Source organism: Clostridium sp. DL-VIII (genome assembly GCF_000230835.1).
GTDB lineage: Bacteria > Bacillota > Clostridia > Clostridiales > Clostridiaceae > Clostridium.
The window spans coordinates 5,846,279-5,903,949 of sequence record NZ_CM001240.1 but is presented as its reverse complement, the minus strand read 5'-3'; the positions used below and the strand labels follow the sequence as shown (position 1 = coordinate 5,903,949).

The window sequence follows — 57,671 nt, the reverse complement described above, 5'->3', positions numbered from 1 at the left end:
ATAATATATACATTGTCTACAAAAAAATATAAATTTGCAGATGGTGAAATGAGTATGGAATAGACCAAGGGGGAAAAGTTTTTGGAAAAAGATAATGTAAAAGAAAATGAAACAAACAGTGATATGGAAGAAGCAGAAGTTAAAACTTCAGGCATAGAAAACACAGAAGAAGTTTCAAATGATACAGAAGAAGCGGCAGTAACAGTTAGCGAGGAAATTGAAAGTTCAACTAATGAAGAAGTAGATGAAAAGCCTGGTGCTAGTGGAATTATTTTAGCTAATATCTTAGATCAATTATTAATAGTTGCATGTTCTCTTTTACTGGCATTTTTATGTAATTCAATCTTAAAGTTATTTGGATACATGTTTGTACAAGGAAATGGATCAATAATTCTAGCTGGAGGAATAATATATTTTATTATAAATTGTATTTATGCACCGATTATGGAGAAAACTAAGCTAGGAAAAACTATTGCAAAGAAGATATTAAATTTATAATAATTTAACAACTTACAGTATAAACAGAGAATATAAAAGAAATTTTATATTCTTATGTTTTTTTATTTAGAAAAATAATATATGATATATGAGTAACAAAAATATGAAAACATTAGGAGTAAATAATGAAAAGAGGAAGCGATTTAACTGTTAAAATAGAAAAATTACAATTTCCGTCGACAGGAATAGGTTATGCAGAAGATAAGACAATTTATGTTAAGAATGCATTTCCAGGTCAAACTGTGACTGGAAGGGTAAAAAAGAAAAGAGAAGATTATGCTGAAGTTAAGTTATTAAGTGTAGATGAAAAGGCAGATTACGAAATTGACGCAATTTGTCCGCATTTTGGTGTATGTGGAGGATGCTCATCTCAAACTATAGATTATGAAAAGCAATTAGAGTTTTTAAGTGAAGAGGTTAAAACTTTATTTGAAGAAGATAATATTGAAATGGGAGAATACTTAGGGATTCAAGGAAGCCCGAATCAATGGGAGTACAGAAATAAAATGGAGTTCACTTTTGGAGATGAAGCAAAAGGTGAGCCACTTTCTCTTGGAATGCATATGAGAGGAAAGTCTTTTGGAATATTAACTGTAGATGAATGTAAACTTGTTGATGAAGATTATAGAAAGATTATTAAATTAACAGTAGATTATTTTAGAAAAATGGATTTGCCTTACTATAAAGTAATGAAGGCAGAGGGATATTTAAGACACTTAGTTATAAGAAAAGCTCAAAATACTGGGGAAATATTAGTAAATCTTGTAACTACAACTCAAATAGATTTTGATTTAGGTGAATATGTAAAGCTGCTAAGAGAGCAAAGCTATAAGGGAAATCTAGTATCGATAATACATACAGAAAATGATTCGAGATCTGATGCAGTAATCCCTGAAAAAGTAATTGTACTATTTGGCAAAGACTATATAAGAGAGTCATTACTTGGATTACAATTTAATATTTCACCATTTTCATTTTTTCAAACCAATACAAAAGGTGCAGAAGAACTATATTCAATAGTTAAGGATTTTCTTGGAGAGAGCGAAGATAAAGTTGTATTTGATCTTTACTGTGGTACTGGAACTATAGGCCAGATAGTAGCACCAAACGCAAAAAAGGTTATTGGGATTGAGCTTATAAAGGAAGCTGTTGAAGCTGCCAAGGAAAATGCTAAACTAAATGGATTAGATAATTGTGAATTTATAGCTGGAGATGTGGCAGAAATAATTAAAAAAGTAAAAGATAAACCAGATATAATAATATTAGACCCTCCAAGAACTGGAGTACATCCAAAGGCGTTAGATTATGTAATTAGGTTTAATGCAAAGGAAATAATATATGTTTCATGCAATCCTAAGACACTTGTAGCGGATCTTAAAGTACTCACAGAAAGAGGATATAAAGTAGTTAAAACAAAGGTGAAGGATATGTTCCCTAACACGCCTCATGCTGAGACAGTTGTTAAGCTAGTTAAGAAATTGTAGCCACCCCATAAACCTTGCCAATTGCCACTAAACCCTGCCGATTCTGATAAACCTTGACAAAAACGTGATAGGGATAAGGGATGAAAGGAATTTAAGGGAGTAAGGTTGGAAGGGAAAAGTTAGCGATTTTTAAGGATAAAACCTTGAAACTAACATCCGTGCCGAATGGCGAAATGATAGGGATTTAAAAGGATTAAGGAATGATAATATTAAGGCAAAACTTAATATCTATTGTTCCTTTTTTCTTTTTCATTTGCTCCTTAACCCTAATATGTTTCGTCAGACTTTAGTGTCTTTCCGATTAAATATTGACGATGAAAGAGGTAACTGATACCATTATATTTAACGCGAATATCTCGGCAAGGTTTAAGGAAATGAACGAAGGAATGCGGGTTTGAGGGGGATTTTTTCAGCACGCTTTGTGGTTTGCTTACATAGTAAGGAACGATTTTTGAGAAAATCGTTAAGGAGATTATATAGAAGAGGTGAATATTAAATGTCGGAATTATGTTTAGAATTTTTTACACCTAATGAAGATGATACATGGATTTCACGTGGTGATGCAAAAATTAATGTTAAAGCTCATATTTGGATACTGAAATCGGAAACTGAGAAAATAGAAATTATAAAAAAAGTGTTAGAAGTTTATGCTAAACGAACGGAATATAGAGGGCAACATTTTACTTATGGAGAATTATTAAATTGTTTAGAGTATTATGGAGCTGATATCTCAAATAAAAATGTAAATGAATTGGAAGAAAATTTCTATGTTGTATTATGGAATGCAAAAGATTTTTATACTGAATTAGAATGGAGAGATGATGGTCATGTATATGAACTTTTTATAAATTGTGTATGCAGTAAAGATACAAACATAATATGTGAAGGTATTAAAGATACAGGCGGTGAAAAGAGAACATTAGAATTAAAAAACTTCAGAGCATATGACGGACATAAAATGGAAGCTTCAATTAATCTTAAAAAATATAAGAAGCTTCAGAATAAAAAAGACTATTTTAGGCTAAAAAGTATCTTTCAATTAAGTAATATGTATTTATTTAATAGGTTAATAGATTTTGTAGAAACAAATTATAATTACGAGCTCATATTTCCTAAAATACATAAAAAATATGAAGATGAATATAATTATTTAATGAAAAATTCAAAAGATTACAAAATGGATTGTACTTTAATAGAGTCTACTTCAGAAGTAATTCTAAAAGTAAGTTTTAAACCTTGTATAGTTAAATAAAGTGGAGTTTTCTATGGAATGAAGAGGTGCTTATGAGTACTTATATATTATTAATAATGAATGCTTATATTGAAAAAGAAAAAAGTGAGCCAATGCTTAAGCATAAAAAATGGATTGATTTTTTTAAGGAAAATGTAAGAGTAACAATTTTTTTTGGATTAGCAATAGTAGCACTTATATCTGTAATAGTATTAGTTTTTATAAAAATTTTATGTGGAGAAAATTTTATAAAAACTCCATATTGGGAAATTGGAATGGTAATAGCATCAATAGTACATGCCATATTAATTATAATATTATTTTATATATCTGAAAAAGAGGGACAAAAGAATTATAAGAATCGTATAAATAAATATGAAATGAGACTAAACATTCTTAGGTATATATTAAAATATGAATTTTATGTATATGAGCAAAAGAAAATTGAGGAGTTAATTAAACAATGCAATTCAGCGATAAAATTTCATCAAATTAGCAATAAAATATTTAAATCATTAAGTAGTCTAACAAAATCGGCATTGTTTCCTATAATGGCATTTTCATTTGGGTTAATGGCTAAAAAAGTTAAAGTAAATATAAATGATATTATAATACTAACAATATTAACAATATGGATAATTGTTATGTTTTGGATATTGTTCCATGGAATTAAACATTATGTAGAAATTTTTTTAGATGGTGAGAGTAATAAATTTAAAAAATTAAAAGGAATGCTAAATGATATAATTATTAAAGACTTTCTTAAAGATGAAAATAAAAAAAGTAATTTTGAATTATATAACAGTGGAAATAGTTAGGTTGTAAGGATTAATTGCTATTAAAAAGGAGACAAGTTATAGTGGGATATATAGTTGGAGTAAGCAAATACGAGAATATGATTTTTAAAACGGTTGATGAATTAGAAGATTATTTAGAAGAAGACGATTGTGAGGAAAGTGAGATAGGATTATTTAATATAAATTTTCAGAAGTGGACTGATGAATGGCTGAGAAAAGAATGTAGAGATGGAGATAAAATTAATTCTGAGAAAGTAATATTGAATAGAGACATGATTGAGAGATTTGTTGAACATTGCAATAAAATACTCAATAATGGATATATTGAGTATTACACTGAATCTTATTTTAATGCTAATAGTATAGATGATTTACAAAAACTTAACGAAGAGATAGAGCTTGAAGTCTGTGATACAAGAGAGAAATTTGAAACTTTATTAAAAGCAGAATTTGAAAGTCATACATTTATTTATTGGAAAATTTTAAGTATATAGTATTAACTTATATATTGCAGGCGGTGTTATTTAACTGCCTGTTTTTGTATATAATTTAAATTAATAAAATCATATATATAAAATGGAAAATAATGATTTCATATAGTACAATTAAATATATAAAGTATACTGGAGGAAAACATATGATTACAGGTGAATTACGAAGTAAAGTAGATAGAATTTGGGAAACTTTCTGGACAGGTGGAATTACTAATCCATTAGAAGTAATAGAGCAGTTCACATATCTTTTATTTATAAAAGGTTTAGATGATAATGAAACTATAAAGGAAAATGAAGCGGTATTTTTAGGAATAGATTTTGAAGGAGCATTTCCTAAGGATAAGCAACATTTAAGATGGAGTAAATTTAAAAATGAAGAAGCAGGAGAAATGTATAGAATATTTGCAGAAGAAGTTTTTCCGTTTATAAAAAATCTCCATGGTGATGAAGCATCTGCATATTCAAAATATATGGGAGATGCAATATTTAAGATACCTACGCCACTAATGCTATCAAAAATAGTAACAGGTATAGATAATATAGATATGGCAGAAGGAGATACTAAGGGAGACCTTTATGAATATTTATTATCAAAAGTAGCAACAGCAGGAACAAATGGACAATTTAGAACTCCACGACACATTATAGATATGATTGTTAAATTAATGAAGCCAACACCATCAGATATAATTGTTGACCCTGCATTTGGAAGTGGTGGATTCTTAGTTCAATCACAAGAATATTTAAGAGAAAATCATAATGATTTATTTTTAGTAAGTGAATTAAAAGAACATTTTAATAATATGATGTTTAATGGTTTTGATATGGATAGAACTATGCTTAGAATTGGAGCTATGAACATGATGCTTCATGGTGTAGATAATCCTAATATAGAGTATAAGGATTCACTTTCAGAAGCAAATACTGATAAGGAAAAGTATACCTTAGTCCTTGCCAATCCGCCATTTAAAGGAAGTTTAGATTATGAAGCTGTATCAGCTGACCTTTTAAAAATAACTAAAACTAAAAAGACGGAACTTTTATTCTTAGCTTTATTCCTAAGAATATTAAAAACTGGGGGACGATGTGCATCTATAGTACCTGATGGAGTATTATTTGGTTCAACAGGAGGACACAAGAGTATTAGGGAAGAAATTGTGGAGAAGCATAAACTTGAAGCTATAATATCTATGCCAAGTGGTGTATTTAAGCCATATGCAGGAGTTTCAACAGCTATTATGATATTCACTAAGACTGGTACTGGTGGAACTGATAAAGTATGGTTCTATGATATGAAAGCAGATGGATATTCTTTAGATGATAAGAGAAGTGAAGTTGAAGCTAATGATATACCGGATATAGTATCAAGGTTTAACAACTTAGAAGGTGAAACTGATAGAAAGAGAACAGAACAAAGCTTCTTTGTACCTGTTGAAGAGATAAGGGAAAATGGATATGACTTATCTATTAATAAGTATAAGGAAATTGAATATGAAGAAGTGGTTTATGATGAGCCTAAGGTCATTTTGAACAAAGTTAAGGAACTTGAGAAAAATATAGCTCAAGGATTGGATGAATTAGAAAGAATGATTGAGGTATAACTTTATGAGTATTGAATATTTAAAGTTAGGAAATATTGCAACATATATCAATGGTTATGCGTTTAAGCCAGAAGATTGGGAGAATCAAGGTAAGCCAATAATAAGAATACAAAATTTGACCAATAGTAGTGATGAATTAAATTATTTTAATAAAGATATAAATGAAAAATACATAGTGAAAACAGGAGATATATTAATATCATGGTCTGCAAGTATTGGAATTTATGAATGGAATAAAAGCGAGGCGGTTTTAAATCAACATATATTTAAAGTTGTATTTGACAAAATAAATGTAAATAAGCAATATTATAAATTTATGGTAGGAATGTGTTTAGAAAAGGCAATGAAATATATGCACGGTTCTACAATGAAACATATTACTAAGAAGTATTTTGATGATATCTTAGTTCCAGTTCCAGATTTAAAAGTTCAGGAAAAAGTAGCAAAAGTATTAAATAAATCTCAAGAATTAATAGATAAGAGAAAAGCTCAAATGGAAGCTTTAGATGAATTAGTCAAATCGCAATTTATCGAGATGTTTGGTGACCCATCAAAGAATCCTATGGGATGGAAAGAAACAACTATAGGGGATAGTTGTTATTATGTTAAAGATGGTCCCCATGCGTCACCTAATTATGTTGAAAAAGATAAAGGAATACCATTTATATCAGTGAGAAACATTGTGGATGGTTATATTAATTGGGATACAGCTAAATATATTTCCGAAGATGACTACGAGACTTTTATAAAAAAGTGTGAACCTGAAAAAGGAGATGTACTATACTCTAAGGGCGGAACAACAGGTATTGCAAAGTATATAGATACTGATAAAAAATTTGCAAATTGGGTACATATTGCAGTGCTGAAATTTGAGAAAGATTTAGATGGAATCTTTTTTGAGAATATGCTTAATTCTGCATATTGCTATCAACAATCCCAAAGACTAACAAAGGGTATTGCAAATCGGGATTTAGTATTAGGTTCAATGAAACAAATTAAATTTTATTTACCACCAATAGAACTTCAAAACCAATTTGCAGACTTTGTTAAGCAAGTCGACAAATTGAAATTTGAAATGCAAAAGAGCTTAGAAGAAATGGAAAACAACTTTAATTCATTAATGCAAAGAGCGTTTAAAGGTGAATTATTTAATTAGCAATCTAAATGATGGTATTAAAATAAGTATAATTTCAATGATAATTGGCAATATATCATAATATTTAATAAATAGGGAGATGTATTATGGTAGAAAAAATTATTACTGAGATAGAGCAAAGAATGGCATGTATTCTTAATAATATGCAAATAGAAGAATTGCATAAAGTATTAGTACACAGTTTATATGAATTGACATTACTGAACGATGGACAAGCAGGTACAAAGAAACAAAAAGAGGAATTGGATTATATAAATATTTTTATTTGTGCTAAAGGTGTAGAGGGGTGCTCAGAAAAATCTATTAAATATTATAAATCAACAATAGAAAATATGTTAAATACTATAAGGAAACCAGTAAAACATATTACAACCGAAGATTTAAGAGAATATTTATCTAATTATTATAAAAAAAATTCTTGCAGTAAAGTAAGTATTGATAATATTAGAAGGATTCTATCAAGCTTTTTTTCATGGCTTGAAGATGAAAATTATATTATAAAAAGTCCTGTAAGACGTATTCATAAAATTAAGACACCAAAGGTGGTAAAAGAAACTTATAGTGATGAAAACTTAGAAATTATGCGTGATAATTGCGTAAATTTGCGTGATTTAGCAATGATTGATTTATTGAATTCTACAGGAATGCGCGTTGGTGAATTAGTAAGGCTTAATATTAATGATATAGATTTTAATGAAAGAGAATGTATTGTGCTTGGAAAAGGTGATAAGGAGAGAAAAGTTTATTTTGATGCTAAAACTAAAATACATTTACAAAATTATTTAAATAGCAGAAATGATGATAATATAGCATTATTTGTTACATTATTAAAGCCGTATAATAGGTTACAAATTAGTGGCGTTGAAATTAGAATGAGGCAATTGGGAAGAAAACTTAATATTAATAAAGTGCATCCTCATAAGTTTAGAAGGACACTTGCAACAAGAGCTATTGATAAAGGTATGCCTATTGAACAGGTACAACAGCTTTTAGGACATCAAAAGATTGATACAACACTGCAATACGCAATGGTAAATCAAAATAATGTTAAATTAGCGCATAAAAAATATATTTCTTAATTTTGGTAAATCGCAATTTATCGAGATGTTTGGAGACCCAATTAATAATCCTATGGGATGGGAAGTTAAAAAATTAAAGAATATTTCAACAAAAATATTAAGCGGTAATACTCCTAAAGGTGGCAGTGAAGTTTATGTGGATGATGGAATTATGTTCTTTAGAAGTCAAAACGTTTGGAAAAATAAATTGGTTCTTGATGATATAGCATATATAGATAAAGAAACTCATAAAAAAATGCTGAAAAGTAGCTTAAAGCATAGAGATATTTTAATAACTAAAACAGGAAGAATAAATACTGAAAATAGTAGCTTAGGTAGAGCATCTATGTATTTGGGTGAAGATGATGGTGCTAATATTAATGGGCATGTTTATTTGATAAGACTTAAAGAAGAAATATTAAATGAGTTTATTTTATTTATTCTTACAAGTAACGAATATAGAGGATATATTAGAAGTGTTTGTGTTGGAGGAATTGATAAAAGACAGTTAAATAAAGAGCATATAGAAGAATTTCCTATAATTTTTCCACCAATAGAGAAACAAAAGAAGTTTGTTAGTTATGTTAATCAAATCGACAAATTGAAATTTGAAGTACAGGAAAATTTAATCCAATTTAGAAAAGGATTTTAGTTCACTTATACAGCGGTATTTTAAAGGAAAGTTATATTAAATGAGGTGAAAATAAATGATGAGAGATGAATTTAAATTTATGGTTGATGAAGATATTAAAGATATTGAAGAATTGATAGATAACGAAAAGTATACAAATGAATATTATAAAGAAATTGTATCAAGATATCATAGTTATATTGATAAGTTTGGGGAGGGATTATATAGTTATTTCCATGAATCTGGATTTTATGATGATGTAAACGGAGAAAGTTTAAAGCATAATTTAATAGTAATAAAAAATAAATTAATTGCATTTAGAGCATATGGATATTCAAACAATGAACAAAAGCCAGATACTAAAATAACTTTGTCTAATAGTAATAGTAATATAAATCAAATTAATATAAACATTAATTTTGAAGATGCAAGAAAAAAGGTAGAGAATATGACATCTTTAAGTGAACTCGAAATTCAAGAAATTTTAGACAAAATAAATTATATAGAGGGTATTGTGAAATCGGATGATAGAAAAACCAAGAAGTGGGAAAGTTGTAAATCTGTAATTAAGTGGATAGCAGATAAAGGTGTTGATGTTGGAACAACATTATTACCACTTTTATTGAAAATTAACTAAATGAGGTGGTAAAATTGTGTACTAACTTTGAGTTTTTAAAAGATAAAAAGGAATTTAATAGTTTTTCAAATTCTTGTATTGAAGCAGAAAAAAGCATATTAGTAAGTCCGGCTACTTGTGCAATTTTAAGTAGAAGAGCTTTAGAACTTGCTGTAAAATGGGTATATTCATATGATGAAGACTTAAATTTACCTTATCAAGACAATATAAGCAGTTTAATTCATAATAATAGTTTTGTAGAGCTTATTGATAGTGAAATGTTACCAATGCTTAAGTTTGTTATTAAGCTTGGTAATGTAGCAGTACATACAAGTTCCAATATATCAAGGGAAGAAGCAATTCTTTCTTTACATAACTTATATCAATTTATAAACTGGATTGATTATTGTTATAGTGCTGATTTTAAAGAGAAAGAGTTTGATGAAGAAGTTCTGCTAAAGGGAGAAGAAAAAAGGACAAGACCAGAAGAGCTTAAGGATTTATATGAAAAATTAAGCTCAAAAGACAAAAAGCTTGAAGAAATTATTAAAGAAAATGAAAACTTAAGAAAAGAGCTTACACAAAAGAGAAAAGATAATACCGAAAATTACGATTTTAATATAGATGAAATAAGTGAATTTAAGACAAGAAAGATTTATATAGATGTTGAACTTAAACTTGCAGGATGGGACTTCAAAAAAGATGTAGGTGAAGAAGTTGAACTTTTTGGTATGCCTAATAGTGCTGAAAAAGGATATGCTGATTATGTCCTATATGGTGATAATGGTAAACCAATAGCTATTATAGAAGCCAAGAGGACAAGCAAAGACCCTAAAATTGGACAGCAACAGGCTAAATTATATGCAGATTGCTTAGAAAAACAATATAATCAAAGACCAGTAATATTCTTTACGAATGGATTTGAAAGTTATATATGGGATGATTATAATGGATATTCTGAGAGAAGAGTTTATGGTTTCTTTAAGAAAGATGAACTTCAATTAATGATTGATAGAAGAAGCAGTCGAAAGGGATTAAGGGATGTTAAGATAAAGGAAATAATATCAAATAGATATTATCAAAAGGAAGCTATTACAGCAGTATGTGAGTCGTTAGAAAGAAGACAAAGGAAATTATTATTAGTTATGGGGACAGGTACAGGTAAAACAAGAACTGCTATATCTATAGTTGATGTTTTATCAAGACACAACTGGATTAAGAATGTCCTATTCTTGGCAGACAGAACTGCATTAGTAAAGCAAGCTAAAAATAATTTTTCTAAGTTACTGCCAGATTTAGCGTTATGTAATTTACTTGATAATAGAGATAATCCAGAAGAAGCAAGAATGATATTTTCGACTTATCCTACAATGATGAATGCTATTGATGATACAAAGTCTAAAGATGGAAAAAGATTATTTACATGTGGGCATTTTGATTTAATTATTGTTGATGAGTCTCATAGAAGCATTTATAAAAAATATAAGGCTATATTTGATTATTTTGATGCCTTTTTATTAGGTCTTACAGCGACTCCAAAGGATGAAATAGATAAGAATACTTATACTATTTTTGATATGGAAAATGGGGTACCTACATATGCATATGAACTTAAAAAGGCAGTAGAAGATGAATATCTTGTTGATTATAGGACTATAGAAGTTAAGTCTAAAGTAATGGAAGATGGAATCAAGTATGATGAATTGTCAGATGAAGATAAAGAAGAATATGAAGAAAAGTTCGATGATGATGAAAATATTGGAGAAGAAATTAGTAATACTGCTATAAATGAATGGTTATTCAATGCTAACACAATAGATTTGGTAATCAATAAGCTAATGGAAAAAGGAATAAAAATAGAAGGTAATGAGAAAATAGGAAAAACTATTATATTTGCTAAAAATCATAAACATGCAGAAGCGATAAAAGAAAGATTGGATGTAGTATGTAAAGAATTTGGAACGCATTTTTCAAAAGTAATAGATAATAAGGTAAACTATGTTGAAACCTTAATTGATGATTTTTCAGATAAAAATAAAGAACCTCAGATAGCTATTAGTGTGGATATGCTTGATACGGGCATAGATATTCCTGAAATATTAAATCTTGTTTTCTTTAAGAAGGTAAGGTCTAAGACTAAGTTTTGGCAAATGATAGGCAGAGGAACTCGTCTTTGTCCAGATTTATTAGGAATAGGTCAAGATAAAAAGGAGTTTTTAATTTTTGATTTCTGCAATAACTTTGATTTCTTTAGGGCTAATCCAAAAGGATATGACGGAAATTTAGGGCAAACTCTAAGTGAGAGAATATTTAATTTAAAGATAGATTTGATAAAAGAACTTCAAGATATAAGATATGATGAAGAAGAGTATAGAAAACATAGAAGTGAATTATTAGAAGAAGCAGTGAAGGCAATTAATACTCTTAATGAAGATAATTTTAGAGTTAGAATGAATTTATATTATGTCCATAAGTATAAGAATAAGCAAGAATGGGAAAATCTTGGAGCAGTAAGTACTAAGGATATAAAAGAAAATATCTCGCCACTTATAACTTCATTAAAAGATGATGAACTTGCGAAGAGATTTGATTTAGTAATGTATCTTATTGAGCTTGCAAATCTTCAAGGAAATAATGCGATAAGACCTATAAAAAGTGTTATAGATACAGCAGAGCAGTTATCTAAGCTTGGAACGATACCTCAAGTTCAAGAACAAAAATACATAATTGATAAGGTAAGAACAGAAGAATTTTGGGAAGATGTTGATATCTTTGAACTTGATGAAGTAAGACTGGCTTTGAGGGAATTATTGAAGTACTTGGAAAAAGAAAATCAAAAGCCATATTATACTCATTTTGATGATTTTATTATTAAAGAAGAATCAAATGAAGCCATGTATAATGCTAATAACCTTAAAAATTATAGGAAAAAGGTGGAGTATTATTTAAAAGAACACGAAAATGAGCTTGCTATATATAAGCTCAGAAATAATAAGCAATTAACTAAACAGGACTTGAAGACTCTTGAAACTATTATGTGGACTGACCTTGGAACACAAGCTGATTATGAAAAAGAATTTGGTAAAATGCCAATTACTAAGTTAGTAAGGCAGTTGGTTGGTTTAGATAGAACCGCGGCCAATGAACTTTTTTCACAATTTTTAAACAATCAGTCATTGAATTCTAAGCAAATACACTTTGTAAAATTAATTGTAGACTATGTAGTTAAGAATGGTCTTATAGATGATAATAAACTATTGCAACAGGAGCCATTTAGAAACGTTGGAAGCATAGTTGAGTTGTTTAAAGATAATATGGATGATGCAAGAAATATTATGGGAATAATAGCGGACATAAAGAAAAATGCAGAAGTAATTATATAAGCATTATATACTTTCATAATAAAATGAGAAAAGTTTTTTGGAGATGAATTGGGTAGAGAAATGTATGCAAAATTGAAGTAGAACATAAAAAGGTTCTAAAGATTGGAAATATATAAGATAGTTAGTCCATAAAAGTTTAACTGAACTCTTTGGTATACAATATATATTTATAGAATAGCAACATTTTTACAGGATATTGTATACCTTTTTGTGTTTTAAACAGATGTTTATATAAAAAATACCAAGAAATTATCACAAACCAATAAGAATTTATGTCAGTAATAAAAAAAGAATTGACAAGCTATGTTTATAAAATATATTATTAATACATAATTTAATAAAAAACTTGTGATAACTGATTTTATTTATAAGTTTTGTGTTTTTTAATACGCACTATAAGTGCGTTAAAAAATAAAAATACAAAATTCATAAATGAAATCAGTTTTTTTATTGGTCTTTGAAAATCGAACAGCGTTAATGGTCTACGCCGAGGCTATAGGGGCTATTAAGCACAAGAGATTAAAAATAGAGGAGGAATTCTTAGATGATACTAATTAATTCAGCAGGCTTTGAATTGAAAGATGGATTTAAAAATGAGACTAAGTCTGAAGTAATAGATAAGATAAAAAGAAAATTTAATAAAAATGAAATAACTTTGCTAATATTGACTACAGATTCATTTATATTTAGTGAGAATGGTGAAAGAAATAAAGAGATTTTAATAAACTCATTATATGATTATGCAATACTAACTGGAGGAGTTGAAGACAGTTTTATAGAGAAATTAACAGCTCTAAAGGAAAATGAAGTAACAAATCTAATACAAATAATTTTTGAATGTAATAAGGAAAAAATGCTAATGGAAAAAAGAATTGGTGAAGTAATAAGTGAAATACTTGGAGTATAAGAAATAAAAAGGGCTAAAAATACAATAATTATATTATGTGATAAATTTATAAAAAAATACTAAAAAAGGCTTGATTTATGTTATAAACAGTGTATAATATAATACATAAATTTAAAAAAGTAATTACTTAAGTGATTACTTTTTTACAAGCTATTTAAAAATTTAAAATCGTTAAAGGTTTATTTTGTATAATTATGTAACGTTTATGTTATAGTAAAAAAGGTTTATTTAATTAAAGGTAAAGATTGTCCTAAGTGATGTCTGCCTATAATAAATAGACCTTTTTTTTATTTTAAAGTTAGCTACACATGTTTAGTTGATACCTCCATGAAAAGGATATTTTATATGGATTAGAACAAAATTTCTAATCAAAAATTAAAAATTTCGGAGGATACAAAATGAAAAAGATAATAATTACAAACAAATTTAAAGGACACATGGTAGCACATAAAAAGGAGTTTCTTGAACCATTTGAAAATCTTATAAAAGAATTTGAAATGAGTAAGGAATTTCAAAAATTAGAAGATGATTTTTGTAAAATAACTTTTAACTTTAACAGAGCTATAGGATTTAATAGAGTTATTAATATAGGGGTAAATGAGAAAGCTATTTATGCAAAAAGAATAGGCAGAGAGATATATTCTAAGTTTGTAAAAAGAAAAGAACTTGGAGTTAAAACATCCAAAGTAGTATTTATTTTAAATAAGAATAAGAGAGAAGAAGATTCATATTTTCTAATAACAATGTTTCCGGGAGAAGAATGTGAGAAAGAGCCAGAGGATAGAGGTATTAAGGATATTTCAGAATTAGAGAAGTGCTTAAATTTCTGGAGAAATAGAGCATTTATATATGATGAATACTTAATTGACATAAATACAATTAGGTATTCTATGCCATATAAGGAACTATATAAAAAATTAAATACAAAGAAAGCATTACAAGAATTTAAATTTGAAGATTTTAACGAAATGTTTGAGGATTATTTTAAATTTTTAGATGAGAACAATTTAAATGAAAAGGTATCTAATTCACCAATGAATATAAATATATTGCCAGAGATATATTACATGTTGTTATGGAGAGACCCACTTAATATAGGCACTGAAGCTATATTTAATATTTTCCATTTGGGATTATTTAAAAAACTTGGATATTGTGAAGACAAAGATGTTAATGAATGGATTAATAAACAAAGTAGAGAAGAATATTATAAGATAATTGCTGATATATTATCAGAACAAAATGAATTAATGGATATAAATGTTATATTTAAAGGTGCAGGTAGATATGATATAGCATTAGTAGAAAGAAAAAATGGGGTAGAATTATGTGTTATGAAAGTAGAAGATATCATGTTAACCTTTGATACTACATTAAAAAATTATGAAGAGAACATTTGAGAAGTATAATATTGAGAAGCTGGAGGATTTAAAAATGATGTTCATGAAAAAAGAGAGAGTTAATAAATTTAGAATAAATCTTGGGGCAATAGGAAGAGAAGAGAGAGAAAATATATTTATTGATGTTGAATATAATTATATAAAAGATAATAAGGTTAAAGTTGGTTATTCAATAGGTATCTATGGGTGTGGAATGATAAGCTATGTTGTAGGCTATGAGATTGATGTGAACTTAGATGAAGATATAGAAGAAGTTTTATTTGATGAGGCAAAAAGACTGCATGAAAATGGCTATTTTTATTCGGCGTTGGAGCTGTTCTATGAAGAGTTAGATTATTTAGAAACAATGTAAGTCAATGGGAGGAATTTCAGATGAATGAAATATATAAGAAAGATTATATAAAAAATATAGGACAAGGTATTAAAAGATTAAAGGAAAAGGGTAAGTATTACTTGTTAATCACTGAATTAGAAAGATGCGGTAGTTTTAATGATTTTGAGATAGTTATATCTCATATAAGCTATTATTACTTTACTGAATATAAGGAATATTTGATTAGTAATTTAGAATATATAGAAATGATGGAAATGGCAGAGGATATTAAAAAAAGAAAGGAAATTATAAACAATATTATTATATATTCATGTCTTGGTAGTAAAGAAAAAGTTTAATCGTAAACTGATAATAATGTTAATTGCTGAGAATTAGATAAGATAGCAAACGTGACAGCATAGTTTTATGTTGTCATGTCTCTATTAATTTAACATTGTAATTAGAAAGAATATATTTTTATTAAATTTAAAAAATGTATTGACAAGCTATTATAAATAATATATTATAAATCCATAATTTAATTAAAACTGTTAAAGCCAGTTTTGTTTAGAAATTTTTATAGTAATTGAATATGGTGAAACAAAAAAGTTTCAAATGATTTTTTTAATGATGCACAACCAGTGCGTCTAAAACAAAAAATCACCATAAACAATAAAAACTATAAAAACAAGATTTCTAAACAAAACTGGCTTTTTTGCTCTTTGAAAATTGAAAATAGAGAAAAGATTGACTTCCAAGAACTTCAGAAGGTAGAGGCCTTAGGCAATACGAGAGCAGATGAAAGGAGGTGGTGTGTTGGAAAAGGAAGTGTTTTAGAAGAATTAGTTACTGAAAAATTATAGATTCGAGGTCTAATCAGTATAATAAATAAAATGAATTAGGAGTATTTAAAAATACTATTGTTAAAAGCAAATTAGATTTAATTATAGATAAATAAAAGGATTGAAATTGGAGGAGATGAAATGAGTAAGTTTGAAGAAAATCCTTTAAATACTATTAATGGAATAATATTTACAGATAAGGCTGTAAAAGCTTTATCTGAGATTAAGATAGATGAACTGAATGATAAGGAGTTAAGGAGTATCTTAAATAAAGCAGAACATGATGAGAAGATAATAATAGCTGATTCTCAAAATGCTGTATGGACTAAAGAGGACATGAAAGCCGTATGTTATACGGAAGATATGAATGACTTGTATAAAATAGAAGAATTGAAGTTATATATAGCTCAATATCCACCTATGGAAGGAGGGTACAATTTATATGGTCAATTTGGAGATACGTCTGAGTTCTTAAGAAACTACTTGATGATAATTGATTATAGCGACGAAAAATCCTGCAACCGAATTTTTGAAGACAATTTAAACCATATACTTTGGTATGACAAGGATAATGAGCTTAAAGAAGCTGTAGATAATCAATTAAAAAAAGTGAAAAATGATATTTTAGAAGATGAGGTATTGATAATTCAAGGAAAAACATTTGATTCATTGGAAGCACAGATAGAAATATTTGTAGGTTCTAAAGAAGAGTATGAATTTATGGGGATAGCTTATGGCAAGAGGGTTTATAGAATTAAGGATAAGCTCTACTATTTAAGCACTGATTCAAGAAGATATGAGGGTATTTATTATTGGATATTACAAGAGCTTGGACGAAAGGGATATAAATATTTTAGAAATATATGATTAAAAAGGTAAGTAAGTAAAAGTATAAATTATAGAAAAGGAATTGATATAAATTATGAGAAGATGGAATGAAGAGAATGCAGGGAGTTTTCTTTGGGAAATGACAAATGGAAAAGTAACTGATTTCTATGGAGTTGGGGATATTGAAGAAATGTCCAAATCAATAGCTATTTTTATTAATGCTATGGCAGAGGATGCTAATATCGATGTTAAAGAAATTATGGATAATATAAATGATGAATTAGGGAAGAAAAAAGAAAATTAAACCAAATATAGAAAAGGGAAGGTGTATTATATGGCAGGCGTTTATGGATTTATAAAAAATGGAGTAAAAAAAATAGGATACAAACATTGTGATTCTTATCTTTATGACTTAGGAGCTAATATTGCTAAATTTATTAATGAAACAACTAAAGAAGAAATGGAAGAAATATTTGAAAAAATAATTCTTGTAGATAACGGTACAGAAGCAACTGATGAGCAAATTAAGAAGTGTGAAAAATGGTTTCAGCCAATACACGGTAGAGAAAAATCTAATTGGTATAATTTACTAAGATTAACGCAAGGAAATTTATTTTTATACAAAGAGGGAAAACTTGAGTATATGTTTAATGGGGAAGACCTGTATGTAGAATATAAATATATAATAAATCTTGATAATAATGAATTTGAAATTTATGAAACTGATTTTAAGACTAAAGAGGAGAAAATGATTGGAATTTATTCATTAGATAAGGTTAATGAAAGTGATATTAAAGACTTATACGAAATTCGATTAGAAGAAGAGAAGATGAGAGAGTTAGCTAAAAAAGAAGAAGAGAGAGTTGAAAAAGAAGAAAAAGAGAGAATGTTATCAGAAAAGATTGAGGAGTTAAGTCAAGATGAAGAGTTTATGAGATATTATCATAGTGAATTATCTTCAAATACGGTAAAAGAAGATTATATAGAATTCTATATGAGATTTGTGATGGCAGGTCTAATTCATATAGAAGAATTAGATAATATAACTGATGCAAAAGAAAGAAAAGGTATATTGTCAAAAAAAATTAATGAAATGCATGAAAAGGAAATGATGCGTAGCTGTATATCTAAATATACTGGTATTGAATTATAAACGATTATAGTAAGGAAAGTTATTTATTTAAGTTAGCGATAAAAAATGCGGTAGTGATGATATTACCGTATTTTTTTATTATATACTTTATGCTTTTAGAATATAAAATAATTGCTTTAAGCATTAATAAAATGTTAATATATTCTTACAAAGTAAATTTAATGTTTATAAGTAAAATACATAGTTTTTAATAAGGGAAATTACTAAGGGGGATGAAATAATGAATTTTTTGAGTAAGAAGGCGAGATTAGATTTAGTTGCAAAAACACTAATAGTAACATCTATTTTAGGGTCAGGTTCGTACATAATACTTAATGATACTACAGTGACTGCTTATGCTACAACTACTTCAAGTAATAAGGAATTAGTTAAAGCAAAGATACTTAATGACTTATTAGCTTATAAGACAGATATAACTTTTTCTACAGATGAATATACATCTTATAGTATAGGTACAGATTCAACTGCTGACCCACAACAAGCATATTTTGAAGTATTATATGAACATCCAGAAATATTTTGGACTTCACAAAGTGTGTTAGGGGTTACTAATACTGATGGAAGTGGAAATAAGACATATACATTATATGTAAACAATCTTTATTCAGATTCAGACATTACTGCTAAAAAGGCAGAATTAGATTCAAAAATAAATGACATTGTTAGCAAGTTTACTTCTTATGATGATTTGAGGAAAGTATATGAAATACATGACTACGTTAATGCAAATGTTACTTATGACCACGCTTTAGCAACTGCAACACCACCTGCATCATCTATTGACCCCCATACAGATTTAAGCGGTTATATAGCTGACACAAGACAAATAACCCAAAATAATGCAAATTATTATGAAGTACACAGTCTTTATGGAGCTGTAGTAAATGGAGATGCTGTTTGTGAAGGTTATGCTAAGTTTGCTAATACATTATTAACAAAAAGTGGTATAGAAGCAAATATTATAGTAAGTGCTTCTCATGCATGGAACTATGTAAATGTTAACGGAAATTATTATCAATTAGATACAACATGGGATGACCAAAGTGATGATAAGACATTAACTCCTTACAAGTATTTTAATATTACAAATAACGAAATGTTAGAGGATACAACTGCTAATAAGACGCTTCATAATGCAACATCTTATGTTCCAAACTGTACAGACACTACTTTTGACAACATTTTCAGAACAGTTGGCAGTAACAATATTATTCAAGGTAAAAATGTAATGAGGGTTGATGATAAACTATATTATTTAGATGATTCAGGTACTATTTATTCTTATAATTTAGATGGAACAAATCAAGCAATTATCAGAAGTCCAAAGAGTGGAGATTTAATTATATATAATTTAATGGAATATGACGGAAGTTTATACTACTTAAGTTATAAAACAGATGCAAATTACACTTATTTAATGGAAATAAATAAAATAGATTTATCAGCTAATACTGATACTCCAGTTCTTAATATAAATGATGGATTTGGTCTTACTAATGGTAGCTTACCAAATATATCTTTTTATATTGATAACAATAATTTTGTAGTGACATCAGACGGAACTACAAAAAAATTCCCTATTAGTATAATTAAAGCTTCGGGAATTACTATTTCAGGAACAAACAGTATTAATGTTAAGGGTGGAACAACACAACTTACTGCAACTGTAACACCTAACAACACAACAGACAAGACTGTAACTTGGTCATCAAGTGATGAAAATATAGCAACTGTAGACGCTAATGGTTTAGTTACAGCTAAAGCAGATGGAGCGGTAGTTATTACTGTTAAAACAAATGATGGTAGTAACGTTCAAAATACCTACAATGTTAGTATTTCTGGACAAACCGATGTTAAGACTACAGGAATTACTATTGATGGAACAGATACAATTACAGCCCAAAATGGTACAACACAACTTACTGCAACTGTAAATCCAAGTGATGCTACTGATAAAACTGTAACTTGGTCTTCAAGCGATAATACTATTGCAACTGTAGACTCTAATGGTTTAGTTACAGCTAAATCAGATGGTAGTGTAGATATTACAGCTACAGCTAATGATGGAAGTGGTATTAGTTCAACTAAAACTATTAGTGTTAGTGGACAAACTGTTGTAACTCCACCTACTGATGTTAAGGTAACAGGAATAAGTATTTCTGGAAATGATACAATTTCAACTAAAGACGGTACAACACAACTTACTGCAACTGTAAACCCATCTAATGCTACTGACAAGACAGTAACATGGACTTCAAGTGATAATACGATAGCAACAGTAGATTCTAATGGTTTAGTAACAGCTAAAGCAGATGGTAGTGTAGATATTAAGGCTACAGCTAATGATGGAAGCAATATTAGTTCAACTAAAACTATTAGTGTTAGTGGACAAACTGTTGTAACTCCACCTACTGATGTTAAAGTAACAGAAATCACTATTTCTGGTGGAAGTAGCATTAGTACTAAGGGAGAAACATTAACTCTTACAACTGATATAAATCCAAGTGATGCTACAGATAAATCAGCAACATGGACATCAAGTGATGATACCATTGCTACCGTAGATAATAACGGTGTAGTAACAGCTAAAGCAGATGGAAGTGTAGATATTACAGCTACAGCTAATGATGGAAGCAATATTAGTTCAACTAAAACTATTACGGTTAGTGGACAATCTGTTGTAACTCCGCCTACTGATGTTAAGGTAACAGGAATTACTATTTCTGGTGGAAGTGGCATTAGTACTAAGGGTGGAACAACTCAACTAATAGCTAATGTATCACCAAGTAATGCTACTGATAAAACAGTAACATGGTCTTCAAGTGATAATAGTATTGCTACAGTAGATTCTAATGGCTTAGTTACAGCTAAAGCAAATGGAACAGTAATTATTAAGGTTAAAGCAAACGATGGAAGCGGAATAGAATCAACTAAAACTATAAATATTAGTGGCCAAACAACTACAATACCAGTGACAAATGTTAATGTAACTGGAATAACTATTTCTGGAAGTGATAATATTAGCACTAAGGGAGGTACCTTAAATCTTACATGCAATGTAGCACCAAGTAATGCAACCAATAAAACAGTAACATGGACTTCAAGTGATAATACTATAGCAACTGTAGACGCTAATGGCTTAGTTACAGCTAAAGGAAATGGAAGCGTTACTATTACAGCTACAGCAAATGATGGAAGTAATATTAATTCAATTAAGACTATTACAATTAGTGGACAAATTACAAATACTGATTCAGTATTGAAGTCAGTTTCTATATCAGGGACAGAAGAAGTAGGACATACGCTAAAGTCAAAAATAAGCTATGATGGAGCTAAACCGTCAGTAGAATATCAATGGCAAAGAGCTTCTACTAAATATGGAGATTATAGTGATATTAGCGGTGCGACAGATGATACCTATAAGTTAAAGAGTAGTGATAAAAATAAGTATATAAGATTAGTAGTTACAACAAATATTAATGGAAGCACCTATACTGTCGAAGATACTACAGGAAAGATTGATACAGCTTCATCAAGTGATAACAGTTCATCAGATACTACAACTTCATCATCAGACAGCAATTCGTCTACAACAAGTAATACTAATGACACAGTTGTATTAAGACCATCAACTTCAAATAATACATATGGTAATATGGGACCTATAATACCAACTAATGAATCACCAAGTGGTGCAAGTATAGTTAGTTCAAGTAATAATATAAGTAATGTTAATTCACTGGCTTATGGAAGATTCACAAATCCTGCTGGACATCCAGTAAGCGGTTGGTTAAATTCAAATGAGAGCTGGTATTACTTGGATAATGATGGATATGTTAAAACAGGTTGGATTCAAGATAATGGAAAGTGGTATTATTTAAATACTGCTACAGATACAACTCGTGGGACAATGAAAACAGGCTGGTTACAAGATACAGATGGAAAATGGTACTATCTAAATTCAGATGGTTCAATGGCAATCAATATAATTGTAGATGGATATACATTAGGTAATGATGGTGCTTGGATAGGATAATATAAGGCAAATGGAATAAAAAAATTTAAAATTATAACATATATAATGGAAAGAACTTAAAAGTACATTTATATGTATATGTCATGATAGAAAATGCAGTAGTAGCTATATTATTGCATTTTTTATTATAGCAATGTTAACTTTAAGCGTATAAAATAATTGCTTATAGCATATAAAAAGTGGTAATATATTCTTGTGAATTAAATACTTAAAGTGAAAAAATTATCAAAAGGAAGGGAGTAATAATGGGGTATATAAAAAGAATCTTTAGATTCTACAGCATAAAATATTTTCTTGAAAGTTATGCAGTTGCAATATTTTTATGCTTTTTGTATTTTAATGGGAGAAGTGGCAGAGGAGTATTAGTTTCAGCAGAAAATTTGCCAGAACTATTGTTTTTAATTTTTTCTACTTTGTTGTATCCGTTTGGAAAAGCGACTTATCTATATTTAAAAGATTCACTTACACCAGAAGGAACTGTGTATTTTGGATATGTAGTAGTAATATTTATAGGTAAATTCATTATGTCAATGATACTTTATGGGCTTGCTATACCGCTTGGAATAATAAATATTTTAATTATAGTCTTAAAGTATAGAAAAGCGAAAGAAGTAAATGATTCGATTGATTGGTATGAATAAAAATTATAAGGGGATGTATGTATAATGAAAAAAATAAGATTAACAAAAATAATAGCGAGTTCATTAGTAATAGCATCAGTAATAGCTCTAAATCCTATAGGAGCAAGTGCAGAATGGAAACAGGATGGTACAGGAAAGTGGTATTCAATAGGAAATTCATGGGCTACAGGATGGTATCCTATTGATGGAAGTTTTTATTATTTTAACAGTAGCGGATATATGGTAATTAATTCAAGTATTGATGGTATGGAATTAGGTAGTGATGGTAAATGTAAAATACCAACTAATCAATCTACTTCAAGTATAAGTGGAACAGCGATAAGTCCATATGAAGTTGACTATGGAAATAAATATGATGGAACTACAAGTAAAAAGTTTACAATGTCTGGAGTTGCCTATACACAAGGATTTTCTTTAAATGCAGGTGGATATGCATTATTCAATTTAGGAGGACAATATAATACTATTAAAGTAAGAATTGGACATATAGATGACTCTTGGAATGGTAAAGTTGCATTAACAATATATTTAGATGGGCAACAAAGTCAACAAATTGAATTAAGTAATGATGATATTTCAAAGGTAGTCACAATACCTGTAAATAAAGCAAATCAAATGAAAATAGAAAGTAAAGAAGAATTGAATGGTTATCATGGTGGATTTGGAGAATTCTCTGGATTCAATAATATGGTAGGTTATTAATTATAATAGAGAAGAAAAAAGATAGAGTAATGAAAAGTACTCTATCTTTTTTAAATTATTTTATTGATATGTATATTTGTGAATTACCGCCATTGTATAATAATAATGTTTTTCCATCAAAAGAATAAGAATTTTGTTGAACTCCTGAACTCATAAAATTTTGTACTATAGAATATACTTCATCCGTCTTATCAGGGAAAATCATATTTAAAATAGCCTTAAAATCATTTGTTGTTTCAGAGTCATTTTTAAGGATATTCATTTTTATTGCGTTGTCATCAATTTCTGAAATAGCAATTTGATAGTTTACATAACCACCAATTACATCGTGATAATCTTTACCATAAGGACTTAATAATAATCCTGCATTATAGTCTACAAACTTATAATCTCTTTTTAAAATATCTCTTATTTCAGATGCAGTCTTACCTTTTGTATAGGTTGAACTTGATGCTGTAGAGACCCAAGCGCCATTACTACCTAAATAGTAACCCCAGATAGTTGTATCATGTGCCATAGAGCCATCAGAATTTAAGTAATACCAAGCTCCAGAATCTTGAACCCAACCTGTTTGCATTGTTCCGGTGGAAGGGTTAAGGTAATACCATTTACCACTATCTTGAATCCAGCCAGTTTTTGCTAAGTTATTTTGATAATAGTACCAATTGCCATTAGATTGCTCCCAGCCTGTGGTAACTGCATATGCAGTTTGTCCCAATGCTCCAGCAATTATTAAAGCTAAAGCGCAAGATATAATCCCATTTCTCTTAAACATTATTATGTACCCCCTTAAAATATATGTTTCACTATATAAACTAAATATACTGCCATTTGGACTACATTACAATATTAGGGAAAAGGCTCTAAGCTGATTTAGCTTAAGATTACTCGTTTATGCTTATAGCATATTAAATAATTGCAAGGAGAATAAAATATTAGTAATCTATGTATAATATATAAAATAAATGAAAGGATAGATTATACTAAGGTGGATTATAGAGAGATAAATGAGAAGATTGATGAACTTAGAGATGTTCTAAATATACTAATGGATGGAGATTATAGAGAGAATTATGAAAACATATTGGAGTTAAGCCTTAAATTGGATAACCTAATTGCTGAGTGTTACAAAATGAAAGGCAATTAATAAAAAAATCAAAAAATAGCGATTATAAAAACTAAAAAAGTTATAAAAGTTATTGTAAGTGTATAACATAATATAAATGCAATTAAAGAAAGGGGTTGTGAGTGAATATGCAACATTGTTAAGCAGGAGTAGTGATAGGAGTGGATGAAAAGTATGAAGGAATAAATTTAGGAGAATTTTTGAGAAAATTGCGTATTGATAAGGGTAAAACCATAAATAGTATGCAAAATGAAACTGGAATCAGTAAAAGTTATTTAAGCAAATTGGAAAATAATACTAAAGATAATCCAAGTCTTGATATACTTAAAAAGTTATCAAATTATTATAATATACCTTTTCAAGTATTTCAGAATTTGTGTGGTTTTAATACTGGATTAGAAGATGGACAAGTTAAAGACATAAGCGAATTGGTAATTAATTTAGAGTACTTATTCGCCAATATACAAGTTGACATAGAATTTAAGTTATTATTTAAAAATTTTATCATCTTTCTTGAAAATATTATTAGTAGTAAAGAAGCAGGTAGAGCGGAAGAATTTAAAGTGTTGGAGTTGCTGGATGAACTTAAATGTAAATTAGATAAGTTGAGTAGAGAGAAAATAATATGACCGAGAACAACGTTAATAACGAATTCTTATTTTCAATGTATGTCAAAAACAACTATATTGAAAAACTCGAAAAGATTTTAGACATTAGAATTAAGAATATTGAAGTATCTCAAAAAAGTAATCGAATGAGCATGCAAGGAATAAGTTTAGATGAACAAGAAATAAAGATTAGTTGGCAGTTAGATAATGACTTTAAAAAACAAATTATAAGGATTCAGAATCTGATAGTGTTTGCCTCTAATAATAAAAAAACTATTATTATATATGGAGCTTTTGAATTTGACGAGTCAATTAATCAAGAGTTAATGCAAGATATCACGTTTTTTAATGATAAAAATATCAAATTAGTAATCCTAAAAATAAATCACGAATGTCTGGCTATAATATCAAATAAAAAGTTAGACAATCCTTTTGTTAATAATCCCTTTGTGAGTAAAAAAGAGATAACGGTTTATAATAAAAATTATAAAAAATAGATAATAGCTAATATACCATCCCCCAGTGTAAATTAGTTTATATCTAACATAATATTCAAAGTGTATCCCGAGTTAAATATATATACAAAGACCAGAAGTAAAATTCTGGCCTTATTTTTTTAGGTTTGGAATTATAGTATTAAGTATTTCATCTATAACTTTCAATTCTCTTTTAGAATTTAAAGTGTTAATTTTTTCTATTATAGATTCTTTGTCCACTTTAATGCTGTCATTGCCATAAATTAAATAATCTAATGAGATATTAAGTACAGAAGCTATTTTACATATAACAGCCAATGAACCTTGTCTATCAGACCTTTCGAGCTGTGTAAGATATACATTTGATATGCCCACTGATTCAGCTAACTGGTCTCGAGTCATATTATTTTTTTCACGTTCTAATTTAATTCTCTTTCCCATTTCAATAAAATTTATATCATTCACTTAAATCCCACCTTATAATATATACTTTACAGTTAAGCAGTTTAAACTGGAATAAACGTTAAGCATATAAAAAATATGCTTATTGCATAGAAGAGGATAAGGTGCTAAAATATAATTGGATTATAAGAGAATAATTTGAAATAATTAGAAAAGGTGGGGTGAATAATGAGAAGAAAATACATAGCTATGTTTTTAGTATTGGGGATTCTAACAACCATAGTACTACCGGTTAAAGAGGTATTAGCTTCAGATACAAAAGCATCGTCTACATCAAATAAATCTTTAAATACTACTATTACTGCCGATGGTTGGAAAAGCGAAAGTGGTGCATGGTACTATTTAAAAAATGGTGCTAAAGCAACTGGATGGATTCAAGATAGTGGTAAATGGTATTATCTTGGAACTGATGGTAAAATGCAAGTTGGATGGATTCAAGATGGTGGAAACTGGTATTACCTAAATGGTGATGGAAGTATGGCTCATGATACAACTGTTGGAGATTATTATTTAGGTAGTAACGGAGCTTGGACTACATCTTCTACATCAAGTTCTTCAGGCAGTGCTACTGGTATTTCTTATACTGAACTTATGAATAGAATTGATTCATTAGGATTTATAGATAAAAAATATTATTCCACATCTGAAGTTGGAGATATAGCTGGTTATGATTGGGATTGGAAAAATACTATGTGCGGTGGTATAAGTGTGTATGATAAAGGCGGATTTGTAGTTCAACTTCGTAAAAATAACTCAGAATTTCATAGCGCTGTATTACAAATATTTAATTGGTTATTGCCAACACAAGGTAGTGAATTAGACCATATTCTTGCTACTAATCCACAGAATGAAACTTTGACTATGGATGGAAGAACTGTTCAAATAATCATGTATGCAGATGCTATAAATGTTGTTATAACTGGATAAGATTAAGAACTTTGCTCTTAGGACGCTTTGCTTAAGACGTTACACTTATGTGCAGGAGTAAAGGATAAAATTAAATTATATAAATATTTACAGGTAAAGGGTGAGAAAATAGTGAAAATAAGATACATAGCTATGACATTAGCTGTAATGTCATTAATAATATTAACACCAAATAAAAATGCATATGCTTCAAGCTACTGGACTCAAAAAAATGGAAGCTGGTACTACCTTAGCGATAGCTCTAAAATTATGACTGGATGGATTCAAGATAGTGGTAAATGGTATTATCTTGGTTCTGATGGTAAAATGCAAGTTGGATGGATTCAAGATGGAGGCAACTGGTATTACCTAAATGGTGATGGAAGCATGGCTCATGATACAACTGTTGGAGGTTATTATTTAGGTTCTAATGGAGCTTGGACTACTGCTTCTGCATCAAGTTCTTCAGGAAGTGCTACTGGTATTTCTTATGATGAACTTAAGAATAGAATGGAAAGTTTAGGATTTATTGATAAAGAATATTATACAGCATCAGATATTGGTGAGGATTCAGGAGCTTATGGATGGTATTGGAAGAATACTATGTGTGGGACTGCGAGTGTGTATGATAATGGAGGATTTATAGTACAGCTTCGTAAAAATAATTCAGAGTTCCATAGTGCTGTAGTGCAAATATTTAATTATTTGCTTCCAACTCAAGGTAATGAATTAGATAAAATTCTTTCTACAAATCCTCAAAATGAAACCTTAACTATGGATGGCAGAACTGTTCAAATAATCATGTATGCAGATGCAATTGACGTAAAAATAACAGGCTAAAAAACTATATATTATATAGTAAATGAAATAATAGGCAAAAAAAAGAACTAAGTTTTAACCGGCTTGGTTCAATGATAGGACGCTTTGCTTAAAGGGGCATGGACTTAGTAATAGAAGAAGAGAACTTGGTTTAAAGACTGGGTTCTTTTTTATATAAAGCAAGCACTTTATGTAATATGCATAAAAATTAATTAATATTGTTTTTAATTTTTTTATTAATTGAGGAAATATTTAATAATTAGACATGTTATATGAGGTAATAATAATCTATAGGATAGTATTAATGATAGATGATGCTCTAAATATTATAAAATTAATCCTTATAAGATATTTTATAATATGAAATAATATTTTAATTTATAATATATAACTGATTAATATAAAATTTTGTGAAAATTTATATTAATAAAATCATAGTTATTTACATAATTTGCTGGTAAAATATAATTGAAAAAACAATTACATAAATTAAGCTATTTAAAACAGTAATTACCCTATCTACTGTTTTAAATCAGTAAAAAATAAGAGCAACAATTAATGTGCTCTTATTTGCTATTTAGAATTATTTCTATCTTTTATTGCTTGTTTATGTTTAAGTCTTTCAATAACCTGTTCATTTATATAATTGGCTTTTTCAGGAATACTTAATTTTTCAAAATTATTATTTGAATCTTCCAATACATCTATTAACAAGTCCAATAGCTTATTACTACAATGTACACAGACAGCAATATCAGTATTACCAACCCAATTTCCACCATTATTTATAGTTGTATCACAAAAAAAACATGTTTGAAGACCAAATTCTGTGTTTAATCCTTTAAAATTATTTTCACTTATTTTTGCCATTTTAGCATACCTCCATATGTTTTAATATTGCCAGATTAGTTAGAATTGTAGGCTCAATTTTAACTATCTTATCATTAGAAATTATTAAATATATCAATAGATATCCATTCAAACTATTATTAAAATCATTACTTTTTATAATAATATAATCACTATTAAATTTATTCGCTGTATTTTTAAATGAAAAGTGCGTTTGGTTATCAAAAATTAAATTAATAGAATCTAAAATTTGATTAAGTAATAGTGTATACTTACTGATATCCAATAATTTTGTATCTGTGTTTAGTAATTTGTCATCAAGCTCTTCTTGTATTAAGTATAATTTTTCTTCTATCATGCTATGTTCTCCTGCATCTAATATTTTGTATATTAAATTATAGTAAAATTCATGAATTTTAATTACTAAATAATGCACGATTAAAGGTATGAGCTTTAAATCATAGATAGTACTGAAAATAGTATATATAGTGCACAAAAATTTTTTATTTATCTTATCAAATTTATAGAATATAAAAACTATAAATTTGGAGGAAAAAATAAAAATATGGTACCAATAGAAGATATACAAAAAATAAAAACAATTAATATAAAAAATTTCTTAGAGCAAAGTGAAAAGTTTACTTTTAAAAAAGAAAATAAAGATTATTATAGATGCGAGCAACATAGCTCAATGGTTATAAACACCAATAGTAATTTATATATATGGTATAGCCAAAATCAAAAGGGCGATATTATAAATTGGGCTATGAATAATATAACTAATGGCAATTTCGTAGAAGCTGTAAAATATTTATCTGGGGAAAATTATAATGAATATATTACAAATAATTTAGCAGAAATAAGTAAAAAGTCTACTGGATTAGATGATAATACCCCTTTAGATATCAAATTTAGTAAAAGTATGAAGAATACATTTGCTTATTTAAACAAGACACGATATATAGATAATGCAATAATAAATAAGTTTGTTAAGGAACATTTAATAAAACAAGATGAGAGAGGAAATATAGTATTTCTACATTTAAATGAGCAAGGTGAAATAGTTGGAGCTGACCTAAATGGAACTAATACATATAAAAGGTTCAAAGGAATTGTTGGAAATAGTAATCCTAACTACGGATGGTCAATAAAAGTTGGGGAAGAAGTAAAAGAAATATTTGTATTTGAAGCTCCAATTGATTTAATATCATATTATCAATTGTTTCTTAATGAAATAGATAATGTATTATTATTATCTATATCCGGCTGCGAGAAGATAAAAGTCATAAAAACATATCTAAACATGCATAAAAGTATTGAAGTTATAAAAGTATCTGTAGATAATGATAAAGCAGGAAATCATTGTTTAAATAACATTATTAGCATGTATAGTGATTTCTGTATAATTGATAATAGAGAAGCGTTAAAAGCTAATAATCTAAAGGATTTTAATGAGCTATTAGCAAAAGAGAAAAGTAAACTATAAAAGCAAATGGAAATAAAAAATAATATTAAAAAATTGAGGCTATGAAAATTAATTCAAGCCTTTTATTTTTGATGAAATTTTATGATTGCATTACTTTTAGTTTTGAAATATAGATTTAATTAATTTGGTCAAAAAATAGCTAAAATAGCATTGATTTCAATAGAAAAGGCTAATTTTTAAATGTTTTTTGCTTAAAAATTGATATAAATTCATTATTTTTGATATTGGAGATAAAAGCTAAGGCTATTGCATTAAATTATGATTGAGAGTAACCATAGAAATATAAGAAAGTTTTTTCTTTCCATTCGCTATTGAGTTTATTTTAAGATAAATAAGCTCTAATTTAAAGTATTTTATTGACGTATAGCAAGTAATTTCTATAATTAATGTATGTAAATTAACAGTTTGGGAGATTAATAATACATTTAAATTAATTGATGTATATAGTTAGATAAAAATAAATTACAAAAATAATTTATTTTTATAATGCATTTTGATAAAGCAAAATATGTAATGTTAATATTATCTAACTTATTTATTGTGCATTTTTTACATAGCGTATATTCAGATTATTTTATATACTCAAATATGAGAATAAATATACCTATATAAGCATGAGTTGTAATAAATGAGTCTATTATTTCAAAACAATACAATAGGCTAATTAAAGTTTCAAAATCTAATTTATTATTTTTATTAGGTATTGTTCGGTTTATAAAATAAGGAGTTACAAATGGCTAAAAATAAAGAATTAAATTATGGTGGGCAACTAAACAATAAGACAAAAGATATAGTTGAAAGAATAGGAAAAACAGTAGATATAGAGAATAGATATAAAAAATATTTTGATGAAAATAAGGCTGATATAAAAAAGAAAATAGCATTAAATAAAGAAGTAGGGACTGTAGAAGAGGCTAAGAAATTAATAAAAAAGTTAGATTTTAGAGATGTTTTTGGAATAGAAGTTGAATTATACGATACCTTTAAGTGTGATTTTATAAATGAAGAGATAACAATATATTCTGTAGTTGATACATCAAAAGATGCAGAATATAGATTAAAAGAAGAAGTTAATGAGCTTGAAGGTAAAGAAATAATAGATGAAACTATAGAAGAAAGATTTGGAAAGTACTTTTATAAAATAATAATAAAAGGGGAGCCTGCAATTGCAACAATATATCATAATGATAAAAAGGAAAGTATTGTTCTTAATGTTGGGGGTATTAGTAATGGAGTAACAAGGATATACTATTCTTTAGACATTTTTGATTTGTATCAGATATTTATGCATTGCGATTATTATCAGGCTTTAGGGGGATTATGTGAATTAGCAGATATTAATGTTACAGAGTTAAAGGCTATTAGAGATAAGTATAACGAGAATTTAAATTTTATAAGTGCAGGTATAGAAAAAAGCAAATATCCATATTTATATGAGGTATTGGGAAAACATTTAGTTAAGGTAAGATTAATTTTAGTGGAGAGTGTAAAGAGTATATACACTCATAAACCTGATATTAATAATAGATTGTCATTTTCAGCTTCAATTAGATATTTATCAGAAAGAATGGATATGGGCTTAGCTACGGTACAGAATTGTGTTAGTGCATTTTTATTACTTGGCTTTTTAGAGAAAACAGAAATATCAAAGAGTAATTTTAAAGATATTACATGCTTTTATATTCCAGAATATGATGAAAATTTACTGATAAATGCTGATAAAATAGCTAAAATAATGCTTGATACAGAAGATAATAAGAATAAAATAACAGTTTCAAAATGCAGTGAAAAAGATTGCCTAAACAAGTTTGGAGAAGAAATTACTAAGAAAATATTTAACAGATAAATATAATAGACAGTTAATCATGCAATTTTTATATAGTCAAAAGTTTCCTATAGTGTAATAATATTTTTAATAAGCACTATAGGAAAGGTTTGAGAAGTATATTGGTAATAGATAGTATTAAAATTAAGGAAAATTTAATAAGAAAATATAGTATTTCAAAAGAAATTGCTGGAGATTTGGCAGAAGATTATTTAGAAAGTTCTGTGGAAGTTATAGAGAAAAAGGGATACTTGCTTGGGCACTATGATATGGAATTTAAAGAAATCGAAAATATTATTAATAAGTACAGCAATAATATTGATAAGGAAGTCGATTTGATTAAAGCATCCATTATTTATGCAATAGAAGATGATGCTAAAAATAATGGAAATGTATTTATGTATTTCGGTGTTTTCGAGAAGAAAGTTAAAAAGTTGTTAGTAAAGAAAGTTGGTAAAGAAAAATTTGACAAAGCATTAGAAGAATTAAAAAGTGAATCTGAAATAATAATTGAAAATAATTATAATGGTAATTTATGTGTATATATAATTAGATTATATAAGGCAGAAGTGGAACTTGCTAATACTTTGATTGAGATTATAAATAATAATAAAGAAATAAATGATGAAAGAATTGAGAAATTTATTGATGGATATAATGAAATTAAATTAGAGAAAAAACAAAAAGAAGCCATTGCAGTAGCTTTAAAAAATGATATCTCTATAATAAATGGTATGGCTGGAACAGGGAAAACTACAGTTATAAAAGTAATTATTAAAGCTATGAAAAAGATATTCGGATTTAATAAAATTATGATATTAGGCTATACAGGAAAGTCTGTACAAAGAGCAATGGAAGTCACAAATTTAGAAGCTGAAGGGAATACAATACATAGGTTCTTAGGCATAGATGAGAATGGAAAAATAAAACGGAATTCTAAGATTAAATTAGATGTATTAATTTTAGATGAGAGCAGTATGGTTGATATAACTTTAATGAATATGCTACTTTCATCTATAGAGTGTTCAAAAATTATTTTTACAGGGGATTATGGACAACTCCCATCAATAAAGGAAGGGCAGGTCTTTAAAGATTTAATTTTAAGTAATTTAATTCCTACAGCAAAATTAGAAAAGATTATTAGACAAAAAGAAGGCAATATTATATTAGAAAACTCTAAAAAAATTAACTTTGGTATTGGATTTCAAGAAAGTTCTAAAGGAGTAAAGGAAAAGAAAAAGCAGTTTGAATTTGAAGAATGTGAAGCTAAAGATATTAAGAAAAAAGTTATAAAAACCATAGAGGGATTAATTAAAAATAATATAGATATTTATGATATTAAAGTTATGTCAGCAATTAGAGAAGGCTTTAATGGTGTAAAGGATTTAAATAAGAAAATAATAGATGAATTCAATCATATTAATGGTAGAGAGGTCAGTAAATTAGCTGTATTAGATAATGTAATGGCAGTGAAAAACAATTATGATAAAAATATTTTTAATGGTGAAAATGGAATCATAATTAGAACGGAAGGAGATAATTTTAAGGGACTTAAAAAGGTTAATGTTAAATTTGGGGAAAAGAAGATAGTTGAATATAAAGATGATGAAATTAATGAACTTGAACTTGCTTATGCTACCACAATTCACAAGATGCAGGGAAGTGAGGTACCGGTAGCAATAATTGTAGTTGATAATGAAAAAGTATTGACTCGTGAATTATTATATGTGGCAGTTAGCAGAGCAAAAGAGAGAGTAATAATGATAGGGAATAAGGGAGCTTTCAATAATGGATTGAAGGTAACAGTTAATAGGAATTCTATGTTAGTAGAAAGGATTCAAGATAGTATGAAAAAAAGAATGGCTTAGTTAGGGGACTAAGCCATTCTGAATACTGGTTATTATATTTATTTAATAAGGGGTAAGTAATAATGCTTTAACTACTTTATGTTATTTAGTATATAAAAGGATTGTGGCAAAAAGGTGACAATTTAATATTTTTATTTTGAGATACTGTAATTTTTATTGCAGTATTTTTTTGTTTGATAGAACATTTACTACTACCCGATAGTGCATATTTTTGTTATTAAAATATCCTCTAAAATCTATTATAAAGTATAAAATAAAAATTAAACTCAAGGAGAAATTTATGAATACTTATGAAAATATTAGCTACAAAAATTTTAGAAAAAAATATGCTTATCAAAGAGCTATGGAAGTAATAAAAGCTATGGTTGATTTAATTGGAACAATTGATAGCTTTGAAAAATCAAAATTCTTTAATAAGAGCATAAAAATAGCAGTTGAGCTTGCGCAAGGGGAAGGCAATATATTAACTGTTAATGGTAAGGATTATCACTACAGAAGAGCATTAATGTATACAATTCAATTAAAGAAAGCAATAGAAGATAAACTTGATATTGGAGAGCTTAAAGAAAGTGATGTTACAAGAATTATATTAGAGAATTTGCAGGAAGTTATTATACTTACACGTTCTTATAGAAAAGCATTAAGAGAAAAAAATATAATAGAAGAAATAGGAGAAAAATAATATGAAAACAGTAAACATTAGGGAGAAGTTGGAAATTCATAAGATACAGCAGGCACTTGACTCATTAAAAGATTTCAGGGAGCTTACAGGATACCAAAAAGCTTTAGAGTTCTATACAAAATTATATGTTATATTATCAAAACTTCCGTTTTATGAACAATATGGAATATTTAGTCAATTAGACCGCAGCTCTATGTCAATAGTTGCCAACCTCTCGGAAGGGAATGGGAGCTTATACCCTAAAACTAAAATGAATTTTTATAGTATAGCCTGCAACTACTAATGAAACACAATGTTGGCTTGATATTATGGTTATAAAAGGTTATTTAAATCAAGAACAACATATGGAATTAAATGAAATATTAGAATCTATCAAGAAACTTATTATTGCTTATATAAAAAAGTTAGCAGAAGATATAGAAGCGTAAAAGAAAAATATTTTGTAATTAGAATAGACGATATAAAAAGCGATTCGCATCGCTTTTTATATGTAATTTTAAATAATATAACTAAAAGGACTTAATGAGTTGCTTCTAAAGTTAATACATATTCTTCAGCACGATTAGATTTTTTATAGCAACCTATTTCTAAACAATTGTTTGTATATTCCATTGGTTCAAACCTTGTACAAAAATCAGTTGAAATATCATCATCAAAATCAGTGTTTTGTAAAAATAAATCAATGCTTCGACCATCATTATCATTAGTAACTAAATCTGCAATGCCTAAATAAGAAAAATCTTTATATATTTTACATTTTAAACTGTTACCACGGCAAATAAGAGGTCTTTTATTTGCAGATAAAAAATCATGTAGCTGTTGTAGATTATCTTCTCTTTCACTATTAGATTTGCTCATTTTCAGAGCTTTCCTCATAATTATCACCTCCAATTCAAAATTTAAGAATATTATATCATATTTTGTAATAAATGGTTAGAGACGTTATAGAAGAATATTTTTTATTTCCATTTGTTTTATATTTTAATGACTAAAATTTAAATTTCATATAATAAACTTAACTCTATTGAGGTTGCCTAAGTAGAACAGCCACTTTATCTCAAACCTGTTATAATTAAATTAAACTAAATGCAGATAAATTAAATACTATCTGCATTATTTAATAGGAATTTTGAATCTAACAAAAAAGGCTTTTGTGAGATTTAAAATGGCTTAAATAGTAGGATTCAGGGGCTTGGTTAAAAAATAGATGTTTGAATAGCGCATAATATATTAAAATGCAATATTGTGTAAGATTGGAGTGATGAATATAAATACTGTAAGTCCGATAAAAGATATTAAACAATTAGAAGCAATGAAGAGTTTTTTGAAGGGAAAAGATACCAGAGACTATTTAATGCTTATGGTAGGAATTTCCAGCGCGTTAAGAATTTCAGATATTTTAAAATTGAAAATAAAGGATATTTGGGATGGGAAAAAGCCAAAAGAATTTATAATGCTTAATGAAAAGAAAACAGGAAAGGCCAAAAGGTTCCCAATAACTGTTAATTTGAAAAAAGCTATTGTTCAATTTATGAAAGAAAATGATTTGGAACAAGATGATTATATCTTTCAATCAAGGAAAGGAAACAAAAAAGCAATTACACGAAGTCATGCGGCCTATATAATAAGCAGTGCGGCCGATTATGTTGGTATTAAGGAACCAGTATCAACCCATAGTATGAGAAAAACATTTGGATATTTCTGTTATAAAAGAGGTGTATCATTAGCATTAATAATGGAAATTTTAAATCATTCGTCTATTTCTCAAACAAGGAAATATTTGGGACTCACTCAAGAAGATTTAGATGATGTTTATTTATCATTAAATCTATAAGAATTTAAATAAAAGGAGAATTTATGGTAGCAGAAATAAATAAAAGTGAAAAAATAACATTAAGAGATTTAATAAAAACTATAATAGTGTCAGGAGCTATAGCAGGTTTATTTTTGATGTTCTTCAGGATAGCAACTGTCCAAGGCAATTCCATGGACAAAACATTAGCTGATGGAGATAGATTAGTGTTAAGTACTACATTATATAAGTTGGAAAAGCCAAAGTATAAAGATATAGTTGTAATAAAAAGAGATGATTTACCTGTTAAATATATAGTTAAGAGAGTTATAGGTGTGGAAGGGGATAAGGTTAGGATTAAAGATAATAAGTTATATATTAATGAAGAGTTAATTCAGGAAGATTATATAAATGAAGAAATGAAGACAAATGACCTTGAGCTAACTGTTCCAGAAGGTAAGGTTTTTGTAATGGGCGATAATAGAAATTATAGTACGGATAGTAGGAGTAAGGAAATTGGATTAATAGATTGTAAAAGTCAAATATATGGAAAAGTAATTATTTGATATAATTGAATTTATAGAAATGCTTTGATAAATCTCTTAAAGCATTTCTTTTATTTTACTTAAAAACACAATATATTGTGAATGCTGAATACGATACACCACAAAATAGAGTATTTTAAAGTAAAAATAATAAAAAGTAATATAAACAGTAAAATTTAATGATTATTGGGTCCAAAATGGAATAAATGGAAATTGAATATAAAAATATATAAGTATATAATATTTTTACTGTTAGCACTCAATAACATCGAGTGCTAACAGTAAAAATAAATGAGGGGGAACATGTATGGCTAATTTAAACAAATTATTTTCAGATTTTGAGGAAGAAATATCTTTAAAATCTAAAAAGAAAGAGAATTTGAAAAAGGGAAGAAATGCGTTAAGAGAAAAAATAAGAAACTCATTTAAGGAAAAAGAAAGAAGTACGCCGAAATTTTGTGGGCAAGGTTCTTATATGATGAAAACGACTGTTAATCCAATAGATGGAGAGTATGATATTGATGATGGGGTATATCTTCAAGGCTATTCAGATAAAGACATTGAAGAGTGGCCAACTACATCAACAGTACATAGATGGATTAAAGATGCAGTAGATGGACACACATCTACGCCACCTAAAGATAAAAACACATGTGTACGTGTTATATATGTCGATGATTATCATGTAGATTTACCATCATATATAGTAAAAGATGATGTTTGCTATTTAGCTCATAAAAGAGACGGATGGACAGAGAGTGACCCGAGGGCGTTTACTAAATGGTTTGTTGATAAAGTGCAAGAAAATGGTGAACAAGTTAGAAGTTTAGTTAAGTATTTAAAAGCTTGGAAAGATTATAACAATGTAGATTTAAAGGGGATAGCAGTTACTATTTTAGTTTGTGAAAATTATTATTCATATGAAAATAGAGATGATTTGGCTTTATTAGGAACTGTTACTGAAATTATTAATAGCTTAGAAAACGAATTTACATGCAAGAAACCAGTAATACCTTATGAAGATTTATTTGAAGAAATTGACGAAGTAAATCAAAATAAACTTTTAGAGAGTTTAAAATCTCTAAAAACTGAGATACAAAATGCAGTAGATAAGGAGGATGAAGCTGAAGCATCTGATATAATGATAAAAGTTTTTGGAGATAGATTCCCAAAAGGAAGTAGCACCAAAAAGGCAGAATCTAATTATGCAAAATCAGAAGCTCCTTCAATAATAAAAAATGATGGACGTTCTGCTTAAAGAAATAGAAAAATATTTAGATGATAATGGATATGAATGTATAGAAATTGATAATCCAGATGGGAAATATTTATTCATAGATATAAACATTAATGGAAATGATATAAGGTTGAAATGCATGTTTACGCACGCATTTCCCTATGGATTTCCTAAGATATCAATACTTCAAGAATTTTATAGTAAATATGGACTTCTGCCACACGTAGATAATGATGGAGTAATATGTACATTTGATACAAATAAGGTATATCCCAATTTTAATAAGCCTAAAGAAGCTGTATTAGAGTGTATAAAAAAGTCAGAAAAAATATTGTTAGATGGAATAAACGGAAATAACAGAGAAGACTTTGAGGAAGAATTTAAAGCATATTGGGAACTTGAAAGTGAGATTATAGGAGAAGTAATTTTTGAACCAGATGATAAAGATAAGATATTATACTGTTATACAAGTAAAAATAGGTTTATATATTTAGCAGAGGATGAAGAAAAACTGAAGAATTATTTGAAATATGCACATATAGCAGATATTAGAAAAGTAAAAATAACGAAGGCATTATATTTGCCGTTGGAAAACAATTGGTGTTGTCCCCCGTTTCCTCAAAATAATAAAGATATCATTGAATTGTTATCTAAAGAGAAGAATTTCAATAGATATTTAGAATATTTAAGAAAATATAACGATGAACATATAATTATATTTTCACAAGTAGTAAATAATAAAATGTGTTTGGCAGGATGGAGACATAAAAGAGGTAAGTCTGTAAAAGGCTTAAGGAATATAAATATTTTTCCTAAATATTTATATTATAATGTTAATGGAAGTCAAAAAATAGAAAAGATTAGTGTGAGTCAATTAAATCATACACGAATATATGAAAGAGGCGGAGATGGATATATAAAAACTAAAAGATTGATATCTGTAGTTGGGTGTGGTTCAATTGGAAGTTATTTAATTAAAAATCTTGTAGACTTGGGAATAAATAATTTTAAGATAATAGATAAAGAAACATTATCAACGGATAATATCGCAAGACATTATTGTGGCGCAATAAATGTTGGAATTAGTAAAGTAGATGCGATTAAAAGTGAGCTTATAACTCATTATCCAGATATGAACTGTGAAAGTATAAAGCAAGATGTATTTTCAGTAATTGAGGATAGAATAGAAATTTTTAATCAATGCGATTATAACTTCATTGTAGTTGGAAATATACCAATTGAAGCAAAATTTATGGAATTGCTTAAAAATGGAGATATAGTTAAACCAACAATTATTATATGGGTAGAACCATATATTATAGGAGCACATGCAATTATAATTCAAAATAGACAAGATTTATTCAATTTATTATATGATAAGGATTATAATTTTAAAGAAAAAGTTCTTATTGATGGAGAAAAATATATAAAGAGGGAAGCAGGATGTCAAAGTACTTTTCTACCATACTCAGCGTTTGAGGTGCAACAATGCTTAAGTGATATATTAGATTATGTTAACCAGAATATATTTGAAAAAGGTAAAAAAGAAAACTTTTTATTAACATGGGTGGGAAGAATAGATTTAGCAAGGAAAAGGCATATGAAGATATCTGATAAATGGATTGGAAGTGAAAATAGAAAACTGGAAATAAGAAGGTTAAATTAAAATGGAGAAATATAAAATTGATGATAGAACAAATCTTATAATTAGTAACTTAGCAATAAAAAAGTTAAATAAATATAGACAATTAGGGAGAATGAAAGAAAATGGAGGTATATTACTTGGAAAAATAAAGGCTGACTTTTCTGAATTTATAATTTGTGATATTTCTGAACCTTGTGAAAAAGATAAGAAATTTAGATATGGATTCGTAAGAAATAAAGAAAATGCTCAGAAAATTATAAATGAAGTATGGAAAAATTCAAATGGTGAGGTTGTGTATATAGGAGAATGGCATTCTCATCCAGAATGTAACCCCAAGCCATCGCATGTAGACAACGAATTAATTATAAGATGTTCAAAGGAAATAAGCAATCTTCCAACATTTATATTTTTAATAATAATAGGACAAGATGGTTCTAAATATATTAGTTGTAAAAAAGTTGGAACCGATGATTTAAAAGAGTTAAATAAAGAAGAGTGAGGGGATTAAAGTGCATAATTATTCATTAGATAGTGATATTAAAACTAAAGCTGTATGGATATTAACTATAATTAGTGTAATTATAATATTCATTATAGGAATAGTAGCAAATATGTTCGGAATTAATTTTATACCATTACAAATAGATTTAGAAAATATTATGAAAATAGCAATAAAACTGGGGAGCTTTTCATTAATATTTGTTTTACTTTATTTGTTATTTGATAAATTTTTATGGAAAACTACGTTTATGAAAAAGATTCATGGTATTCCGGATTTTAGTGGAAAATGGCAAGGAAGTTTTATTTCTAATAGGTTAGATGAAAGTGGAAATAATTATACTGGTTCATGTAATATAATAGTTAAGCAAACATGGGGGAAAATATCAATAGTTAGTAATTTTGAGAAATCAACCTCATACAGCAAATCAGCATATATAAATATAAATGGAGTTGATGGAATTACTCTTAGTTTTGATTATAATAATAAAGCGGAAAAAACCAATGATTCAAATTTAAAGCAACACAATGGACATAATGATTTTACATATATTGAAAGTGAAAATAAGTTGCGAGGAAATTATTTTAATGATAAAAATAGAGAAACTAATGGAATTATTGAAGTAATAAAATTATAATATGGTGATTCTATTCTTAAAATTATAATACTACATGGAGGAAACTAATTATGATTGATAAAATGACTTATTTCATTAATGCTAACGAATAAGGATGAAGCAGATATTAAACTTAATGTTTTCTGTTAGTTTAGCATACATAACATATTCTACAATGTTCAAAACAGAAAGTAATCTATTAAAATATCAAGTTATGATTACAGTATTTTTAAATAGTAGTTTTTTCTTGTATAAATTAAGGAATTTGGATAAAAAAGAGTTTTTCTATGATATGTTTTTTCAAATTGCCACACCAATAAGTATCATTATTTGTTTATTTGTTTTAGAAGATAAGAGGGTAGAGGGAAGTAGCATTGAGGAGATTTTTATAAAAATATCTTATTTAATATTGATTCCGATGCTATTTAAATATTTAAAAAACAGAGGGAAAGAAAATCTGAAGTATACATATTTTGGATTTGTATTGGCTTCAGTAGTATTGATAGTATTATTAATACTAAAAATCAATCCAACTATAAGTGTAATAATATCCGTAATTTTAATAGAGTGCATTAGATTTTATGGTATAAATAGATAAAAAAATATTAGAAGCATTGTGATTTAGAGAGTTTCATATTAAAAATAAGAGATTTCTATAAATGATAAGGCTTTTATTTTATATTAAATTAAAAAGAAAAACAAAAATAGAAAATAACTATTTTTTTATAGATTTGTAGATTTATTTTTTACGAGCAAGGGGTAATAAGATGTGGGATTTTTTTAAAGGATTGTTAATTGAAAAAAAAGATGAAAATATAAAAGAACCAGAGTTTTTGGGAGTGTTTGGTCTGGCAATAGCTATATATAAAGTTGTATTTAAGGGAGAGTTTGAAAAGATTACAGAATTAATACTTAATGATAAAAGCATTCAAATATTACAAAGTATTTTGCATTTTATGTTAGGCACAGCCTTCATAATATACAATATAGTATTTTTATTATTTATAGTATTTATGATTATATATGTAATAAGTAATTGGATGTTAGATAGAGGAATTATAAAGTCAGAAAAATTAAAAGATAGTTATAGAACAATACATAGATTTTTTCTTGGAAGTAAAATTAAATTAAGTAGAATTAACGCATGGGTTTTAGTAATAATGATATATTATTACATATTTAATGAGAATAGTTTCTATATTTATATTGATAATATTAAAAATTATTTTATAAATTCTAATATTGTGATTATAACAAGTTTTACACTATATAGTCTTATAACAGTTTTGGTAAGTTTAGATTTTATTAGGAATACATTTTATAGACTTCTATATTTTACAATGGATGAAGAAACTGAAAAGTTGTTATCACGAGACTAAAAGAATAGTTCATTTATGATATGTTATAGATGAAATAAGGGCAAAATATTATACAAGGCATTTAACAGAATACTATAATATATTAAATTGAATTATAAAAGTGTGTATGATATCATGATTTTAAGAATATGCACATTCAAGAATTTATCAACGATAATAAAAATGAATTTGTTTTGTATATTTTAATTTAAAAAAGCTGTTTATTATGAATATATATCCGATGGAATAAAGGAAGTATACTTAATAAAAGAATTTTAATTAATAAGATAAAGCATTAGCAGTTAGCTAATTTACATAAAAAAAAGTATGTAAGTTGACTAAATGATAATGCTTTTTATTTTGTATTTTATATGAAAAGGAGTGGAAACATTGAGTTTAAAAGTAACGACTTTTAGTAGCAAAGGAAGGGTTACAAGAATTTACGGATATAAAACTAAAAGGATTCATCATTTGCAAAGTGATAATCAATTAAGAACTTTTTTGTTATTAGAATGGGACGATAGAGTTAAGAATATTAAAGAGAATGTAGAGCTTAAGGATTTAGAAGTCACTACTGATAATATAGAAAATTTAAGGTTAGATAAGTTTTCAAATAATGAAACTGGAGAAGTATTTCAATTGCACACTAATTTTTTAATAACTGTTAATAAGGGAGAAGGAGAAGAATTAATATCAATATCAGTTAAAAGTCTGTCTGAGCTTGAACGTAAAACAGTAATTGAAAAGATGGAAATTGAACGAAGATATTGGAAAGCTAAAGGAATCAAATTTTATGTGATAACTGAAAAAGAAATTGATAAGCAATTTGTTTATAACATTAAATGGATTAGGGAAGCTTTAATAGATAAAAGTATCAAAAATAAGCCGGAATTAGCTGAAAAACTATATTTTTTTCTTCAAAAACATGTGGATAAGAAATTAGTTAATGTTTTTGAGCTATTTGAAGTTGAAGAAGATGTTAAAGAAGGAACAGCTCTATTTATTTTTAGATATCTATTAGGAATTAAGGAAGTAAGCGTAGATATGAAAAAAAGTATTGACTTAAATGAAGAAGTAGCAGATTTTATTAAATTTTAGTTGATTTGAGGTGAAAAAAGCATGATTTTTAAAGAAAATATGATATTTCAGCTTAAAAATAAAAAATACAGAATTGTAGGCGATGATATTAGGAGAGGAAATATTTTTTATATAGAATTAACTGAAAAAGCAAGATGGAATCAAGTTATTAGCTTGCAGGAATTGGATGGTTTATTTGAAAATAATGAAGCTGTAATAGTTGGTAAGAATGATTCTATAAATATTATCAATTACGATATTAGCAAAGAAATGCTCAAAAAACGTGATTTTTGTTATGAAATTATATGTTTTTTACTAAAAAATAGCCCAAACTATGAAGTTTTTTATAGTAGGAGCAGAAAATCTATTATTGATAAGGCTATGGGGATTTATAAAGTAAGTGACAGTAGCATAAAAAGAATGTTTTGTAATTATTTAAAGGGTGGAAAGATAATAGATTCATTAATTCCTAAAATTTATAATTGTGGAGCAAAAGGAAAAGAAAGAACAATTAATAAGGAAGAAGGATTTGTTGTAGATGGTGAGATTAAAAGGATTTTTAAAGAAGGCATAAATAAATATTATAATACATCCAAAAAGAATAATAAAAAAATATGTTATGAGTTAATTATTAGAGATTATTTAAAAAGTAATCCAAATTCTAAACTTCCTACCTTAAAGCAATTTTATTACTGGTTTGAAAAAATAACTAAAGATAATAAGCAAAGTGAAATTTCTAAAAGATATGGTGATAGAATTTATCAGCAAAAGGCAAGAGCTATTATAGGAAATTCAATTCAAGATGCAGGAAGTCCAGCAGAACTTTATCAAATAGATAGTACAATTTTAGATGTTTACCTTGTTAGTAAATTAAATAGAAATGTAATTGTAGGGAGACCTGTTTTTTATTTAATTATAGATTGTTATAGCAGATTAATAGTAGCTATAAATGTTACTATAGAGCCATTTAATAGTTATGGAGGAGTTAAAGGAGCATTAATAAATGCTATGAGTGACAAAGTTAGTTATTGCAAGAAATATGGTATAGATATCACGAAAGAAGATTGGCCAACTGAAGCGGTACCATTACGAATACTTGCAGATAGAGGTGAGCTATTATCTGGAAATATAGAAAATGCAATTGCTAACTTAGGCATAATGGTTCAAAATACTCCGCCTTATAGAGGTGATATGAAGGGAATTGTAGAAAAGGCATTTGAGAGAATACATTCATATATAAAGCCATTCGTAGACGGGGTAGTAGAAAATAAATTTAACAAAATTGAGCGTGGAGCTGAAGATTATCGTCTTAAAGCTAATTTAAGTTTAGAGGAAATAACTCAGATAATTATTAAATGTGTTCTATATTATAACAATAATCATGTCCTAAATCATTACGAATCAGATGGTATCAATATAGAAAACGGTATTCCAAAAATTCCGAGTAAAATATGGGAATATGGAATTAAAACTAAGAAAGGATTGCTTAGAGAATTACCAGAAGAAATAATAAAAATTAATTTGCTTAACAATAGAGAAGTTACTGTTACAGCTAAAGGAATAAGGTTTAATAAATTATTTTATGTATCTAAATATACATTAGAAGAAGGATGGTTTCAGAAGGCAAGAATCGAGGGCAGTTTTAAGGTTAGAATAAGTTATGAACCTAATAATATATCTGAAATTTACTATATAAAAGAAGATGGAATGAGCTACGATACATTAGCTTTAGTAACATATATGGAACAATATAAAGGAATGGGAGAAGAGGAGCTTAATAAGATATTTGAATATGAAGAGAAATTAAATAAAGAAGCAGGTAAAAAGGAGATAAAGGAAAAAATCAAATTGTTTGATGAAATAGAAAAAATAACGAGTACTGCTAAACAGGAGCAAGAAAGATTTAAGGATAAAAATATCAGTAAGACAGCAAGATTAAAGAATATTAGAGAAAACTTAGAAGGGGAGAGAGAATATTTTAGAAATAAGTCAGAGTTATTTGAGGAGTTTGAAGGCAGTGATAAATGTACAATTGATGAATTAGATATATTTGATAATGTAGCAAGTGAATGGATGGATGATTATGAGTAAAGAAATAATACTAACAAATGGAACAGTTGCAATTGAAGCTGAATACAAGGAGCAATTAATAGAAGAATTTAATAATCCTTATATTCAGGTACTGCCAGATATTATACCCAAAGAACAAATAGTTAATGAATTGCTGTTTAAGCCTAAAATAAAAAAGGATGAATTAGCACTGCCTAAAGAGTTTAAGCTTAATATTTTGCCAAGAATTTATAAAGTGTTTCAGCCATTGCCACTTCATATAGAGATATGGAATATGATTAATAGTCTTATAAGGCAAGGATATATTGCAAGAAATCCAATTAATCCGTTATTTAAAAGATATAGTAATAAACTTGGGAATGAAATTTTAAATAAAACTTATAATTTAGATGCAGATGAAAATTTTAGAACTACAGCTCAATGCGGATTATTAATTGGAGTCTCTGGAATGGGTAAAAGTACAACAGTACAAAGAGTTTTAAGCAAAATACCACCAGTAATTGTTCATAATGAATATCAAAATATAAATTTTAGCCAAATTCAAGTTACTTGGATTAAGTTAGAAGCTCCTGCAAATGGAAGCATAAAGTCATTAACACTTCAGTTTTTTTCAAAATTGGATTCATTATTAGGAACAAATAATATGGAAAGGTATGTTTCAAAGCATTTATCTGTAGATGCAATGATACCGATAATGGGACAACTTGCAAATAATATTGGATTAGGATTGCTTGTAGTAGATGAATTGCAACATTTAGATAAAGGAGCAAAGCAGGTTATGAATTATTTTGTAGCACTTATGAATAGTTTTGGTGTTCCGTTGTTATTAATAGGTACTCCTGCATCATATAGCATGCTACAACAGGAAATGAGAATAGCAAGGAGAGTTACAGGAAGTGGAGCAATAATATTTAATTCAATGAAGAATGATAGAGAATTTGAAATTTTTATTAAAGGAATTTGGAAATATCAATGGCTTAGTAAACCAGTAAAGCTTACAAAAGAAATAATTAATATCTTTTATGAAAAGACACAGGGAATATGTGATTTAGTAGTGAAATTATTTGTTAATATCCAAAAAAGATTAATAGAAAAGGAAATAGAAGAGCTTGATTTAGAATTGATAAACAGTGTATGGAATAAAGAATTTACAGTCTTACAGCCAATGATATCAGCTATAAAAAGTAATAATAAGGTTAAAAAGATGAGATTTGAGGATATTCAAGAAATTGAAGACGGTAAAATAAGTTGTAAGAATATTACAGAAACTAATGTTAAAGAGAAATTAAAAAAGTTAGAGGTAGCTGAACAAAGGATAACTAAAAGAAATAAAATAAAAATATCAGAATTGGATGATAGTGATATAAGAAAAATAGTAATAGAAGGGAAGGAAGATAATATATCTGAATATCAAGCATTAAAAAGCAAAGGAATAATAGTAAATTTTGATGAGATATTAGGTGATGAGGAGTTATGATGAATTGTTTCCCTACAGTATATGAAGATGAATTATTATATAGTTGCATATCAAGATATAGGAGAATGACAGGAATAGTAAATAAAAAAGCGTTAATGAAGGATTTATATAATGAAAAAGTTTCTTTAAACAGTGTATATTTTCCAGTACATTGTGAACAACTTATAAACAATCTACCCATAAATAGTAAATTAACTGTGGATAAATTAATAAAAGAACATACTTTATTTAGAGTTTTTTCTTCAACGTTGACTGAAGAAAAAACTTTACTTATATATAATGGAATGAGAAAAGGAAAAAGGTTCAGTCCGTATGTTAAGTTTGGCTTAGCAAGTTCAAAAATAGAAATGCCTAATAATTTATTATATTGTCCTAAATGTTTGGAAGAGGATATTAATAAATATGGGGAAAGTTATTGGCGTGTGCTTCATCAGGTTGTAGGCGTTTTTTATTGTAAAAAGCATCAGATACCATTGCTAAAATCAAATATATGTTCAAATGACAGCAGAATAGATTTTGTTTGTTTAGAGGATATAGATTTTTCTAAATCAAAGCCAGTAATAGACGGAGAATTTATAAATGTTAACTTAAAATATATAGAATTAGCAGAATATTTGTTAAAAAATCATGTTCCTAAAAAAGGAAAAGAGTTTTTTAGGAATATTTATATAGATTTATTAAGAAAAAAAGGATTCGCAAGCAAGAATGGAAGCTTATATATTAAAGAGCTTGAGCAAGCTTTTGTAGATTTTTATTCAAATAAATATTTAAAAATAATGCAAAATGAAGTAGACCTTGAAGATGATAACAATTGGTTTAGAAGATTTATAAGAAGTAGTAGTAGGCAAAAGCATATATTAAGACATTTGCTAATGATACAATTTTTGGGTATAGATATAGAAGATTTATTTGAAACAGAAGAGGCAACAGGAAAGAAAGAATATAGTTATATACCAAATCCAAGGTTGGATTTAGAAATCCAAAGGGAAAGATGGTTACAAGTATTAAGAGATAATCCTAATTTAAAAAAATGTGAATATAAAAAGATTGGTAAGGGATTGTATAGCTGGCTTTATAAGAATGATAATGAATGGTTTGAAAAGATTACTCCTAAGAAAAATAAAGTTGACATGCAATAATAAGATTTAAAGAGCTTTAGACATATCTTTATAAGCATATATTAAAATGATTTTTGATGAAATTATAATTTATGAAAATTATGGTATAATAAGTATAAAATGTGATTGTAATAAGGAGAAGAATAAATGAATGAGTTACAGGTCAAGGCAATTACTGATTTGAAAAGTAAAAACGAGAAATATATTTTAGAAATTACAGAATTACTTACTAAGATGAAGAAAAGTTATAAGAAATTTGATGATTTTGAGAAATGTTTTTGGAGCTTAATGAATGATATGGAAAAAGCACATTCCCAAATACCATTTTTACCTTTTAGTAATGCCTATTGTATTAAAGAAAATTATTTTAGTATCCCTACAACTCCATGCCTAAGAGATTCTTTATACGGAGTAATTAATGAAGAATATTCATTCTTATCAGAAAAGTATATGAAAAGCTTGGAAAATGAAATTCAAGAAAAAGCTAATAAAGTAAGAATGGAACTTTCTAATTATATTGAATTAATATCTGAACTGTTGAATAGGGTAATAGCAAGTAACTCAATAACTAAACGGTTAAGTGGATTAGAAAATAAAGCAATGGAATTAGAGAAGAAGAAAGAATTATTTTGGTATCCTAAACAATTATCTAAAGAGGAGTACTCATTAAAAGGAAATTTTGTAGTACCACCATTTTGTTTGGAAAATCCACAAATAACCATTCCTTTACATAGAAGATTAATAATTGAATATGAATATTTATTTAAGTCAGAGGATTTACATTTATCTATATTGGAAAGTGTTAAATCAATATTATTGTATATTAATGAATATTTACCATTTGCGGAATTAGTACCTTTGAAGAAAAGCAATGGAATCGAGATTACTAATGTAGTATCACCTAAGCAAATTCAATTAGGTTCGGAAAATAAATTCGATGGAGAAATTAATATAGGAAATGAGGGAGAGTTAAAAGATGGGGATTAGTATAGGCAGTAATAATGTATTTCAGGGAAACATAAATATAGGAGATAATGCGAAACAAATTGCTAAGAATTTTAATCAAGAGTTTAATGAAATTGGGAAGATATTAGAATTACTTAAATTAAATATAGTTGAAAAATATAATGACGATGATAGAGAAATTGTATTAAAAAATTATCAAGAGTTTGAAGATGAAATAGTAAAGCAAGAAGAGCAGAGAGATAATAATTTTATAAAGACTAAACTGGCCTCACTAAATAAGGCATTTTCATTTATAGCGAATACATCAAGCATTGCGGGTTTGATAGTCTCAATAATACAAGCATATAAGTAATAATTAAGAATCTGAAAATATTAGTTTGAGAGGTATTTAAAATTAGTTTATCTGTTATATTTTATTATGGTTAGGAGTGATTTATATGGCAAGAATGACAAGAAGTGATTGTACTGTAGGCACATTTGAAAAGAAAAATGGATTCCCTAAAGGGACAATTCGCAATGAAAATGGTAGAGATACAAGAAGCGATAAAAAAATAGGAACCATACGAAAAGAAGTAAAAAAATAAATAGAATAGAGTATAGTAAGTATATATATGATTGCACAATTTATATTATTAATTTAAGGAGTTCAGAGCTGATTATAAAAAGTTAGCTCTTTTTTATTTGCAAATGAAGATAAAAATATGAAGAGGTGAGTATTCAGAAGATAAAAGTTAAATTTTCATATAGCATTTTTTATCACAATTTCAATTATATTTAGAGTAGAAATTTTAAGACATATTAAAATGATTAATTACTTGGGTAGTGATAAGCTTTCGATAGTTATTATGTTTTTACAGAAAAAGTGCAAGATGGGTAGAGGAAGTAAAGGCATAGAATTTTGAAATACAATATAGTAAAATTATATATGAATAGTATAATATATGATATATAGGTAATTATTTTATAAAAATATGGAGGAGCTTCTATGCTTGAAGGATATACATTAATAAATCCAGTAAAGGAAGATAAAAATAGTTATTCTGATGTTTTGCTGATTCAAAATGATAAAACAGAAGAATGCTATATGTTAAAAATAATAAAAGGCATAAATACGCCATTACATAATGTCTTATTTGAAAGAGAAGTACGAGCATTAACTAAACTAAGAACATGTGATAATATAGTTAAATTAATAGAATTTAATACCATAGAAAGTAAAGAATACGGAAATTGTGGACTTGTTTTCTTAGAAAATATACAAGGTGAGACCTTAAGAGATAAGGATGTACTTGAATATGGAAATATTGATAAATATAAAATAATAGAGCAACTAATAGAAGCTGTTCAGGTGGCACATGAAAATAATATAATACATAGAGATATAAATCCTAAAAATATAATGATATATAATGGAAATAAACTAAAATTGATAGACTTTGGCATCAGTAAAATAAAAGATATGGTAAATTGTGATACAGTATTTCAATTTGCTACTAATAGATATGCGGCCCCAGAAGTTATACAACACAGTGAAAATGCGACAGAACAGAGTGATATATATTCTGTAGGTGCAGTAATATATTATTTATTTACAGGAGAAGAGCCACCATTGCCAGATAAATTTGAAGAAAAAATATCTTCGTCAGGTATGGATATAAATTTAATTGAAATAGTTAAGAAAATGGTTATGCTTGATGTAGATAATAGGTATAAAGATATTTTTGAAGTAAAAAAGAATATATTACAATTCATCAAGAATATTATAAAATCTGATAAAAAATATATTGTCAAATTAAATAGTGGTAGTTTGCAACATATGAAAAATACATCTTTAGTACCTTTACATAAAAATTATTCTGAAATTTTAAAAGAAGATATATATAATGATTTCTTAGAAGCATACATTGATTTTGAAAAGTTAGATGAAGACGAAGAAAGCTATAGATTTTATGGCAATAGTTTTAGATTTGACTGTATTTATCAAAAAGATAAGCAAATGTTTTTAGTTGGCAGAGTTAATAAATTGTACCCGAATCAAAGACAAAAAGTAAAAAGAACAATGATGAAAATACAAGGGGATATGGAATTTTGTAATAGCGATAGTACATGTGAAAATGATAATTTTGAATTAACTAATGAAATAAAAAGTTTCAAGGCTAAGTTAAATTCAGATGCAAATGTAAACAATGAATATAGCAAAAACTTTTCTGCGTGGCATAAACTATTAGAAATAATGGAAGAAGAATGCAAGAATGAAGCCATAAAAATAAATTATAAATCATTTAAGACCACTGATGATTATTATATTTTTGATATAAAAGAAAGTGACTATTATGATTTAGATGAAAGAATAAATAAGGAAATTGTATTTATATGTGAAAAATCACAAGGGAAAAAAATAATACCTAAGGAAATAGGAACTTTTAACAAGCTTGAAATAAACAATGGCAAATATTATTTATATGTAAAACGAAGTATAAAAGGCAATTATAAACATCTTAATAAAAAGGGAACTATTTCAGAAGATTATAGAAGAAATTTATCATTAATAAAGAGAGAAACAAAAGCAATATCAGCATTTAATAATGAAGAATATGTTAGTACAAAAAATTTAAAAAGTATTTTTTCTCAAATTTCAGATGCATCTTCATTTGAAAATGTAGAGGATATTAAATTTTTTGATATAACACTTGACCCAATTCAAAGGAGAGCCGTAAGAAAAGCTTTAAATTCACAGGATATTGCATTAATTCAAGGCCCACCGGGAACTGGAAAAACAAAAGTTATTATTGAAATTGTACGACAAATATTAAATATAGGAAGTAAAGGAACTGTTTTTAAGAAAAAAATATTATTAGTATCTCAAGCACATGCGGCTGTTGATAAAATGCTTGAGGATTTAAGAGAAGCTAATGAAGATAATGAAAAAGTAATTAGAGTTGGAAAGAGTGAAGATTTAACGGATATTGTTAAAGAAAATTATTCAATTGAAAATGTTCAAGAAAAATGGATAAATAGTGTTGTTGAAAAAATACAGAATAATAGAAATAGAATTTTAAAGTACATAAAGCTTCCAGAAGAAGAGTTTAACAAATATTATGAATTAAAGTTAGAGTTAGAAAGTATTAAGAAAACAGACGAGAATAATATTAAAAATATAGAAAAAGTGGAAATGAAAATTAAGGAGTTTGAAGATAAATATAATTCCATATTAGAAAGTAAGGAATTTAAAGGCTTGGTTATTCAAAAATCATGGAGTGATAGAATAAAAAGTAATTTAGAGCTTGAAAGATATTTTATAAAAAACTCAGTTATTGTAGCGGGGACATGTACAGGATTTGTTTCTAATAATAGCATTAATAATATGGCTTTTGATTATTTAATTATTGATGAAGCAGCCAAAGCCACATTCCCAGAATTAATTCTATCTATAATAAAGTCTAAGAAAATTATATTAGTTGGAGACCATAAGCAACTTCCACCAGTCTTAGATGAAAACTTAATAAAAAGAAGTAGAAGAAAATTCAATGAAAGCAATATTAATTCAGATACTTTATATAGTGGAATATTTTTAAAATTATTTAAGCATTTGAATGATAACAATAAACAAACACTTAAGACTCAATATAGAATGCATCCTGTAATTGGAACAATGATAAGCAGATTATTTTACTCAAAAGAAATTTCTAATGGTGTTAAAGAGGAGAATAGAAAACATAATATTAAGGAATATGATGGATTCTCAATAATATGGGTTGATACTTCAAGGTGTAAAAATAAAGGAGAGAAAGAGATTTCTAAAACATTTAGAAATGAATTAGAAGCTAATATAGTTAGGGAACAATTGAAACTAATAAATAAAAATTCGAATAATGATATTGAAGTTGGAGTCATAACACCATATAGTGCTCAAAAAAATTGGATAAAAAATGAAGTAATGAATATAAGTACTAATAACATTAAAGGAGAAGTAGCTATTAATTCTGTGGATGCATTTCAAGGAGGACAAAAAGATGTAATTATATATTCTACGGTAAGAAGCAATATAAATAACAGAATTGGATTTTTGAGGTCTGAAGAGAGATTAAATGTTGCTTTCTCAAGAGCAAAAAAATTACTCATAATAGTTGGAGATAAACAATTTTTAAATAAAAGAAGCATTCAAGGTAATAGATTTACAGAAATAATTGATTATATTGAAAAAAATGAACAATGTAAGTTTATTGATTATAAAACAATTCAAGAGCAAAATAAACATCAATAGTGGGGTAAAAGCGTGGAAATAAAATATGATTTGGAAAATATGGTTCATGTTAAAGATGGATACGAATATATAACATCAAGAAAGTTATATATACCAATAGAGGAAATTGGACTAAAAATTCTGGTAAGAAAGCAACAAGAATTATTATTTTTTTATGAAATAATAATTAAACTTATAAAAAGTAATATATCAGATATAAAACAAATTTCAGAGATAACTGGTATAGAAGAAGAAATCTTATATGATGTGATAGCGGATATGTCTGTGGAAAGATTAATTCATGTTATAGGAACAACACTAAAATTAACAGTTAAAGGTAATGAAGCATTACAACAATTAATTCAAGAAACAATTGAAAAAGAAAATTTAAGAAAAATTTATATTGATTGTATCACTGGCGAAATTTTTGGAGAGATAAAACTTGTTGAAAATGTTAAAAAAAACAATCCGTGGCTTGAATGCAAAGTAAATATTGATGAAGAGTTTATCTCAAAAAATTTTAATCGCTTTAATAACATATATAAAGAGAGACAAGAAGAATACAATGTTGAAAATTCAGAATTAGTTAGATTAAAGGAAATCTATCAAATTTTAGAAAAGGAATATGGAAGAACACTTTATTTAGAGAAAAAGATTAATATTTTTAAAAATTTATCAGATAATAGCATTACATTTGAAACAGGCGATGAGCAAGATGAGAGCTATATTATTTCATTTAGAGAACAAATTGAAAACAGTAAATTTGGAGCAAGAGAATTTTTAATTGATGAAAAAATTTTTAAGAAAAATGTTAAAATGAACTTTGTTGAAGATGAAAATAAGAAGAGGAATAGTACATTACTTAATAATGCTATATTAGAGATGAATGATGAAAATATAGATAAATATTATAATAAGGAAAGATATCTATTTAATGATGAGTTAAGTCAAATATTATTAAATATAAAAAATATAAAGCCATCTAAAATAGTTATTAGTTCAAAAGTTTTATTAGAAATTTTAAGTAACGATGTCATTGAGGTTTTATGCATGATTTTGGATAGAGCAGAAGTGGTTATTCTTGCTGATAAGCAAGAATGGAAGATACAAGAATTAGAAAAGAAAATGTTAAATAAAAAAACAAATAAGAAGCATAAAATTATATGGAAATATACAAATAATTCAAATGAAGATAAAATTATATTATATCCATATGCAACAATAAATAGATATTTCATTCCAATTCCATATGATGGTAAGAGCTTTATACTTAAAGAAATTGGAGAAATTTCTTTTGAAAAAAGTAAAATAGATAGTGAACTTGAAGCTACATTAGGTGAGAATGATATTACTACTATGTAGCCACCCCATAAACCTTGCCAATTGCCACTAAACCCTGCCGATTCTGATAAACCTTGACAAAAACGTGATAGGGATAAGGGATGAAAGGAATTTAAGGGAGTAAGGTTGGAAGGGAAAAGTTAGCGATTTTTAAGGATAAAACCTTGAAACTAACATCCGTGCCGAATGGCGAAATGATAGGGATTTAAAAGGATTAAGGAATGATAATATTAAGGCAAAACTTAATATCTATTGTTCCTTTTTCTTTTTCATTTGCTCCTTAACCCTAATATGTTTCGTCAGACTTTAGTGTCTTTCCGATTAAATATTGACGATGAAAGAGGTAACTGATACCATTATATTTAACGCGAATATCTCGGCAAGGTTTAAGGAAATGAACGAAGGAATGCGGGTTTGAGGGGGATTTTTTCAGCACGCTTTGTGGTTTGCTTACAGAAATAGGCGCATATCAAAGGCTTTGAAAGATTTTAAGTAAATATTGAAGTGTATTTTATGTTCCCTCAGACTGATGGTCTGAGGGAATTTTTGCTTTATGGATTAACCTGAATATTGAGATGATTTTTGTGTTAAGGTTTGAATTTGGCTGAAATTTACACTTGACTATCACGTAAGTTCATAGCTTATTATATATTTATAATGAAAAAATACTAGATTAGTATCAATAGAAGATTAAATTGTATCGCTTATATTTAAAGGTATCATAAATCATTAATAAATGATTATATAAGTCGAAAGTTTAAGAAAGGAAATATCACATATGAATAATACTTTGATTGTTTATTATTCACTTTTTCAAAATACAGCAAATTTAGCATTAGAAATAACAAGGCAGACTGGTGGCACTATAAGAGAATTAATTCCTGATAAGAATTATTCTTTTGATTATAATACTGCAGCTAAAGAAGTACGGAATCAGATTATTCGAGGATTTTGCCATAACCTAATATCTGGAAATGAATCGATAGAGGATTATCGAACAATATTTATAGGTACACCTAATTGGTTTAAAACATTAGCCCCGCCAGTTTTGAGTTTTCTCAGACAACATGATTTTACGGGGAAAACAATAATTCCTTTCTGTACTCATGGAGGAGGTGGGTTTTGCCAAATTGAAAATGATATAGCAAGAGAGTGTTCAAAATCCATAATTCTGCCTGGCATTGCTGTAAATGGAGTTGTTGCATCTGAAGAGGTTACAAAGTGGCTTGAGACAATTGGATCTCAGCTATAGACAGGAGATAAGGATTTTTGAATGATTGATAATTTTGATTTTAAATACTAGAATTAAATGCAATGAAAAGTCCATAACTTAAAATTACCAATAGTGCTGGTTATAAATAGAAAATAAGCTCCTGAAAGAAGGAGCTTATAAATTAGAAATAATAAAGAAACAACAAATATTAAAATAGCATCAATAGTATTAACAGTAGTATTATATGATTATTTAAATAAAATATTCAATAATATATAGGCCTTGAAATTGAGAGGAATACCTTGTTAGTAAACTATTGAAAAGGGGAAAAAGATATTTCACCACTACCAACTATTGCTACGGTATCTCCTTCTTGAATAGGACCAAGCTTTACAATCTCATTGGGATTTATGAATCTTAGAAATACCTTTTGTTCACCATTGGAATTAATTATTGATATAGTAAGGCGATTATCTGGAGTTATCAATTTTGCCGTAATATATTTTCCACTATATAGAGATATATCATAAATACCTTGTGTATAAGTAGTAGCAATAGGTAGTGGTTGTGCTTGTGGAATTTTAAAAGATATAAATAAAATTATTAAAAAAAATACCAAAAGCCTTTTTATATTCATAACTACACCTCCATTCCATTAGTATTTTGTTTTTAAAATTAAGATATGCATTTTATAGTGAGAAAGTCTAAAGTGAATATAAAGAAGATGTTTTTTTACATCCTCTTTATTCAATTATTTCTACAAGTCTTTGTATCTCTATTATTAAGTAATTTCTTATCTAAGTTTTCAAGGAAATCTTTCATAGAATCATATGTACCATCACATTTAACCTGAAAAATGATATTAGCAAAATAACAAAACTTAAGAATGTATAATAAAAAATAAGCATAAAAATATACGTTTTATTTCTTAAAATATGTGTTTAAAAGAAAATATATTTATTTTACTCAGAATCATATGGTAATATTTCATAAAATGATAAAAATAAGGGGAATTAAAATGAAAAGAAACAAATTAGTAGCTTTCATGTTATCATTATATTTAACCTTAGGATTAATATCTTCAGTGGTAGCAAATGCAGAGTTTAAGCCCAGGAATAATAAAGTGAAAGTTGAATCTAAGGCGAGTACTTATAGTTCAATAACTATTACTGTAAATGTAGGAGATTTAGTTACAGAGCTAATTAATGGCGATAATTTAATAGAAATTAAAGGCGTTAAATCAAAAGTTGTAGTAATGGTTGTGAAAGCATTAATTTCTCGTACTAGTTGGTTTTACAACACAATTGAATACTTAGGTATAGTAGATGATAAAATTAAAGTAGTAATATAAGATTATTTTGGTGAAATATGACTATTTGGAATATGTAGCTTCATATGTGAACAACGCAGCAGCATTTTTAAGAGATAACTTACATTCTAGGCTAATGAGCTTTAGGATAAATAAAGATATTTGCGAAATAATTACATTTGTGTATACTTCTTTATTTGTCTAAATTTCAAATATTATAAGTCATATTTATTAATATTATTTCTAAACTTATATTTTCAGTAATAAAATTACATGCTTAAGAAAAA

Annotated in this window: 58 protein-coding genes and 1 pseudogene (1 of these 59 cut by a window edge); 53 read left to right on the top strand and 6 right to left on the bottom strand. The window is 27.4% G+C overall.

Annotated elements, in window-relative coordinates; translation table 11 throughout:
• From CDLVIII_RS26840 to CDLVIII_RS29535, 23 genes are all read left to right on the top strand, one after another.
• Window positions 1–63, top strand: the end of a protein-coding gene (locus tag CDLVIII_RS26840; RefSeq protein ID WP_009172631.1) for a hypothetical protein. 636 nt of this gene lie to the left of the window's left edge; 63 of the gene's 699 nt are visible here — the last part of the coding sequence; its start codon lies beyond the left edge, outside the window; the stop codon is at window positions 61–63.
• Window positions 64–81: 18 nt separating this feature from the next.
• Window positions 82–498: an RDD family protein gene (locus CDLVIII_RS26835; protein ID WP_009172630.1), complete on the top strand. Its 417-nt coding sequence runs from the start codon at window positions 82–84 to the stop codon at window positions 496–498.
• A 125-nt stretch (window positions 499–623) separates the two neighbouring features.
• Window positions 624–1,982, top strand: coding sequence for a 23S rRNA (uracil(1939)-C(5))-methyltransferase RlmD (gene rlmD / locus CDLVIII_RS26830; RefSeq protein WP_009172629.1), 1,359 nt, complete (start codon window positions 624–626; stop codon window positions 1,980–1,982).
• A gap of 496 nt (window positions 1,983–2,478) precedes the next feature.
• A complete protein-coding gene (locus tag CDLVIII_RS26825; RefSeq protein ID WP_009172628.1) occupies window positions 2,479–3,234 on the top strand; it encodes a hypothetical protein in 756 nt (251 codons plus the stop codon).
• A gap of 32 nt (window positions 3,235–3,266) precedes the next feature.
• A complete protein-coding gene (locus tag CDLVIII_RS26820; protein ID WP_009172627.1) occupies window positions 3,267–4,031 on the top strand; it encodes a hypothetical protein in 765 nt (254 codons plus the stop codon).
• A 41-nt stretch (window positions 4,032–4,072) separates the two neighbouring features.
• Window positions 4,073–4,504: a hypothetical protein gene (locus CDLVIII_RS26815; protein WP_009172626.1), complete on the top strand. Its 432-nt coding sequence runs from the start codon at window positions 4,073–4,075 to the stop codon at window positions 4,502–4,504.
• A gap of 143 nt (window positions 4,505–4,647) precedes the next feature.
• Window positions 4,648–6,105, top strand: coding sequence for a class I SAM-dependent DNA methyltransferase (locus CDLVIII_RS26810; protein ID WP_035301944.1), 1,458 nt, complete (start codon window positions 4,648–4,650; stop codon window positions 6,103–6,105).
• A gap of 4 nt (window positions 6,106–6,109) precedes the next feature.
• Window positions 6,110–7,261, top strand: a complete 1,152-nt coding sequence (locus CDLVIII_RS26805) for a restriction endonuclease subunit S (protein WP_009172624.1) — start codon at window positions 6,110–6,112, stop codon at window positions 7,259–7,261.
• Window positions 7,262–7,347: 86 nt separating this feature from the next.
• A complete protein-coding gene (xerA, locus tag CDLVIII_RS26800; RefSeq protein WP_009172623.1) occupies window positions 7,348–8,340 on the top strand; it encodes a site-specific tyrosine recombinase/integron integrase in 993 nt (330 codons plus the stop codon).
• 25 nt (window positions 8,341–8,365) lie between these two features.
• Window positions 8,366–8,971 (top strand): restriction endonuclease subunit S, encoded by a 606-nt coding sequence (locus CDLVIII_RS26795; RefSeq protein WP_009172622.1) that lies wholly within the window; start codon window positions 8,366–8,368, stop codon window positions 8,969–8,971.
• Between the two features lie 55 nt (window positions 8,972–9,026).
• Window positions 9,027–9,587 (top strand): hypothetical protein, encoded by a 561-nt coding sequence (locus tag CDLVIII_RS26790; protein ID WP_009172621.1) that lies wholly within the window; start codon window positions 9,027–9,029, stop codon window positions 9,585–9,587.
• Window positions 9,588–9,601: 14 nt separating this feature from the next.
• Window positions 9,602–12,949 (top strand): DEAD/DEAH box helicase family protein, encoded by a 3,348-nt coding sequence (locus CDLVIII_RS26785; RefSeq protein WP_009172620.1) that lies wholly within the window; start codon window positions 9,602–9,604, stop codon window positions 12,947–12,949.
• Between the two features lie 544 nt (window positions 12,950–13,493).
• Window positions 13,494–13,856 carry a hypothetical protein gene (locus CDLVIII_RS26780; protein ID WP_009172619.1) on the top strand — a complete coding sequence of 121 codons (363 nt, stop codon included), beginning with the start codon at window positions 13,494–13,496 and terminating at the stop codon, window positions 13,854–13,856.
• A gap of 398 nt (window positions 13,857–14,254) precedes the next feature.
• Window positions 14,255–15,256 (top strand): hypothetical protein, encoded by a 1,002-nt coding sequence (locus CDLVIII_RS26775; protein ID WP_009172618.1) that lies wholly within the window; start codon window positions 14,255–14,257, stop codon window positions 15,254–15,256.
• A gap of 34 nt (window positions 15,257–15,290) precedes the next feature.
• Window positions 15,291–15,608, top strand: coding sequence for a hypothetical protein (locus CDLVIII_RS26770; protein ID WP_009172617.1), 318 nt, complete (start codon window positions 15,291–15,293; stop codon window positions 15,606–15,608).
• A gap of 20 nt (window positions 15,609–15,628) precedes the next feature.
• A complete protein-coding gene (locus tag CDLVIII_RS26765; protein ID WP_009172616.1) occupies window positions 15,629–15,928 on the top strand; it encodes a hypothetical protein in 300 nt (99 codons plus the stop codon).
• A gap of 282 nt (window positions 15,929–16,210) precedes the next feature.
• Window positions 16,211–16,432: a hypothetical protein gene (locus tag CDLVIII_RS26760; protein ID WP_035301942.1), complete on the top strand. Its 222-nt coding sequence runs from the start codon at window positions 16,211–16,213 to the stop codon at window positions 16,430–16,432.
• Window positions 16,433–16,552: 120 nt separating this feature from the next.
• The gene (locus tag CDLVIII_RS26755; protein WP_009172615.1) at window positions 16,553–17,278 is read left to right on the top strand and encodes a hypothetical protein; all 726 of its coding nucleotides are present in this window, start codon (window positions 16,553–16,555) and stop codon (window positions 17,276–17,278) included.
• A 55-nt stretch (window positions 17,279–17,333) separates the two neighbouring features.
• The gene (locus tag CDLVIII_RS26750) at window positions 17,334–17,543 is read left to right on the top strand and encodes a hypothetical protein (protein ID WP_009172614.1); all 210 of its coding nucleotides are present in this window, start codon (window positions 17,334–17,336) and stop codon (window positions 17,541–17,543) included.
• Between the two features lie 30 nt (window positions 17,544–17,573).
• On the top strand, window positions 17,574–18,392 hold the full coding sequence (locus CDLVIII_RS26745; RefSeq protein WP_009172613.1) for a hypothetical protein: 819 nt from the start codon (window positions 17,574–17,576) through the stop codon (window positions 18,390–18,392).
• Window positions 18,393–18,612: 220 nt separating this feature from the next.
• On the top strand, window positions 18,613–22,428 hold the full coding sequence (locus CDLVIII_RS29540) for an Ig-like domain-containing protein (protein WP_009172612.1): 3,816 nt from the start codon (window positions 18,613–18,615) through the stop codon (window positions 22,426–22,428).
• A gap of 245 nt (window positions 22,429–22,673) precedes the next feature.
• Window positions 22,674–23,069 (top strand): hypothetical protein, encoded by a 396-nt coding sequence (locus CDLVIII_RS26725; protein ID WP_009172611.1) that lies wholly within the window; start codon window positions 22,674–22,676, stop codon window positions 23,067–23,069.
• A gap of 24 nt (window positions 23,070–23,093) precedes the next feature.
• Window positions 23,094–23,771: an NPCBM/NEW2 domain-containing protein gene (locus CDLVIII_RS29535; protein ID WP_009172610.1), complete on the top strand. Its 678-nt coding sequence runs from the start codon at window positions 23,094–23,096 to the stop codon at window positions 23,769–23,771.
• A 55-nt stretch (window positions 23,772–23,826) separates the two neighbouring features.
• Here the strand turns inward: CDLVIII_RS29535 and CDLVIII_RS29530 are convergent.
• Window positions 23,827–24,471, bottom strand: a pseudogene (locus tag CDLVIII_RS29530) (hypothetical protein); the annotation flags it as partial.
• 288 nt (window positions 24,472–24,759) lie between these two features.
• On the opposite strand from CDLVIII_RS29530, the gene CDLVIII_RS30310 reads away from it, so the two are divergent.
• The 3 genes from CDLVIII_RS30310 to CDLVIII_RS26705 all read left to right on the top strand — a co-directional run bounded on the left by CDLVIII_RS30310 (window position 24,760) and on the right by CDLVIII_RS26705 (window position 26,002).
• Entirely contained in the window at window positions 24,760–24,918 is a 159-nt protein-coding gene (locus CDLVIII_RS30310; RefSeq protein ID WP_009172608.1) for a Spo0E family sporulation regulatory protein-aspartic acid phosphatase, read from the top strand.
• 140 nt (window positions 24,919–25,058) lie between these two features.
• Complete coding sequence (locus CDLVIII_RS29525) at window positions 25,059–25,526, top strand: helix-turn-helix transcriptional regulator (RefSeq protein ID WP_009172607.1); 468 nt, start codon at window positions 25,059–25,061, stop codon at window positions 25,524–25,526.
• Window positions 25,523–26,002 carry a hypothetical protein gene (locus CDLVIII_RS26705; RefSeq protein WP_009172606.1) on the top strand — a complete coding sequence of 160 codons (480 nt, stop codon included), beginning with the start codon at window positions 25,523–25,525 and terminating at the stop codon, window positions 26,000–26,002. Before CDLVIII_RS29525 ends, CDLVIII_RS26705 begins: the two co-directional genes overlap by 4 nt.
• A 111-nt stretch (window positions 26,003–26,113) precedes the next feature.
• On the opposite strand, the gene CDLVIII_RS26700 is transcribed toward CDLVIII_RS26705, so the two are convergent.
• A complete protein-coding gene (locus CDLVIII_RS26700; protein ID WP_009172605.1) occupies window positions 26,114–26,446 on the bottom strand; it encodes a helix-turn-helix transcriptional regulator in 333 nt (110 codons plus the stop codon).
• Window positions 26,447–26,611: 165 nt separating this feature from the next.
• Between CDLVIII_RS26700 and CDLVIII_RS29520 the strand changes: the two genes are divergently transcribed.
• Together CDLVIII_RS29520 and CDLVIII_RS29515 are read left to right on the top strand one after the other, a co-directional pair.
• On the top strand, window positions 26,612–27,370 hold the full coding sequence (locus tag CDLVIII_RS29520; protein ID WP_009172604.1) for a cell wall-binding protein: 759 nt from the start codon (window positions 26,612–26,614) through the stop codon (window positions 27,368–27,370).
• 111 nt (window positions 27,371–27,481) lie between these two features.
• Window positions 27,482–28,189, top strand: a complete 708-nt coding sequence (locus CDLVIII_RS29515; RefSeq protein WP_050816299.1) for a hypothetical protein — start codon at window positions 27,482–27,484, stop codon at window positions 28,187–28,189.
• A 552-nt stretch (window positions 28,190–28,741) separates the two neighbouring features.
• Here CDLVIII_RS29515 and CDLVIII_RS26685 read toward each other — a convergent pair.
• Together CDLVIII_RS26685 and CDLVIII_RS26680 are read right to left on the bottom strand one after the other, a co-directional pair.
• A complete protein-coding gene (locus CDLVIII_RS26685; protein WP_009172602.1) occupies window positions 28,742–29,038 on the bottom strand; it encodes a hypothetical protein in 297 nt (98 codons plus the stop codon).
• 1 nt (window position 29,039) lies between these two features.
• On the bottom strand, window positions 29,040–29,375 hold the full coding sequence (locus CDLVIII_RS26680) for a hypothetical protein (RefSeq protein ID WP_009172601.1): 336 nt from the start codon (window positions 29,373–29,375) through the stop codon (window positions 29,040–29,042).
• Window positions 29,376–29,582: 207 nt separating this feature from the next.
• On the opposite strand from CDLVIII_RS26680, the gene CDLVIII_RS26675 reads away from it, so the two are divergent.
• From CDLVIII_RS26675 to CDLVIII_RS32695, 6 genes are all read left to right on the top strand, one after another.
• The gene (locus tag CDLVIII_RS26675; RefSeq protein WP_009172600.1) at window positions 29,583–30,503 is read left to right on the top strand and encodes a DUF3991 and TOPRIM domain-containing protein; all 921 of its coding nucleotides are present in this window, start codon (window positions 29,583–29,585) and stop codon (window positions 30,501–30,503) included.
• A gap of 733 nt (window positions 30,504–31,236) precedes the next feature.
• Window positions 31,237–32,349, top strand: coding sequence for a hypothetical protein (locus tag CDLVIII_RS26670; protein WP_009172599.1), 1,113 nt, complete (start codon window positions 31,237–31,239; stop codon window positions 32,347–32,349).
• Between the two features lie 101 nt (window positions 32,350–32,450).
• The gene (locus CDLVIII_RS26665) at window positions 32,451–34,196 is read left to right on the top strand and encodes an AAA family ATPase (RefSeq protein WP_035301940.1); all 1,746 of its coding nucleotides are present in this window, start codon (window positions 32,451–32,453) and stop codon (window positions 34,194–34,196) included.
• A 280-nt stretch (window positions 34,197–34,476) separates the two neighbouring features.
• A complete protein-coding gene (locus tag CDLVIII_RS26660; protein WP_009172597.1) occupies window positions 34,477–34,878 on the top strand; it encodes a hypothetical protein in 402 nt (133 codons plus the stop codon).
• Between the two features lies 1 nt (window position 34,879).
• Window positions 34,880–35,161 (top strand): four helix bundle protein, encoded by a 282-nt coding sequence (locus tag CDLVIII_RS26655; RefSeq protein WP_009172596.1) that lies wholly within the window; start codon window positions 34,880–34,882, stop codon window positions 35,159–35,161.
• Window positions 35,162–35,186: 25 nt separating this feature from the next.
• On the top strand, window positions 35,187–35,306 hold the full coding sequence (locus CDLVIII_RS32695) for a hypothetical protein (RefSeq protein WP_144005395.1): 120 nt from the start codon (window positions 35,187–35,189) through the stop codon (window positions 35,304–35,306).
• 91 nt (window positions 35,307–35,397) lie between these two features.
• On the opposite strand, the gene CDLVIII_RS26650 is transcribed toward CDLVIII_RS32695, so the two are convergent.
• Window positions 35,398–35,754, bottom strand: coding sequence for a hypothetical protein (locus CDLVIII_RS26650; RefSeq protein ID WP_009172595.1), 357 nt, complete (start codon window positions 35,752–35,754; stop codon window positions 35,398–35,400).
• A gap of 385 nt (window positions 35,755–36,139) precedes the next feature.
• Between CDLVIII_RS26650 and CDLVIII_RS26645 the strand changes: the two genes are divergently transcribed.
• The 18 genes from CDLVIII_RS26645 (at window position 36,140) to CDLVIII_RS26565 (ending at window position 56,114) form a co-directional block, all read left to right on the top strand.
• Window positions 36,140–36,712, top strand: a complete 573-nt coding sequence (locus CDLVIII_RS26645) for a tyrosine-type recombinase/integrase (RefSeq protein WP_009172594.1) — start codon at window positions 36,140–36,142, stop codon at window positions 36,710–36,712.
• Between the two features lie 23 nt (window positions 36,713–36,735).
• Window positions 36,736–37,236 (top strand): signal peptidase I, encoded by a 501-nt coding sequence (gene lepB / locus CDLVIII_RS26640; RefSeq protein ID WP_009172593.1) that lies wholly within the window; start codon window positions 36,736–36,738, stop codon window positions 37,234–37,236.
• A 286-nt stretch (window positions 37,237–37,522) separates the two neighbouring features.
• Entirely contained in the window at window positions 37,523–38,473 is a 951-nt protein-coding gene (locus CDLVIII_RS26635; RefSeq protein WP_009172592.1) for a cyclic GMP-AMP synthase DncV-like nucleotidyltransferase, read from the top strand.
• Window positions 38,454–40,118: an E2/UBC family protein gene (locus CDLVIII_RS26630; RefSeq protein WP_009172591.1), complete on the top strand. Its 1,665-nt coding sequence runs from the start codon at window positions 38,454–38,456 to the stop codon at window positions 40,116–40,118. The genes CDLVIII_RS26635 and CDLVIII_RS26630 overlap by 20 nt, the downstream gene beginning before the upstream one ends.
• A gap of 1 nt (window position 40,119) precedes the next feature.
• Window positions 40,120–40,596: a Mov34/MPN/PAD-1 family protein gene (locus CDLVIII_RS29510; protein WP_009172590.1), complete on the top strand. Its 477-nt coding sequence runs from the start codon at window positions 40,120–40,122 to the stop codon at window positions 40,594–40,596.
• A 10-nt stretch (window positions 40,597–40,606) separates the two neighbouring features.
• Complete coding sequence (locus CDLVIII_RS26620; protein ID WP_009172589.1) at window positions 40,607–41,233, top strand: hypothetical protein; 627 nt, start codon at window positions 40,607–40,609, stop codon at window positions 41,231–41,233.
• Between the two features lie 94 nt (window positions 41,234–41,327).
• Window positions 41,328–41,810 (top strand): hypothetical protein, encoded by a 483-nt coding sequence (locus CDLVIII_RS26615; protein ID WP_009172588.1) that lies wholly within the window; start codon window positions 41,328–41,330, stop codon window positions 41,808–41,810.
• A gap of 169 nt (window positions 41,811–41,979) precedes the next feature.
• Window positions 41,980–42,591 carry a hypothetical protein gene (locus CDLVIII_RS26610; protein WP_009172587.1) on the top strand — a complete coding sequence of 204 codons (612 nt, stop codon included), beginning with the start codon at window positions 41,980–41,982 and terminating at the stop codon, window positions 42,589–42,591.
• A 369-nt stretch (window positions 42,592–42,960) separates the two neighbouring features.
• A complete protein-coding gene (locus CDLVIII_RS26605) occupies window positions 42,961–43,668 on the top strand; it encodes a heteromeric transposase endonuclease subunit TnsA (protein ID WP_009172586.1) in 708 nt (235 codons plus the stop codon).
• Window positions 43,669–43,689: 21 nt separating this feature from the next.
• A complete protein-coding gene (locus CDLVIII_RS26600; RefSeq protein WP_009172585.1) occupies window positions 43,690–45,738 on the top strand; it encodes a Mu transposase C-terminal domain-containing protein in 2,049 nt (682 codons plus the stop codon).
• On the top strand, window positions 45,731–47,194 hold the full coding sequence (locus CDLVIII_RS26595; RefSeq protein ID WP_009172584.1) for an ATP-binding protein: 1,464 nt from the start codon (window positions 45,731–45,733) through the stop codon (window positions 47,192–47,194). The genes CDLVIII_RS26600 and CDLVIII_RS26595 overlap by 8 nt, the downstream gene beginning before the upstream one ends.
• Window positions 47,191–48,333, top strand: a complete 1,143-nt coding sequence (locus tag CDLVIII_RS26590) for a TnsD family Tn7-like transposition protein (protein ID WP_083825394.1) — start codon at window positions 47,191–47,193, stop codon at window positions 48,331–48,333. The genes CDLVIII_RS26595 and CDLVIII_RS26590 overlap by 4 nt, the downstream gene beginning before the upstream one ends.
• Before the next feature lie 126 nt (window positions 48,334–48,459).
• Complete coding sequence (locus CDLVIII_RS26585; protein ID WP_009172582.1) at window positions 48,460–49,299, top strand: hypothetical protein; 840 nt, start codon at window positions 48,460–48,462, stop codon at window positions 49,297–49,299.
• Entirely contained in the window at window positions 49,289–49,630 is a 342-nt protein-coding gene (locus CDLVIII_RS26580; protein ID WP_009172581.1) for a hypothetical protein, read from the top strand. Before CDLVIII_RS26585 ends, CDLVIII_RS26580 begins: the two co-directional genes overlap by 11 nt.
• Before the next feature lie 85 nt (window positions 49,631–49,715).
• Window positions 49,716–49,862 carry a hypothetical protein gene (locus CDLVIII_RS31660; RefSeq protein ID WP_009172580.1) on the top strand — a complete coding sequence of 49 codons (147 nt, stop codon included), beginning with the start codon at window positions 49,716–49,718 and terminating at the stop codon, window positions 49,860–49,862.
• A 401-nt stretch (window positions 49,863–50,263) separates the two neighbouring features.
• Window positions 50,264–53,542 (top strand): AAA domain-containing protein, encoded by a 3,279-nt coding sequence (locus tag CDLVIII_RS26575; protein WP_009172579.1) that lies wholly within the window; start codon window positions 50,264–50,266, stop codon window positions 53,540–53,542.
• Window positions 53,543–53,554: 12 nt separating this feature from the next.
• The gene (locus tag CDLVIII_RS26570; RefSeq protein WP_009172578.1) at window positions 53,555–54,883 is read left to right on the top strand and encodes a hypothetical protein; all 1,329 of its coding nucleotides are present in this window, start codon (window positions 53,555–53,557) and stop codon (window positions 54,881–54,883) included.
• A gap of 757 nt (window positions 54,884–55,640) precedes the next feature.
• Window positions 55,641–56,114, top strand: coding sequence for a flavodoxin (locus CDLVIII_RS26565; protein ID WP_009172577.1), 474 nt, complete (start codon window positions 55,641–55,643; stop codon window positions 56,112–56,114).
• Between the two features lie 274 nt (window positions 56,115–56,388).
• Here the strand turns inward: CDLVIII_RS26565 and CDLVIII_RS26560 are convergent, their stop codons facing one another.
• Window positions 56,389–56,712 carry a hypothetical protein gene (locus CDLVIII_RS26560; protein ID WP_009172576.1) on the bottom strand — a complete coding sequence of 108 codons (324 nt, stop codon included), beginning with the start codon at window positions 56,710–56,712 and terminating at the stop codon, window positions 56,389–56,391.
• 381 nt (window positions 56,713–57,093) lie between these two features.
• On the opposite strand from CDLVIII_RS26560, the gene CDLVIII_RS26555 reads away from it, so the two are divergent.
• Window positions 57,094–57,426 carry a hypothetical protein gene (locus CDLVIII_RS26555; protein ID WP_009172575.1) on the top strand — a complete coding sequence of 111 codons (333 nt, stop codon included), beginning with the start codon at window positions 57,094–57,096 and terminating at the stop codon, window positions 57,424–57,426.
• The last annotated feature ends 245 nt before the right edge of the window (window positions 57,427–57,671 follow it).

What these genes read in the sequence shown, in the direction of transcription:
- CDLVIII_RS26660 (WP_009172597.1), top strand. Translation starts at nt 34,477, where the DNA reads ATGAATACTTATGAAAATATTAGCTACAAAAATTTTAGAAAAAAATAT.
- CDLVIII_RS26705 (WP_009172606.1), top strand. Translation starts at nt 25,523, where the DNA reads ATGACCGAGAACAACGTTAATAACGAATTCTTATTTTCAATGTATGTC.
- CDLVIII_RS26805 (WP_009172624.1), top strand. Translation starts at nt 6,110, where the DNA reads ATGAGTATTGAATATTTAAAGTTAGGAAATATTGCAACATATATCAAT.
- CDLVIII_RS26675 (WP_009172600.1), top strand. Translation starts at nt 29,583, where the DNA reads ATGGTACCAATAGAAGATATACAAAAAATAAAAACAATTAATATAAAA.
- xerA (WP_009172623.1), top strand. Translation starts at nt 7,348, where the DNA reads ATGGTAGAAAAAATTATTACTGAGATAGAGCAAAGAATGGCATGTATT.
- CDLVIII_RS29535 (WP_009172610.1), top strand. Translation starts at nt 23,094, where the DNA reads ATGAAAAAAATAAGATTAACAAAAATAATAGCGAGTTCATTAGTAATA.
- CDLVIII_RS26670 (WP_009172599.1), top strand. Translation starts at nt 31,237, where the DNA reads ATGGCTAAAAATAAAGAATTAAATTATGGTGGGCAACTAAACAATAAG.
- CDLVIII_RS26645 (WP_009172594.1), top strand. Translation starts at nt 36,140, where the DNA reads ATGAATATAAATACTGTAAGTCCGATAAAAGATATTAAACAATTAGAA.
- CDLVIII_RS31660 (WP_009172580.1), top strand. Translation starts at nt 49,716, where the DNA reads ATGGCAAGAATGACAAGAAGTGATTGTACTGTAGGCACATTTGAAAAG.
- CDLVIII_RS26825 (WP_009172628.1), top strand. Translation starts at nt 2,479, where the DNA reads ATGTCGGAATTATGTTTAGAATTTTTTACACCTAATGAAGATGATACA.
- CDLVIII_RS26680 (WP_009172601.1), bottom strand. Translation starts at nt 29,375, where the DNA reads ATGATAGAAGAAAAATTATACTTAATACAAGAAGAGCTTGATGACAAA.
- CDLVIII_RS29540 (WP_009172612.1), top strand. Translation starts at nt 18,613, where the DNA reads ATGAATTTTTTGAGTAAGAAGGCGAGATTAGATTTAGTTGCAAAAACA.
- CDLVIII_RS26765 (WP_009172616.1), top strand. Translation starts at nt 15,629, where the DNA reads ATGAATGAAATATATAAGAAAGATTATATAAAAAATATAGGACAAGGT.
- CDLVIII_RS26795 (WP_009172622.1), top strand. Translation starts at nt 8,366, where the DNA reads ATGTTTGGAGACCCAATTAATAATCCTATGGGATGGGAAGTTAAAAAA.
- CDLVIII_RS32695 (WP_144005395.1), top strand. Translation starts at nt 35,187, where the DNA reads ATGGTTATAAAAGGTTATTTAAATCAAGAACAACATATGGAATTAAAT.
- CDLVIII_RS26750 (WP_009172614.1), top strand. Translation starts at nt 17,334, where the DNA reads ATGAGAAGATGGAATGAAGAGAATGCAGGGAGTTTTCTTTGGGAAATG.
- CDLVIII_RS26780 (WP_009172619.1), top strand. Translation starts at nt 13,494, where the DNA reads ATGATACTAATTAATTCAGCAGGCTTTGAATTGAAAGATGGATTTAAA.
- CDLVIII_RS29520 (WP_009172604.1), top strand. Translation starts at nt 26,612, where the DNA reads ATGAGAAGAAAATACATAGCTATGTTTTTAGTATTGGGGATTCTAACA.
- CDLVIII_RS26650 (WP_009172595.1), bottom strand. Translation starts at nt 35,754, where the DNA reads ATGAGGAAAGCTCTGAAAATGAGCAAATCTAATAGTGAAAGAGAAGAT.
- CDLVIII_RS26635 (WP_009172592.1), top strand. Translation starts at nt 37,523, where the DNA reads ATGGCTAATTTAAACAAATTATTTTCAGATTTTGAGGAAGAAATATCT.
- CDLVIII_RS26725 (WP_009172611.1), top strand. Translation starts at nt 22,674, where the DNA reads ATGGGGTATATAAAAAGAATCTTTAGATTCTACAGCATAAAATATTTT.
- CDLVIII_RS26775 (WP_009172618.1), top strand. Translation starts at nt 14,255, where the DNA reads ATGAAAAAGATAATAATTACAAACAAATTTAAAGGACACATGGTAGCA.
- CDLVIII_RS26755 (WP_009172615.1), top strand. Translation starts at nt 16,553, where the DNA reads ATGAGTAAGTTTGAAGAAAATCCTTTAAATACTATTAATGGAATAATA.
- CDLVIII_RS26560 (WP_009172576.1), bottom strand. Translation starts at nt 56,712, where the DNA reads ATGAATATAAAAAGGCTTTTGGTATTTTTTTTAATAATTTTATTTATA.
- CDLVIII_RS26610 (WP_009172587.1), top strand. Translation starts at nt 41,980, where the DNA reads ATGTGGGATTTTTTTAAAGGATTGTTAATTGAAAAAAAAGATGAAAAT.
- CDLVIII_RS26585 (WP_009172582.1), top strand. Translation starts at nt 48,460, where the DNA reads ATGAATGAGTTACAGGTCAAGGCAATTACTGATTTGAAAAGTAAAAAC.
- CDLVIII_RS26810 (WP_035301944.1), top strand. Translation starts at nt 4,648, where the DNA reads ATGATTACAGGTGAATTACGAAGTAAAGTAGATAGAATTTGGGAAACT.
- CDLVIII_RS26590 (WP_083825394.1), top strand. Translation starts at nt 47,191, where the DNA reads ATGATGAATTGTTTCCCTACAGTATATGAAGATGAATTATTATATAGT.
- CDLVIII_RS26565 (WP_009172577.1), top strand. Translation starts at nt 55,641, where the DNA reads ATGAATAATACTTTGATTGTTTATTATTCACTTTTTCAAAATACAGCA.
- CDLVIII_RS26575 (WP_009172579.1), top strand. Translation starts at nt 50,264, where the DNA reads ATGCTTGAAGGATATACATTAATAAATCCAGTAAAGGAAGATAAAAAT.
- CDLVIII_RS26630 (WP_009172591.1), top strand. Translation starts at nt 38,454, where the DNA reads ATGATGGACGTTCTGCTTAAAGAAATAGAAAAATATTTAGATGATAAT.
- CDLVIII_RS26820 (WP_009172627.1), top strand. Translation starts at nt 3,267, where the DNA reads ATGAGTACTTATATATTATTAATAATGAATGCTTATATTGAAAAAGAA.
- lepB (WP_009172593.1), top strand. Translation starts at nt 36,736, where the DNA reads ATGGTAGCAGAAATAAATAAAAGTGAAAAAATAACATTAAGAGATTTA.
- CDLVIII_RS26580 (WP_009172581.1), top strand. Translation starts at nt 49,289, where the DNA reads ATGGGGATTAGTATAGGCAGTAATAATGTATTTCAGGGAAACATAAAT.
- CDLVIII_RS26745 (WP_009172613.1), top strand. Translation starts at nt 17,574, where the DNA reads ATGGCAGGCGTTTATGGATTTATAAAAAATGGAGTAAAAAAAATAGGA.
- CDLVIII_RS26600 (WP_009172585.1), top strand. Translation starts at nt 43,690, where the DNA reads ATGATTTTTAAAGAAAATATGATATTTCAGCTTAAAAATAAAAAATAC.
- CDLVIII_RS26615 (WP_009172588.1), top strand. Translation starts at nt 41,328, where the DNA reads ATGAAGCAGATATTAAACTTAATGTTTTCTGTTAGTTTAGCATACATA.
- CDLVIII_RS29510 (WP_009172590.1), top strand. Translation starts at nt 40,120, where the DNA reads ATGGAGAAATATAAAATTGATGATAGAACAAATCTTATAATTAGTAAC.
- CDLVIII_RS26655 (WP_009172596.1), top strand. Translation starts at nt 34,880, where the DNA reads ATGAAAACAGTAAACATTAGGGAGAAGTTGGAAATTCATAAGATACAG.
- CDLVIII_RS26595 (WP_009172584.1), top strand. Translation starts at nt 45,731, where the DNA reads ATGAGTAAAGAAATAATACTAACAAATGGAACAGTTGCAATTGAAGCT.
- CDLVIII_RS26770 (WP_009172617.1), top strand. Translation starts at nt 15,291, where the DNA reads ATGATGTTCATGAAAAAAGAGAGAGTTAATAAATTTAGAATAAATCTT.
- CDLVIII_RS26790 (WP_009172621.1), top strand. Translation starts at nt 9,027, where the DNA reads ATGATGAGAGATGAATTTAAATTTATGGTTGATGAAGATATTAAAGAT.
- CDLVIII_RS26555 (WP_009172575.1), top strand. Translation starts at nt 57,094, where the DNA reads ATGAAAAGAAACAAATTAGTAGCTTTCATGTTATCATTATATTTAACC.
- rlmD (WP_009172629.1), top strand. Translation starts at nt 624, where the DNA reads ATGAAAAGAGGAAGCGATTTAACTGTTAAAATAGAAAAATTACAATTT.
- CDLVIII_RS26685 (WP_009172602.1), bottom strand. Translation starts at nt 29,038, where the DNA reads ATGGCAAAAATAAGTGAAAATAATTTTAAAGGATTAAACACAGAATTT.